Here is a 55130-nt window from a genome sequence, read left to right as displayed (position 1 = left end):
GGCGTTTTCCCGCTGTAATTCACGCACCAGATCCAGCATTTGGTGACGCAGCGCTGGCCCCAGTGAGGCGAATGCCTCATCAAGCAAAAGGACGGGGCGTTCACGCACCAGCGCACGCGCTATCGCCACGCGCTGACGTTCACCACCGGAAAGAGCTTCGGGCTTACGCTGTTCTTTCCCCTGAAGCCCGACGCGGCCAAGGGCGCTGGCTATGGCTCTCCGGTCTGCTTCACTGAGCTTCAGATTGGGCGAACGACCAAGCCCGACATTCTGCTCGACCGTCAGATGCGCAAAAAGATTGTTTTCCTGAAATACCATGGAGACAGGCCGGGATGCCGGTGGCAGGTGGGTGACATCGGTTGTGCCGATTAAAACTTGCCCAGCCTGTGGCGTCTCGAACCCTGCAATGAGGTTGAGAAATGTGGATTTTCCCGAACCACTTGGGCCGACAATCGCCGTGATAACGCCGCCCGGCACATTCACATCGAAATGCATGTTGGTTTCGCCATAGCTGAAACGAACATCTTCAAAGCGGATATTTGCCAGATTGGTCTTAGGCGGCGGGATATTCATGAACGGGGCGTTTCCTTTCGGGCTGCGGCGCGATCTGCAATCATCATCAGACCAAGACATAGAAGACCGAGAATAAGCGCAAGGCCTGCTGCGTCGAATGTGCGATAGCTGCCCATACGCTGAAACAAAAGATAGGGCAGGGTCAGCAAGGCATCGCTGCCGAAAAGGGCGATTGTGCCCAAATCGCCGAGAGACAGCGCCATTGCAAAGGCAAAGGCCATTCCGAATGGCCTGCGGACCGACGGCCAATCGATAAGTCGCAGTCGATTAAAACCTTTGATGCCAAGCTGAGCGCAAAGCCTGTTGTGGCGCACGGCTGATGTATCCCATGCGGGTCTTAGCAACCGTACGGCAAATGGCATGGCCATAGCGGCATTCACGGTCACCACCATCAAGGGAGCCATTGCGAATGGGTCAGTGAAATGGCGCAGCAGAATGAACCATCCCGCTCCAAGTACGATAGGTGGCATCACCAATATGAGACTGGCGCCCGTGTCAAAGAGGTTGGCGAGCCGTATGTTCCGGGTCGCCTCGCGCGCGATAACAAGTGAGAGCGAGAGGATGACGGAAAGCAGGGCAGCAGAAAAGCCGAGCGCGATGCTGGTGGAGATTGCGCGCCATACGGTTCGTTCGCTCAACAATCGCACCAGATCTGCGGCAAGGCCCGAAATGACGACACCTGAAACAGGCAGCGCCACATAAAGAAAGCCGATCACAATCGCTATAATATTGAAAACACGTTCTCGCGTAGATGGTTTGCCATAACGTCTGGCTGTCGTTGCAAGCGTGAAGCCCTCTTCTGACGGACGCCCGGTCAGACGCAGTGCCAGCAGGATCATCAATGTCAGCGCGAGCTGTGCGAGCGTGAGTGCTACAGCACGTGCCGGATCAAAATCGAAATGCAGGCTTTGGTAGATTGCGACTTCAAGCGTTGTTGCGCGAGGGCCGCCGCCCAGTGTCAGTACGGTGGTGAAGCTGGTGACGCAGAGCATGAATATGAGGCCGGTCATGCCCGGCAAGTTACGCCGGATGGCAGGCCATTCGATGAGACGAAAGCGTGGCGTGCTGTGCATACCGAGTTGCGCTGAAAGTTTCCAGTAATCGGCGGGGATCGTTTCATACGCGGCAAGAATGAGCCGGACCGCCAGTGGCATGTTGAAAAACACATGCGCAATAAGAATGCCGGTGATGCCGTAAATATCGGGCGAGACCGGGTAGCCAGCCGATTGCGAAAGCTGCGCAATGAAACCATTGCGACCATAAATGCTGGTGATGCCAAGCACAGTCACAAGGGCGGGCAGCGCCAGCGGCAGAGCAAAGAGACGCAGAATGAAGCTGCGTCCCGGAAAGCTCGCTTCCGAGTAAAGCGCGCGCGCCACAGGAATTGCGAACAGCACGGATAGAAGGCTTGATGCTGCCGCTTGCAGGATCGTGAAACGGGCTACCCGCAGTAGGTAGCTATCGAAATAGACGTCAGTGCTGAAGCCACTGGCTTCCATCGCCAGAGCCAGCAGCGAGCCGCCGACCAGAACCGCCAGAAAGCCAAGCGCCAGTATGCCTGCGAGTGGTTTGATCGCAGGCATTTGTCTTGGATGGCCGATGGTCAGCGGTTTGCTCATTTGCTGGAGGCTGCAAGCCATTCATCAACCCAAGCTTTGCGGTTTTTCGCAACTTCATCGGCTGGGATCAGAAGTGTTTTTTCAGGCTTTGGCAGCTTGTCGAAAGCCGGAGCAAGTGGCTGTGAAGTCTTGCCTGCCGGATACATCCAGTTGGTTTCAGGGATCACATCCTGAAAACCGGGACCAGTCATGAAGGTAAGAAACTTCTGAGCCAGTGGGTTTTTCGCACCGGTTGTGGTCTGTGCAGCAAGTTCAATCTGAAGGTAATTGCCTTCCGGATAGGCCAGTGCCTTGTAGCGCTCGGTGTTTTCCGCAATCATGTGATAGGCAGGCGACGTTGTGTAAGAGAGCACCATCGGCGCTTCGCCCTTGGTGAAGAGACCATAGGCTTCCGACCAGCCCGGTGTAACCGTCAGGATGCGCTTTTGCAGTTTTTCCCAGGCTTCACCCGCCTGATCGCCATAGACCGATTTGATCCACAGCAGAATGCCAAGGCCGGGTGTTGATGTCCGCGGGTCCTGAATGACGATTTTCTGTGACGGATCACCTTCGATCAGTTCTTTCAGGCTTTGCGGCGGGTTGGGCAGTTTTTCGGAATCATAGACGATAGCGAAGTAGCCATAATCATAAGGCACGAAAGCATCGTCCTTGAAGTCACCCGGCACTTTGACATTGGACAGATCAATGCCACTTGGCGCGAAATAGCCGGTGGCATGTGCTTCTGTTGTCAGGTTCGTGTCGAGACCGAGCACGATGTCGGCTTTTGTATTACCGCCTTCGAGCTTCAGACGGTTGAGAAGGGCGACACCGTCAGCTGATGCAATCCATTCCAGTTCGCAATCGCATTCCTTCTCAAAATTTTCCTTCACCTTGGGACCTGGACCCCATTCGGAAACGAAACTGTCATAGGTGTAAATGGTGAGCTTATCTTTTGCCTGAGCGTGAGGCGCAAAGGCGAAAGCCGCAGAGAGCGATAAGGTGAGCAGAGATAAAAGCCGCATAACGGCAAGTCCTTTCTTTTATTTAAAGGATTGAGCGCCGTTATCGATAAATCGGGCAGCATCTAATCCCTCCGCCGGTACAAGCCGGATCAGGTTCAGCGGGTTAGCCGGAGTGCGGCTTCTCAGCCATTCAATGGTTGAATGGCACCCCGTTAGAGCGAGGTCGACAATAGTGCCTTGCAAACAGAAGGGCAAGAGATGGCGATGATCAAGATGCAGGCTTTCGAGGACAAATGCCACGTGTTATGAGCGACTTATGAGCACATTTGTTATTCTTCTCGGCGGCGATCTCGTCGTCACTGAACGTTTGAAACGGCAGATAGCTGGTGCACGGGTTCTTGCCGCGGACGGCGGTATGCGCCATGCGGAAGCCCTTGGTGTTGAGCCTGAGCTTTGGTTGGGAGACTTCGATTCGACCTCGGGAGCATTGAAAGAAAAATATGCGCATGTGCCGCAAAGAGCCTTCCCCGCTGCCAAGGATATGACGGACGGTGAACTTGCACTTGAGGAAGCCTTTGAACGCGGAGCGAAGAAGGTCATTCTCTGTGGTGCATTTGGTGGCTCGCGCACGGATCACACGCTTCTGCATCTGACGATGGCGACGGCGCAGGTGGCAAAAGGCAGAGACATTCTTCTGTCGAGCGGGGTTGAGGAAGCATGGCCATTGGTTGCGGGAGACCATGTTTATGATTTCCCGGATGGCACGTCATTTAGTGTTGTGAATTTCTGCACCGTTGAAGGGTTTTCAATCACAAATGCCGAGTGGCCGTTAGACAATGTGACCTTGCCGTTCGGGTCGTCATGGACGGTATCCAATATTGTACGTGGAACTCTTTGTGTTTCCGCACGTTCAGGCCTTGCGATACTTGTAGCGAACTTGAGTGAGGAGGCTCATTTTCAGGGCAGCTGCTAACCTTAAAAATTGAAACTGCTTGACGCTGACAGTCGAAACGTATTGTAAATGGATCAAGCGGGTATGATCTGCTTTACGCCGAAATTGGGGACGCAAAGTCGGTGTTGGTGTAACTCTAGTAGGAGATTGTTTCATGAAATCACGTCTTTCCATGATTGCAATCGTCGGTGCGCTTGCGTTCTCAACGGCAGCATGCACGACGGCTGAACAGCGTACCGCTGGTTATGGTGTTGGTGGTGCTGCTCTTGGTGCGCTCGCTGGTGGCGCAATTGGTGGTAACGGTCGCGGTGCTCTGACCGGCGCTGCCATTGGTGCTGTCGGTGGTACGCTTCTCGGTGCTGCGACAACCCGTAACAATGTTCAGTATTGCCGTTACCGCGATAATTACGGCCGCGTTTACGAAGCGCCTTGTAACTAAGACGCTATCGACCGTTTAGCGGTATCAAAGTTTAAAGAACAGGCCGGGGAAACCCGGCCTGTTCGTTTTTTGACGGTTCCATTTGACAGAATGACTTTTGTCCCCGACAAGCAGGGCGGAATTTTCAACCGCTTTTTTCAAAGAGAACCATGGCACCTCCGCTTCTTCGCCTCGACCAGATCAAGCTTACCTTTGGCGGAACACCGCTTCTGGAGGAAGCTGCCCTTTCTGTGAGTGAGGGCGACCGCATTGCGCTGGTCGGCCGAAACGGTTCAGGCAAGTCTACTTTGCTGAAAATCGCGGCCAGCATGGTCGAGCCGACCTCGGGCGAAGTCTTCAAGCATCCAGGCGCGACGGTTCGTTATCTGCCGCAGGTGCCGGACCTTGATGGGTTTGCCAATGTGCGCGCTTATGTTGAAGCTGGTCTTGGACCGGCGGACGATCCGCATCGTGTAACCTACCTTCTTGAGCATCTGGGGCTGACCGGCGAAGAAAAGCCGGATCATCTGTCTGGTGGTGAAGCGCGCCGTGCGGCTCTTGCACGCGTGATCGCGCCACAGCCTGACGTGCTGTTGCTTGATGAACCGACGAACCATCTCGATCTTAACACCATCGAATGGCTGGAAGACGAGCTGCGTCAGATTCGTTCGGCCATCGTGCTGATCTCGCATGACCGCCGTTTTCTCGAAAATGTCAGCCGTTCGACGGTGTGGCTTGATCGCGGTATTACGCGTCGTATCGATCAGGGCTTTGGGCATTTTGAAGAATGGCGCGACAAGGTTCTTGAAGAAGAAGAGCGCGATCATCACAAGCTTGGCCGTCAGATTGCGCGCGAAGAGCATTGGCTGCGCTATGGCGTAACAGCACGTCGCAAGCGCAATATGCGCCGTCTTGGCGAGTTGCACTCGATGCGCTCGGAGTTTCGTAATCATCGCAAGGCGCAAGGCACTGCTGTTCTTGCAGCAAGCGATTCCAAGGAATCCGGCAAGCTTGTCATTGAAGCGAAAAAGCTCAACAAAGCTTATGATGAGCGCGTACTGGTCCGAGATTTTTCGACTCGTGTTCAACGCGGTGACCGGATCGGGCTTGTTGGTCCTAACGGGGCAGGCAAGACCACACTTTTGTCAATGCTTACTGGCAAGCTTCAGCCCGATTCAGGCACTTTGCGCCTTGGTGTCAATCTCGAAATGGCCGAGCTTGATCAGAAGCGTGAAAGCCTCAATCTGGATGATACGCTGGCGCATTATCTGACCGATGGTCGCGGCGAAAGCCTCATCGTCAATGGTGAGCAGCGCCATGTCGTTTCTTACATGAAGGACTTTCTTTTCCAGCCTGAACAGATACGCACGCCGATCCGAGAACTGTCAGGTGGTGAAAGAGCGCGTCTCATGCTGGCGCGTGTTCTGGCAAGACCGGCCAATCTGCTGATCCTTGATGAGCCGACCAACGATCTTGATATGGAAACGCTCGATCTTTTGCAGGAACTGGTTGCAGGCTTTCCGGGCACAGTCATTCTCGTCAGCCATGATCGTGATTTTCTTGATCGTACCGTGACCTCTGTGATTGCGCCAGAAGGTGATGGTAACTGGCTCGAATATGCCGGCGGCTATGCCGATATGATGGCTCAACGCAAAGAGCAGGCCTTGGCACGACGCAATGTGAAGGCAGCTGCCGCACGCGCCGACGACAAGGCTGACGACAAGGCTGGCGACAAGGGCAATGAGGCTGTGCAGCCCAAGCGCGAGGAAAAGCGCAAGCTTTCCTACAAGCAGAAATTTGCACTTGAAAGTCTGCCCGGCAAAATGGATGTGCTGGCTAAGGAAATCACTGTGCTGGAAGGGAAGCTGGCCGATCCGCAGCTTTACGCCAAAGACCCGACGCTTTTTGCCAAGACCGCCGATCTTCTCGAAAAAAAGCGTTCTGAACATTCAGCCATGGAAGAAGAATGGCTGGAACTTGAAATGTTGAGAGAAGAGATCGAGGGATAATTTCTTATCCCTCGACGACAGATCCTAGGCACTTGCCTTGTTGAGCAGCGCGATAGCTTCTGCATCCAGTTTGATCTGTGTTGCATCGATCAGTTCACCAAGCTGAGCAGAACGCGTTGCGCTGGCTATGGGGGCCGTGATCGCCGGATGAGCGATCAGCCAGGCAATCGCAATCTGTGCAGGGGTGGCATCATTTGCGCGGGCCACCTGGTCGAGCGCCGCAATGATACGCGACCCACGATCGGTGAGGTATTTTTCGACGGCCGCGCCGCGCGCACTCTGTCCAAGATCATCCTTTGAACGGTATTTACCCGTCAGGAAGCCGGATGCGAGCGAGTAATAGGGAATGACGCCCAGCTCATTATCGCGGCAGATGGCTTCAAGCCCGCTTTCAAAATCAGAACGATCATAGAGATTGTAAAGCGGCTGCAACGTTTCATAGCGTGGCAGATTGTGTTTGCTCGACGTATCAAGCGCCTCAGCAAGACGTTGCGGCGTGAGGTTGGATGCGCCGATAGCGCGCACCTTGCCCGCTGCGATGAGCTCTTTATAGGTTCCCAGTACATCCTCGAAGGGTGTTTCCGGATCATCCCAGTGGGACTGATAAAGATCGATATAGTCGGTTTGCAGCCGCTTGAGGGAGGCGTCGACGGCTTTGCGGATATAGCTGGGAGAAAGGCCTTTTTCGTCCGGCCCCATTTCTGAGCCGACCTTGGTAGCGATAACGACTTTATGGCGCAGGCCGCGGGATTTCAGCCAGTTTCCGATAATGGTTTCGGATTCTCCGCCAACATTGCCGGTCGCCCATGCGGAATAGACATCCGCTGTGTCGATGAAATTAAGTCCTGCGTCGACAAAACGGTCGAGAAGCGAAAATGACGTTGCTTCGTCGACCGTCCATCCAAATACGTTGCCGCCAAAACAAAGCGGCGAAACCTCGAGTTCAGTACGTCCGAGCTTTCTAAACTCCATGGACCCTATCCCCTTCCTGAGCATACGGTTCCTCACGGACCCGCAGGGTTACGATTTCAGGAAGAGAGTTGGGCCCTTAAAGTCAGCCCATGCCCAATGCATCCATATAAAGCTGGAGCATGGCTTCTTCTTCCTGACGTTCATGGTCTTCTTTTTTACGCAGACGAATAATGGTCCTTACGACCTTGCTGTCAAACCCCGAACCCTTCAATTCCGCGTAAACTTCCTTGATATCGTCGCCGATGGTCTTTTTTTCTTCTTCAAGACGCTCAATGCGCTCGATGAAAGCACGCAACTGGCCAACAGCAATTGTCTGGGCTTCGCTGGTAATGTCGTCGCTCACGGGTTTCTCCAATTCAAAGTCGATTATGAATGCAAGCAATAGCGGTTTGTTTCGACACGCGTATCGTCACCGGAAAGCCGGTTCCAACTTTTCTGCGACATGCTGTAGAGGAACAGCGCGGTTGTCGAAAGTCTGAAACGTTTTTCCTGCGAGTCGCGGGCAAAATTAAGAGGCTTTGCGGCCATTTATCGTCTTTTGGCTGTGGATAGCGGGTAAAGGCGATTAATCGATAGGCCCTGTTCGCGAACCAAAATGCCGGATTTCATGGATTTCCGGCAGTGCGTTGATGGCGCTGAGCATCGGTGCCAGTCGCTCGGCCCACTCGGTCGCGCCGGCTTTTTCTGCAATCAGATCCTGTCGTACTTCAATGAGCACATGTGCATAGCCGCGGCTGGTTGCATGACGATACATGGCATCGTTTTTCAACGCGCCATTATATGGCTCGTTGTCGCCGACGATGAGGCCGGGCTCGTCGCGTAGCATTGTAAGGAGCGGAGTAATCGCGCGCGGATCGGAATCCCATAGAAGACCGATGTGCCATGGCCGATCCTTGCCACGCCAGTTTGGCGTGAAGGAATGGATGGAAACAACAAAAGGCGCTTTGCCACTCGCAAGTGCGACCCGGGTGCTCACGGATGCGACTGCGTCATGATAGGGACGGTAGAAGTTATCGAGGCGCTTTTCGCGCTCGTCCGCTGTCATCGGATAATTGCCGGAAATGACCGCGCCGTCCGACAATTGCATGATGAGGGTCGGGTCATCTTCACCGCGATTGGGATCAATCAGCAGGCGCGAAAAGCCGCCCATGACCGCAGGCGCACCAATCTTTTCTGCCAGTTGCCGTGTTAACTCCTCAACGCCGATATCATAAGCGATATGTCGTTCAAACTCGCTTTGGTCCAGACCCAGACTGCCATATTCAGTCGGCAAATCGCGGCGTGCATGATCGGCGGTCAGAAGGAGGCCGAGGCTGAGATCGCCATTGATCTGGTGGACGGGGGAAAAGGACGGGTCAGACGACATCGAGCAGCTTCTTGAGTAGGATTTTTGTCATAAATCACAAGTAGTTTCAGCTCTGTCACGAGAAAGTCGAGATTGCAACGCTCATTCTCAAAAGAAAAAGGAAGCAGTTTCCGGCTCGATGCATGGGTGCGAATCTAATCGTTTAAATTGCGCTGAAATCGCTATGCAGTTTGATTGGAAATGCTGTAACTGATTTGTTCTCTCCGGGATTGCGTTGACATCAAAGGTGAAACTGCCGAAAAGAGAGCGACCGAAAGAGGATTTCCTTGCGTGAGACAAAAGCGATTGCGGGCTGAAGGAGTTCGGCGAATGCGACTTCCACTTTTCTTAGGTTTGTTCTCCAGCGTGCTTATCGGTACACTGGGTATAACATCTTTGGAAGCGCGTGCTGATTTTCGAGTATGTAACTCAACCCAGAACCTGGTTGGTGTCGCCATTGGCTATAGAGCCAAGACAGGCTGGGTAACTGAGGGCTGGTGGCATATTGACGGTTCGACCTGCAAGACGCTGCTCGAAGGACCGCTCTCGTCGCGCTTTTACTATCTTTACGCTGAAGATTCCCAGAGTGGCGGCCGCTGGGAAGGCAAAGTGAACATGTGTGTTGCGGAAAAGGAATTCCGTATCACGGGTGTTCAGGATTGTTTTGCGCGGGGGTTCCAGCGCAATGGCTTCCAGGAATACGATACCGGGGAACAATCGAGCTGGATGGTACAGCTTACCGACGAAACGCCGTTAGAAAACTCCACAGTTACAGGAACTAATAATCAATGAAGCGCAACCGCAAGGTCAAGATTCTCGCCACACTCGGCCCGGCGTCCGGCGAGGAATCTGTCATCCGTCAGCTTTTTGAAGCCGGAGCAGACGTCTTCCGTATCAACATGAGTCATGCCGATCATGACACGATGCGTACGCTTGTTAAGCGCATCCGTAATGTCGAAAAAGAACTTGGCCGTCCTATTGGAATTCTGGCGGATCTTCAGGGACCCAAGCTGCGCGTTGGCAAGTTCAAGAATACCAAGGTTACGCTCGTCGCAGGTCAGACCTTCACGCTCGACAACAATGAAGAGCTCGGGGACGAAACCCGCGTTTATCTTCCGCATCCGGAAATTCTGGAAGCTGTCGAGCCTGGCCATCGCCTTCTCATCGACGACGGTAAGCTGGAACTGATCGCCGAAGCCAGTGATGGCAAGTCGATTCGTTGTAAGGTTATCGCCGGAACCAGCATTTCTGATCGCAAGGGCGTTAGCCTTCCGGATACGACGCTGGGTGTCGGCGCGCTGACCGAGAAGGACTACAAGGATTTCGAGGCCGTTCTGAAGGAAGAAATCGACTGGGTTGCCCTGTCGTTCATTCAGCGTCCTGAAGATCTGATCGAAGCCCGCAAGTTCTCTGGCGGCAAGGTCAGTCTGATGTCGAAGATCGAAAAGCCGCAGGCCGTGACCCGTCTCGATGAGATCATCGAACTCTCCGACGCTATCATGGTTGCGCGTGGTGACCTTGGCGTTGAAATGCCGCTGGAAAGCGTTCCGGGCATTCAGAAGCAGATGATCCGCAGGGCACGCCGCGCTGGTAAGCCGGTTGTGGTTGCAACGCAGATGCTTGAATCGATGATCACCGCACCGGTTCCGACCCGCGCTGAAGTGTCGGACGTTGCAACTGCTGTATTTGAAGGCGCTGATGCTGTCATGCTTTCGGCAGAATCCGCTTCCGGTCAGTATCCGGTTGAAGCCGTCGCAACGATGAACCGCATCGCCGAGAAGGTTGAGCGCGAGCCGACCTATCCGGGCATTCTCGATGCGCAGCGAGCGATCCCTGAACCAACTGGCGCTGACGCGATTTCACTTGCGGCTCGTCAGATTGCAGAAACGCTGAACCTGTCGGCAATCGTCACTTATACAGCTTCTGGTACGACAGGTCTTCGTGCGGCGCGTGAGCGTCCGCGTACGCCAATCATCGCGCTTTCGCCGGTTGTTGACACCGCACGTCGTCTTTCGGTTGTCTGGGGCCTGCATTGCGTCGTTACTGAAGATGCACATGATCTGGAAGATATGGTCGATCACGCTTGTCAGGTTGCCTTCAAGGAAGAATTTGGCAAGGCTGGCGATCGTCTGATCATTACCGCAGGCGTACCATTCGGAACGCCAGGTGCGACCAATCTCCTGCGCATCGCCTATATCGGTGCTGACGGTCAGTCTACAGACTAAACTGGCGGTATTCGGCTTCTGGTGGCCTGCAAATGGCGTGATTTTTCGCTTCCGGTGCTCACGTACGTTAGAGCGCGTTTCGATCTGATTGGATCAGATCGGCGCTCTAATCATTTATTTTTACGCGCATCTTTTCCGAAAACCGTTTCACACTTTTCGGGATGCGCTCTAAGTACGCTGCGCGCCGGTTCTCAAATCCCACCATTTTCGGCTCACCATAGTCCCGAATCCCATCCAGTTGGGGTTCTTATGAAAGCAAGAAAAACGCGCTCTGAAAAGAGCGCGTTTTTGTTTGACCTAGAGCATGTCTCCCGAAAGCGGGAACCGGTTTCGGGAGACATGCTTAAAAACAAACAGATAGAGCATTTCCAACGATTCAATCAAAACAGGAAATGCTCTATTGAGGGAAAATCAGGTCCGGGTGTCGCTCAACTCTTCGGTGAGATCGAAGAAGCTCTTCTGAGCGTCGCGCATCATCGGATTGATCTGCAGTGCCTGTTCATAGGCCCGCATTGCCTGTTCTTTCAGTCCGCGTGCGCGCAGAATATCTGCCATGCCGGTGAGCGCCCCATAATGGCGTGGCTCAAGCTCCAGCGTACGATTGATGTCATACATGGCGTGGGCATAGTCGTTACGCAGGTAATAGACCGTCGCACGACGGTTCCATGCCTCAGCATAGTCCGGATCGATTGCTATGGCTTCATTCAGGAAATCGAGTGCTGAAGTGTAGCGCTTTTCAAGCATAGCGCTACTTGCCCATTGCACGAGCAGGTCTACCGTAGCGCTGCCTGACTGCGACCAGATTTGATTGATCTGAACGGTGATGCGGCGCGCCTTTGTCTCGTCGGATGTGCGCTTGAGATCAGCAAAAAGCTTGTCGAGGCGCTCTTCAGGCGTTTGCACTGCAGCCGGAGCAGGCGTTTCCCGCTGTGGCTTTTGTTCGCTGTCAGCGCCAACCTGAACAGACAGGATAGGGGCTGTGAGCGATGGCTTTGTTGTACCAGCAAGGGCAGGGCTTGTAACAAGCAAAGCTGCGCCAAAGGCTGACAAAAGCGAGAGGTAACCCAGATGTGCAAAAACGTTCCGCATGCGCATAATCTTTATCATGCGCAGCGAAACGTCAAATGCAAAATCAAAAATAAGATTAGCCCTGACGAGCCTTGAAGCGCGGAGCAGTCTTATTGATGATGTAAACGCGGCCCTTGCGGCGAACGAGCTGGCAGTCACGATGACGAGCCTTGAGCGCCTTGAGCGAATTCTTGATCTTCATGTCAATCACCGGTCTTGGTTGGCCCATCGACAGGACATGCCGCCGGGCTGCATATAAACAGGCGCCCAAGGCGCCAATTGGTTACAGGCAGTATTCCTGCCCGAAGGGTTGGCCGAAATACACAATATTCCAGCCAAATGTCAACTCCTGCGCGGCAGATTCACGAAGCTCTGTTCTGAAAATCTTGCCGCAGAGGCCTGATAGCAGGGGAATCGGATGGATTCCCCTATATTACTCAACTTGCGCGGGGCTTTATACGGGTCACATGGCCCATTTTACGACCCGGGCGAGCTTCCTTCTTGCCGTAGAGATGCAGCACTGCATTCGATTCTGCGAGAATCGCTGGCACCTGCTCAATATCGTCGCCGATCAGATTCTCCATTACACAGTCCGAATGGCGAACTGCATCGCCCAATGGAAGCCCTGCGACTGCACGAATATGCTGTTCGAATTGCGAAATGGCGCAAGCGGCCTCTGTCCAGTGACCGGAATTATGCACGCGTGGCGCAAACTCATTGGCAAGCAGGGTGCCGTCCGCAAGAACGAAGAACTCGAGGCCGAGCACACCGACATAATCGAGTGCGTGCAGAAGCTTTTCGGCGGCCGTGCTTGCAGCTTCGGCAGTTTTCTCAGAGATGGCAGCCGGAACGGTTGAAGTTGCCAGAATGCCGTCCTTGTGGACGTTCTCAGTGATATCGAAAATCGCAACATTGCCGCTGCGGTCGCGGGCTGCGATAACCGAAACCTCACGCTCAAACGAAATAAAGCCTTCAAGGATAGCAGGCGCGTGCTTGATAGCTTCCAGTGCCTTGCGGGCTTCGTCTTCGTTGAGTGAGGTCAGGCGAACCTGTCCCTTGCCATCATAACCCAGTCGACGGGTTTTCAGAATTCCGCGTTCACCAAGCGCACCAAGAGCTGCAATGAGCGTTTCTTCATCATCGACCAGACGCCAAGGCGCGGTTTCGATGTCGCTCTCATTGAGGAACTGCTTTTCGGTAAAGCGATCCTGCGAGATTTCAAGTGCCGCAGGTGGAGGGAAGACGAGGGCCGATTCTGCAAGTTTGTCGGCGGCTGAAACCGGCACATTCTCAAATTCATAGGTGATGACGTCGGAAGCCGCTGCGAGTGCTGCAAGTGCTGCCGGATCATCATAAGCTGCAACGATCTGGCGATTTGCCACCTGTGCCGCAGGACAATCGGCCTGCGGTTCCAGAATGATGGTCTCATATCCGAGGCGTGCAGCCGCCATTGCCAGCATACGGCCGAGCTGACCACCGCCAATGATACCGATTGTCGACCCTGCTTTCAGGCCTGCTTTCAGTGCTGAATGTGCCATATCAGACCTCATCGGATGGGCGTTCTGCAACACTTTCGGTCTGCGCTGTGCGCCATTCGTCCAAACGTACTGCGAGTGCATCGTCATAAAGTGCGAGAACGGCTGCGGAGAGAAGCGCTGCATTCACAGCACCTGCACGGCCGATAGCCAGAGTGCCGACGGGAATGCCCGCAGGCATCTGGACGATCGAAAGAAGCGAGTCATGGCCCGAAAGGGCTTTGGATTGCACGGGCACGCCAAATACCGGAAGAGACGTCATGGCTGCGGCCATGCCGGGAAGATGAGCTGCTCCGCCAGCACCGGCGATCACGACCTTGAAGCCCTCGGCCTTTGCACCTTTGGCGAAAGCGACAAGGCGGTCTGGTGTGCGATGCGCAGAGACGATGCGGGCGTCAAAGGAAATGCCAAGAGCCTCCAGTGTGTCTGCTGCATGGCGCATGGTTTCCCAATCGGACTGGCTGCCCATGATGATGGCGACGTCTGCACTCACGCTCATTGATCTTTCCTGCTCCGCTTCCGTAGTTCGGTCGTTGGTATACTAAAAACAAAGCCGGGCGGACCCCGGCTGTAAGCTCTTTGTTATCTAAAGCTCAGGCGATGATGTCAGGAATGACGTGATCTTCCATTTCCTGCAGCTTGTCTTTGATAGCGAGCTTTTTCTTTTTCATACGCTGAATGCGCAGCTGATCGCAGCCCACCTGCATCATCGCGTTGATGGCTGCATCGAAATCCGCGTGTTCCTGTTTCAGACGTGCGACGGCCAATCTGATTTCGGCCTGTTCCTGATCGGACATGCGGTTTGCCCCGTATTGTTCAGAATAATATTACGGGCCGTACCAGCGCGGCACAGACCCGTTTCGAGAGCAGCCCTTATCACATTTTTCGTGATTGGAAAATGCTACCACGACAAATTCGACTTTCGACCTCACTCATGCCAAAGTGTCATGGTTCTGTCATGAGCGGCTGTCAACGGGCTGCGGTTCATGACAGTCGGGACTGCGTAACTGGCCCGAAAAAACAGGAGTATTTTGGGTCTTTGCGCAGTGTGAGCGGGTGAAGCTTTGCGGTTGGCAGGTACTTCGCGCACGGTTTCATCCTTTGGGAAATCAATCAAAGGAGAAATGATGATGGCTATAGAGTCCCATCTTGCCACGCTCGAAAAAAAGCACGGCGCTCTGGAGCAGGAAATTTCCGATGCCATGGCGTCACCGGCAATGGACAATCTTCACGTTGCATCTCTCAAGCGTAAAAAGCTCGTGCTCAAGGAGCAGATTGAAAAACTGAGAACCCAAGTCACTCGACATTAAAGTAACCCGTCAATAGAGCGCCGTGCGCCCTGTTGGGCGCACAAAGGTCGCTCTCACAGTTTAACTATGCAGTAGAGCGTGTTTCGATCGAGTAGGGTCGCTACCCTAAGATTTTGAAATCCGGAAGCTCTGCAAGCAGTACGCAATCGCCATTGGTGACGGCCAATAGGACGGTACTGTTGAAGATGTTGGCGGCTGTGCATCAGCCGCCGAGCATCCTCCCGCATCCAATATTAGACGAATTTAACAGCACTATGAAAAGCAGCGATTATTCGCTGCTTTTTTGTTGGCTATTCCCAGAAGACCCTAACGCGTGTCGCGCTTTAAGTATTTGTTTTTACGCATGTCGTTAACGGAAAAACGGTCCCCACTTTTCCGCGACATGCTCTAGTTTTCCGTCTCGGCTCTTGGGTCGAGATTCATCGCTTCAGGTGTTGCGCTTTTGACTGATGGCATGCTTTTGAACTGTTCTTTTTCGGCCTTTGGTACTGAGGCGCGCCTGCGTGACCGGAATAGCGCATAGCCTGTGATCGAGATGTGGGCGAGGGCAGTTATGGCGAAAAGACCGGACGGCCAGAAGATGTCCATTGCAGCTGCAGCCAGCAACGGCCCAAGCATGGTGCCGAAACCGTAAAGCAGCAGCAGGCCACTTGATACTTTCACGAAGCTTTCAGACGAAGCGTGATCGTTCGCATGGGCGACGGCGACCGGATAGAGTGCATAGGCGAGCGCGCCGTAGCAGCCCGTCATGATGATAATGATTTTACCGTTTGATGGCCCGATTATGAAAGCCATGAGCCCGACGAGAGCTGCAAGTGATGCAACGCCCGCCAAGACATAGCGCCGGTCAACGAGGTCGGAAATGCGCCCAACCGGAATTTGCATCAAAGCGCCGGCGGCGATGGTAACACTGACCATCAAGGCGATTTCCGTAGTCGAAATGCCGGATTTCGCGCCAAACACAGCACCCAGCGTGCCCCATGCGCCATTGGCAATACCGATCAGGATACAACCCACGAAGGCTGCGGGTGAATTGCGGTAAAGCGCTTTGAGATCAAGTTGGACCTCGGTAAGCGGTTTTGGACTGACAGCCGTCGACATGGCCGTTGGGATCAGCGCCAGACAGAAGAGAATACCGGTGATCATAAACAGATGATCGCTGCGGATATCGCCGTTCGCTACCATCATCTGGCCGCTCATCGTGGCACCGTAGTTGACCATCATATAAAGGCCAAAAATCTTGCCGCGGGATTCATTGGTGGCGCGCTCATTGAGCCAACTTTCGATCACCATGAATGCACCAGCCATGGAGAAGCCGGTAAAGGTGCGCAAAATAATCCACGATATCGCATCAATATAAATGCCGGACAGGAGGGCGATGACAGCCGCAGACGATGCAAAACAACCGAAAGCGCGGACATGACCGACGCGTCGCACCAGACGGGGTGCAAACAGGCAGCCAGCGACGAAACCGCCCGCCCATGTTGTGCCGAGCAAACCAAGAGATGCAACGGAGAAGCCTTCAAGGCCGCCGCGCAATGGCAGCAGCAGACCATGGAGACCGGAGGCCATCAGAAGAAAGGCTGTGCCACAAAGTAGCGCCAGAACCTGAATGTAAATACGCAAGATCACGTTCCCGGGATTTTATGAAGTCGCATGAGACGCGACTTCGCTCTATCGTTGATGATCAGGCTGAGACGATATCTCAGCGGAAAAGCGCTTCGGCGGCAGCGCGGCTGTCGCCTTTTCTATGCCTTTCAGCCTTCAGGCGCTCAATTTCGGATTGTAGCAAAGTGATGCGTTGGTCGATCTCCAGGACCGAAAGCAGAGATAGCTCATCTTCACTCAGAACCACACTGTCGCGCGGCTTGCTTGCATCTTCATCGATACCGCTCATGGCCTTCCTCCGGAGTCTATGACGGAACTATAAGGGCAGAAAAGATTTAACACCTTGAATCTTCGCATATATATTTCAAGAAATCGATGATGATTTCCCTAATGAAATGCGTTGCACTCGACGTGAGGCATTTCTGCGACGCATAAAGGGTAATCCCGTTGCGGACCAATCGGCGCCATGGGCGATTTGAACAGGAGTTTAATCATGATGGCCGAACTGCCTTCCCAGATGACAGCAATCGAAATTGCGGGCCCGGGTGGCGCGCATATGTTGCGCCCGATCCAGCGTTCGGTGCCTGAACCAAAAGCAGGGGAAGTTCTGGTTCGGATACGTGCAGCGGGCGTCAATCGCCCCGATGTGCTTCAGCGTGAAGGACACTATGCGCCACCGGCGGGTGCATCGGATATTCCGGGGCTTGAGATTGCGGGGGATATTGTTGCGCTTGGCGAAGGCGTCGAACGCTACAAGATTGGCGATCAGATTGTGGCGCTGCTTGCTGGTGGCGGCTATGCCGAATATGCGGTTGTACACGAAACCAACGCGCTGCCTCTGCCTTCCGGCTACGGCTATATTGAAGCCGCCGCAATCCCCGAAACCTTTTTCACTGTCTGGCATAATGTGTTTGAGCGTGGGGGCCTGAAAGAAGGCGAGACATTGCTGATTCACGGTGGTTCATCGGGCATCGGAACAACAGCTATTCAGCTCGGCAAAGCATTCGGTGCCAATGTGATTGTTACAGCAGGATCGGTCGACAAGTACGAGGCCTGTTTAAAGCTTGGCGCGGACAGGGCCGTGAACTATCGCGACGAGGACTTCGTAACGGCCGTCAAAGATGCGACCAAAGGCAAAGGTGCCGATGTCATTCTCGATATGGTGGGCGGCGACTATGTGGATCGTAATTACAAGGCCGCAGCAGACGATGGACGCATTGTACAGATTGCGTTTCTGAATGGTGCCAAGGCAACCGCAAATTTCGCACTTCTGATGACGAAACGCCTAACCCATACCGGCTCGACATTGCGTCCGCGGTCTGTGGGCTTCAAAGCAGACATTGCGCGGGAACTGGAGGCAAAAGTCTGGCCGCTTCTGGCAGCCCGCAGCGTCTCGCCAGTCATGGATATGATTTTTCCGCTCAAAGACGCATGGCGGGCACATGACCGGATGGAAGGTGGTCAGCATATCGGCAAAATCGTCCTCGACGTAGCATGATGCCGGAGGCGCTTTTTTGTATCCGATAGAGAATAGGGGATGTGGTGGAAGCGCTTTCTTGCTCTACGGTCAAAAAAAATATATATAGGCCGTGATTTCCCGGAATTTGTGGTTTTTCCCACGTCCCGCACCACCGGAGCGGACGAACAGAAGGATTATATCTAATGGCCACCCAGCTTCTTATGCCGAAGGCAACGGCCGTCTGGCTCGTCGATAATACGGCTTTGTCTTTTGATCAGATTGCTGCTTTCTGCAAGCTGCATCCGCTTGAGGTGAAGGCAATTGCTGACGGTGAAGCTTCGCAGGGCATCAAGGGGCTTGATCCAGTTATCACCGGCCAGATTTCGCGCGAAGAAATTGCCAAGGGTGAAAAGGATCCTTATCACCGCCTGAAGCTTTCCGACCCGAAGGTGCGCGTACCGGAAGCCAAGCGCAAGGGACCACGTTACACGCCGCTTTCCAAGCGTCAGGACCGTCCAAATGCGATTCTCTGGCTGGTGCGTAACCATCCTGAACTGAAAGATGCGCAGGTTTCCCGTCTGATCGGCACGACTAAGTCGACCATCGAACAGATTCGCAACCGCAGCCACTGGAATTCAGCCAATCTGACGGCGATGGATCCTGTGACGCTCGGCCTTTGCACACAGATCGACCTCGATCTTGAGGTCGAACGTGCAGCACGCAATCGCCCGGCACAGGAATCTGACAGCACATTGCTGCCAGCATCTGCGACCGAAAACTTCGATTATCGTGATGAGGCGCCTGAAGAGGAAGAGCTGGATGCGGACAAGGTATTCGCAAAGCTCTCTTCGCTGAAGAGCTCAAACACCGACGAAGACGAAGAATAAGCTTTCTTCGACAAGACAAAAAACCCGCCGTTCCGGCGGGTTTTTTTAGAGCACAGTTCCTAAAACTTGGATCAGTTTAAGGTAAAATTATGCTCCAATTTTAAAGTGTTAGAGCCGCCTTTGCACGCCCAATAGGGCGCCCGGCGCTCTAATCCTTGAATGCGTTGTATTCGCTGAGTTCCATGAGACGGTAGAAATCGGCAAGTGTCTTGCCGCGTTCGGAACGGAATGTGCGACCTGCATTACCTGCCGTAAGAATACGGTCTGTGCGGAAAGTGCGGAAAGCGTTGCGCAGCTCGCACCAGCCAATCACTGTCCAGACCTTGCCCCAGAACCAAAGGCCCAGCGGACGAATATCGCGCTCGCTCTCTTTCGCTTCGAGGTCGCGATAGCGGATATTGAGAACTGTGCCTTCATCGACAGCACGTTCGACCGCATCAATGATGCGGCGTTCGCTTACGCTGATGCTGGCCGAGGGCGCGTGAATCTGAGTGCCGGTAATACGGGCGCGCTCTTCCTTGGGCAGAACGGCCTCGATTTTTACCAGCGCTTCTTCAGCACCTCGCGCCATGGAAACACCGCCCCAGGCGCGGATCAGGCGCGCACCTGCCACAAGCGCCACGATTTCATCGCGCGTGAACATGAGCGGCGGCAGTTCAAATCCTTGCCGCAAAATATAGCCGACACCCGCCTCGCCATCGATGGGTACCCCGGTCGATTGCAGATCGGCTATGTCGCGATAAATGGTACGTTCGGAGACTTCAAGCCGTTCGGCAAGTTGGCGCGCGGTGACAAGTCTGCCACCACGCAGGTGCTGAACAATCTGGAAAAGGCGGTCTGCGCGGCGCATGGTGATCTCAAATATATTCGCGAGCAAAGAGCGCACGCATTTCGCCAATACGCTCCTGTTCGCTAGGAAAAAGTGTTTCCAGAAAAGCAACAGCGAACGTGCCGGGTGCGGTACCCGGTGCCGAGACGATGCGCTTGTCCGCAACCGCATTTGGCACATCTTGGTAGCGGCCGGCGCCTGCATATTGCGGTGCACGTTCCGCAATCCATTCGCGGCCGTTGCTGGTGTGATTGATCCCATTGAAAATGCCTGCACGTGCCAGCGCGAGTGTTGCGCCGCAAATGCCTCCAACCACACCACATTTTTGTGCGATGTCGCGCAAGAGCGCAGTTAGATCAGGAGCTTGAGGTGTTGCCCAGAGATCGGAGCCGATGACGGCAATGGCGTCGAGATCAGTGTTCTCTTCCGGAGCCGTACTGCGATCTGGCGTTAGCCGAAAACCGCTGAGAGAACGGACCTCGGCACCGGCGGGGGCAAGTGAAACGGTGTTTGCGCCGAACCATTCGCGTGCCGATGCCGATAAAAATCCATACTCCCAATCAGCGAAGCCATCAACGAAGACGAAGCCGACCAATTTGGTATCTGCCATGGTGTCATTTCCTCCCATCGGCAGCGTTTCGACGCTGTTCGAGATAGCGATCCGGCCAGCCCATATCCTTGCGTAAGTCACGCGGCAGATTGTCGAGCGCTCGTTGTGTGAGGATGAAGCGTCGACGTTCGTCCTGCCTGCGCATGTATTCTTTCAAAACTGCGAGCAGTGGTGCGATTGCGAGTGCCATAGTGAATCCCTCTTCTCTGGAAACACACTATGACACAGGGCTCCTGACAGCTATCTGTCAGGAGGATTGCATTATTATCATCCTAATATTAGTACGCCGCAATGACCTGATCAGGCTTTAAATCGTGGTACGGCGGTATCGCTGAGCGGCAGGCGGCCACCATCCGCATAGATCGTCTGGCCGGTGACATAGCTCGAATCACGAGATGCCAGAAACGATGCAATCGCTGCGATTTCAGAGGCTTGACCGATTCGCCCAAGTGGTGTGCGCTCGATGATCTTTTTGCGCGCTTCGGCATCGGTGTTTACGGCCGACAGCATATCAGTTTCGATGGAGCCCGGACCAATTGCATTGACCCGAATCCCCCATTTGGCAAGTGCCACTGCCATCGTGCGTGTCAGCTGGTTCATGCCGCCTTTGGAGACGGAATAGGCAAGCTGTTCCGGTAAGCCGAATATCGCATTGATCGATGACATGTTGATGATGCTGCCAGCGTCTCCCCCTGCTTCAACGCGGGCGACCATGCGTTTGGCGACAGCTTGACCGCAGAGAAAAGCCCCCTTGAGATTGACGCGCATCACGCGGTCGAAGTCTTCTTCCTTGAGATCGAGAAACTCAGCCTGATGCACGATGCCTGCATTGTTGACGAGGATATCAATCTCACCAAGATTGGTGGCGGTATAGGTCATGAGATTATGGATATCGAGTTTGTCGCCAACATCACAAGCGATGGCGAGAACCTTGCCATACTGTTCCAGATCCCTGACGGCCTTCGATGCTCCTGCACCGTCGACGTCCGACACAACAACGCTCGCACCATCCATGAGGAAACGCTTGGCAATGGCATAGCCAATACCGCGGGCAGCACCCGTGACGATTGCCACCTTGCCTTCTAACTGCATCAATCAATCTCCGAATTTTGCGGGAGAGTGGACCGGCGATTTTCGCCGGTCAAGAGTATGAAGCGCGATTAAAAAGTTCAGGCAAAGGCCAGACCGATATGCCGCTCCCGCAGAACCGAGCTGATCTCATCCAGAATTGCCGGGTCATCAATGGTGGCAGGCATCTTCCAATCGTCACCGTCTGCGATTTTCTGTATCGTTGATCGCAATATCTTTCCCGAGCGGGTCTTGGGCAGGCGCTTTACGGTCAAAGCCAGTCGGAAAGCGGCAACGGGGCCGATGACATCGCGAATCATGCTGATGCATTCTTTTTCGACCTCGTGCGTATCGCGGTCGATATTGGATTTCAGCACGAGGAAGCCGCAGGGCACCTGTCCCTTGACGGAATCAGAAATGCCGAGCACCGCACATTCGGCAACATCGGGATGGCTGGAAAGCACTTCCTCCATGGCACCGGTCGAAAGACGGTGGCCCGCGACATTGATGATGTCGTCGGTGCGGCTCATGATATAGAGATAGCCATCTTCATCCATGTAGCCGGCGTCAGCCGTTTTATAATAGCCGGGGAACTCGTTGAGATAGGCTTTACGGAAACGTTCGTCCGCATTCCAAAGCGTTGGCAGACAGCCGGGCGGCAATGGCAACTTGATCAGGATATTGCCGAGTTGGCCGCGCTCCACTTCGTGGCCTGCATCATCGAGCACCCGAATATCATAACCGGGCAGGCAGACGGCAGGCGAGCCATATTTGGTTTCGAGCAGTCCAAGACCAAGCGGGTTGGCAACCATCGGCCAGCCGCTTTCCGTCTGCCACCAGTGATCAATTACCGGACAGCCGAGCAGATTTTCCGCCCAGTGGATCGTGTCAGGATCAGCGCGTTCGCCTGCAAGATACAGGGCGCGGAATTTGGAAAGATCGTAGCGGCGCACGAAATTGCCGTCCGCATCTTCCTTCTTGATAGCGCGCAAGGCGGTGGGCGCGGTGAACATCACTTCAACGCCATGTTCAGCGATAATGCGCCAATAGGTTCCGGCATCGGGTGTTCCGATGGGTTTGCCTTCGAAAAGGATACTGGTCGCGCCTGCAATGAGCGGTGCATAAACGATATAGGAGTGACCGACGACCCAGCCGACATCGGATGCCGCCCAGAACACCTGTCCCGGCTCAATACCGAAGACATGTTTAAGCGACCATGCAAGCGCCACCATATGCCCGCCATTGTCGCGCACGACACCTTTGGGTTCGCCGGTGGTGCCCGATGTGTAAAGCACATAGAGCGGATCAGTGGCTGCTACCGAAGTACATGGCACATGGCGGCCACGTGCAGCATCGACTGCCGTTCGATAATCGATATCGCGACCATCAATGAGATTGTGCAGATGCTGTTCGCGCTGGAGGATGATACAATGACCGACCTTGTGTCGGGCCGTTGCAATCGCCTTGTCGAGCATCGCCTGATAGGGCACGACGCGGGTGGGTTCGATGCCGCATGAACCGGCAATGATCATTACCGGTTTTGCATCATCGATACGGGTTGCGAGCTCATTGGCGGCAAAGCCACCGAAGACCACCGAATGCACGGCTCCGATTCGGGCACAGGCCAGCATGGCGATGGCTGCTTCCGGCACCATCGGCATATAAATGAGAATGCGGTCGCCTTTGCTTACACCATTGTCAAGCATGACTGCCGAGAGGGCTTCCACCTCTTCGAGCAATTCGGAATAGGTGAATTTGCGCGCTGAGTTTGTGACAGGGCTATCATAGATGAGTGCCACCTGATCGCCGTGCCCATTGGCGACATGGCGGTCGAGCGCGTTGTAACACGTGTTGCATTCAGCACCTTTGAACCAGCGGCCGTACACACCTTCATCGCTTGCGAGAACCTGATCCCATGGCTTGAACCAGTCGATGGCTCTGGCTGCTTCAGCCCAGAAGCCTTCAGGGTCATTCTGCCATGCGGCGTAGGTTTCGGCATATTTCGATGTCATGCTGTTCCTCCCAGAAGCACACGCTCTATCGGACCAGATGATCCTCCAAAGCGTCGCGATAACGTGCTGGATGAAAGCGCAAGACAGGCCAATTTGACCCTGTCTCCTCCACGCGCTTTTCATCTCCTCCGGTGGCTAGTGTATGCTGACGATTAAAGCCTCGTCCATGAAACTTAAGATGAATAAGTATATCACAACCACTGCATAAATTGACGAGGCTTGCAGGATGCTGATCGCTGGGCCACAAGGGGGCCACAAGGGGGAATGAGAGGTGTTTTGTGTTCAAAGTCTTGCCTGTGCTGCTTATGGCCCTCATGGGCTTGCACATCATCAAGCCACTTGGCTGGCCGGGTTTGAAGAAGCGTGGCGATTTCTGGAAGATCGCGGCGTTTGCGATTTTTGCCATGGCGATGGCGGTCGGGTTTCATTTCACTGAAAACTAAAAAGCCCGGTCGGCTCATGCTCTAAACCGGGCCTTTTATCATGCAGCATAGTTCAGGCTGCTTTTTCGAGATCTTTCTTCCAGCCGCCGGTTGCAGCAAGACCGTTCATCTTGGCGCGATGCGCAAAGGCGCGCTGGCCAGCGGCAACATTCTCATCCTTGCCGCTCCATGCTTCCAGTGAAGCTGCTTGCAGCGCGCGGCCATAGGAGAAGGTCATCTTCCACGGCATGTCGAAGCTTGCATTCATTGCCGACAAATGTGCGGTTGCTTCTTCGCCGGTCTGACCGCCGGAAAGAAAGGCAATGCCCGGCACGGCAGCAGGGACCGTGTTGCGGAAGCAGCGAACAGTCTTTTCCGCCACTTCTTCGACAGAGGCTTTGCGCGCCTTCTTGCCGTCTATAACCATGTTCGGTTTCAGGATCATGCCTTCGAGCCTGACGCGTGCGTCGTAGAGTTCGGTGAAGACGGTCTTGAGCACCCATTCGGTGACTTCGTAGCAGCGGTCGATGGAATGATCGCCCGGCTTGCCATCCATCAGCACTTCCGGCTCAACGATCGGCACGATGCCTGCTTCCTGACAGAGCGCTGCGTAACGGGCGAGGGCCTGCGCGTTTTGCTTGACCGCTCCCCATGTCGGAAGCCCATCAGAAATCGAGACTACGGCGCGCCATTTCGCAAAGCGGGCGCCAAAGCCATAATATTCGTTGAGGCGTTCACGCAACCCGTCGAGACCTTCGGTGATGGTTTCACCCTCAAAGCCTGCAAGTGGCTTGGCACCGGCATCCACCTTGATGCCCGGCACAGCACCTGCCTTGCGAATGAGATCGACAAGCGGCGTGCCATCCTTGGCTTTCTGACGGATGGTTTCATCGTAAAGAATGACGCCGGAAATGTAGTTTTTCATCGCCTCATCAGAACGAAACAGCATCTCGCGATAATCGCGGCGTGATTCCTCAGTTGAGGCGAGGCCAATGCTTTCAAACCGTTTTGCAATGGTGCCGGAGCTTTCGTCCGCAGCCAGAATTCCCTTGCCGTTTGCGACGAGTGCAATTGCAATATCTTCAAGACGTTCGGTCATATGTAAGCTCCTTTAAACCCTTACGGGGCCAATTATGGGAAGCTCAACAAAGAGCTTCAGCTGCTCTCAAGGCACATAATCATTGTCGATAGCAGAAGAGTTGGGTCAACAAAATGGCAGTACAAGTTGTTGAAACGATTGAAATTTTTTCAAACGATTTAGCCGAGGCAAGTTTTCTTGCCGACTGTCAGAACTCTGCTCCAATTCGCATGCAGAACGAATATTCCAGATTCGACAGACGAATATGCGATTTCATCGCGATTTGGTTTTGACATGACGCCTGAGAATCCCATCTAAAGGATATCAATTAAAAGGAGGAGAGATGCGAAGTGCCCTACTAAGCCTGCCATTCATTCTGGCTGCATCGATGATCGCCCTTCCGGCTCAGACCGCGTTTGCGGAGAGCATCAATGCAGGAAGCAGGGAAGCCACCACTGAATTGCCTTTCAATGTCGCAGCAGTGGCGGAATTTGACACACCATGGGCGATTGCATTTCTGCCGGGCGGCAAACTGATCCTCACCGAGAAGGGCGGCAAGATTTTTGTCGTAACCGGAAAGGGTGAGAAGACGGAAGTTTCAGGCGTGCCGGAGGTTTTGTTCAGCGGCCAGAACGGTTTGCTGGATGTTGTTCCTGCGCCTGATTTTGCCAAGAGTAAGGCGATCTATTTCACCTATGTCATGCCTGAAAATGGTGGAGGCGCGCTCATATTGGCGCGTGCTACGCTGTCCGAAAGTAAGGGCAAGGCAGAGCTTAAGGATCTCAAGGCAATCTGGCAGCAGGGCACGGCCGCCAAGGGCGGGCAGCCCGGCGGCAAGATCGCGTTTGCGCCTGATAAAAAGCATCTGTTCCTGTCGGTTGGCGATCGCATGTCGCCCGCAACCGCACAGGATGACAATGCGCCGATGGGCAAGATCCTGCGTATGAACCTCGATGGTTCTGTGCCAAAGGATAATCCGATGGCTTCCGAAGGCGGCGTCAAGGCCCTGACATGGTCAACGGGTCATCGCAATCCTTATGGGCTTGCTTTCGCGCCTGACGGCAAATTGTGGGAACATGAGATGGGGCCGCGTGGCGGTGACGAGTTCAATCTCATCAAGCCCGGTCTTAATTACGGATGGCCGGTGGTCTCCAACGGCGATAATTATAGCGGCCGACCGATCCCGCGCCACAGCACGCGGCCAGAGTTTGAAGCACCGATGCTGTTCTGGACACCGGTGATCTCGCCGGGCGGACTGGCATTCTACAAGGGCAAGATGTTTGCCGACTGGAATGGCTCTGCGCTGATCGCTGGCCTTTCGTCGATGGCGCTGATCCGTGTGACGATCAACAGCGATGGTCAGCCGAACGAAACCGAACGCTTTGCCATGGAAAATCGTATCCGTGACGTAGCCGTTGGACCAGATGGTGCGATCTGGGTGATCGAGGATGACAATCCGGGCAGGTTGTTAAAACTGACGCCTAAGCCATAAAGAAAAAGGCCGCTGGTTTCAGCGGCCTTTCTTTTTTACTTCTTCAGCACATCAACGCCGGGAAGTGGTTTGCCTTCCATCCATTCAAGGAAAGCGCCGCCAGCGGTCGAGATATAGGTGAAGTCGTCGGCAACGCCTGCATGATTGAGTGCTGCAACGGTGTCGCCGCCGCCGCCGACCGATACCAGCTTGCCAGCCTTGGTGCGGGCAGCAACATGCTTGGCGGTCTTGACCGTTGCTGTATCGAACGGACGCAGCTCAAACGCGCCGAGCGGACCGTTCCAGACGAGCGTTGCCGCATCATCGATGGCCGAGGCGATCAGATCAGTCGAAAGTGCGCCTGCGTCGAGAATCATGCCGTCGCTTGGCACGGCATCGACACCATAGGTCTGGTTTGGCGTGTCGGCAGCAAAGTGCCAGCCCACAACCGCATCAACCGGCAGGATGATAGCGCATTTGGTCTTTTCAGCCTTGGCCATGATTTCGCGTGCGGTATGGGCAAGGTCATGCTCGCAAAGCGATTTGCCGACATCGTGGCCCTGTGCTGCGAGGAAGGTGTTGGCCATGCCGCCGCCGATCACCAGTGCATCGACCTTTTCAATCAGGTTCGAGAGCAGGTCGAGCTTGGTGGAAACCTTGGCGCCGCCAACGATTGCTACAACGGGACGGACTGGCTGGCCGAGGCCCTTTTCAAGCGCTTCAAGTTCTGCCTGCATGGCGCGGCCTGCATAGGCTGGCAGCACATGTGCCAGACCTTCGGTCGAAGCGTGGGCGCGGTGCGCCGCCGAGAAGGCGTCGTTGACATAGATGTCGCCATTGGCCGCGAGTGCTGCGACAAACTCCGGATCGTTCTTTTCTTCGCCCTTGTGGAAGCGGGTGTTTTCTAGAAGCAGAACATCGCCGTCTTTCAGCGCATCGACTGCGGCCTTTGCCTTGTCACCAATGCTGTCTTCCGCAAAATGCACGCCATGACCGAGCACTTTCGCCAGCGGTTTGACGACATGCTTCAACGAGTTTTCATCGGAAGCAACGCCTTTTGGACGACCGAAATGGGCGAGCAGAATAACCTTGGCGCCCTTCTTCGACAGTTCCGAAATAGTTGGAACGATGCGTTCGATACGGGTGAGGTCGGTTACCTCGCCGCTAGCCATCGGCACGTTGAGGTCAACACGAACCAGAACGCGCTTTGATTTGACATCGGCATCATCGAGGGTACGGAAACTCATGATATTTCTCCCGGGGCTTTTTCCGGTCGCCTGCAGGTCTTCGTCTTTCAGACAGGCAGGCGCTGGAACAGGGTTGGGTAATCAGTGACAAGCCCGTCTTCATCGACAGGCAATTCAGCGGTGAACGTGCGATCAGCGGCAGCGTAACGGTAAAGCTTGCCTTCCTTAAGACAGGTATATCGTTGGCTGTCGCGCAACGGGCGGAAACTATTGAACGGTACGTAAAGCATGTCGAGCTGCACTGTTCCGCTTTCGGGCGTCAGGCCCAGACGGCGGATAGGCAAGCTATTGGTGAAGGGTGTCCCTGCCAGATCAATGTCTATGCAACCATCAAACTCGGGTAGTGCGTCTCCGGCCATTGTGGTCCAGTGCCCATTTCCATCGGATTTGAGTTCGAGACTTAAGCCGGATGTCGTTTCGATGAGGAAATGGAATACGCGCCAGTCGCTCGCGCAATCGATGCTATAACGTGCACCGTAGGGAACATCGCCACGCTCGCCGATAAGAACGCCAGTGGCGTTGAAAGTGTTACCGGCGGGCGTGATATTGAGATGTTCGAGCCCTTCTCCTTCCAGCGAACGCCAGCGCGCAACGGTGGGGAGAAGGGAGCGAAACATTGAAGCTCTGCTTAGATCAGCTTGCCGAAAGCGACTGCAGTGTCGCTCATGCGGCTCGAGAAGCCCCATTCATTGTCATACCACGACAGGATACGCACCATGGTGCCGTCCATGACCTTGGTCTGGTCGGTGTGGAAGATCGACGAATGCGAATCGTGGTTGAAGTCGTGCGAAACCAGTGGTTCATCGGTGTAACCGAGGATGCCCTTGAGGCGGCCATTGGCTGCTTCGCGGATCGCATTGTTGATTTCTTCAACAGTGGTCGTGCGCTTGGCAACGAAGGTCAGGTCAACAACCGAGACATTCGGGGTTGGAACGCGGATTGCAACACCGTCGAGCTTGCCTTTCAGTTCTGGCAGAACCAGACCAACAGCCTTTGCAGCACCCGTCGAGGTCGGGATCATGGAAAGAGCTGCTGCGCGAGCGCGGTAGAGATCCTTATGCATGGTGTCCAGCGTCGGCTGGTCGCCAGTGTAGGAGTGGATCGTGGTCATGAAGCCCTTTTCGATGCCAATGACATCGTTGAGAACCTGAGCCACTGGCGCAAGGCAGTTGGTGGTGCAGGAAGCATTGGAAATGACCAGGTGGTCCTTCGTCAGCTTGTCGTGGTTGACGCCGTAGACGACCGTGAGGTCAGCACCGTCGGCAGGAGCCGAAACGATGACGCGCTTGGCGCCTGCTTCAAGATGAAGAGCAGCCTTGTCGCGTGCTGTGAAAATGCCGGTGCATTCCAGAGCGATATCGACGCCTTCTTCCTTCCACGGCAATTCAGCCGGGTTGCGAACAGCGTGTACCTTGATTGGACCGTAACCAACGTCGATGGTGTCGCCAACGACTTTTACTTCCTTTGGAAAACGACCATGAACGCTGTCATAGCGCAGAAGATGCGCATTTGTTTCTACAGGGCCGAGATCGTTGATTGCAACGACCTGAATGTCGGTGCGGCCCGATTCGACGATAGCGCGAAGGACATTGCGGCCGATGCGGCCAAAACCGTTGATTGCGACGCGAACTGCCATTTTCTCTAAATCTCCCGAAAGGGTTCTGCATATGCAGTGGCTTGATAAAACAGTTGAACGCGTTTGGGAACGCCTCAACTGGAAACATAAACGCCGGCGTGTTTAACGCCGGCGTTTGATAATTATGCGGCGGCGTTGAGTTTCTTTTCCGCAGCTTCAGCAGCATGTTCAGCAGTAATGCCGAAATGCTTGTAGAGATCGTTGATCTCGCCAGAAGCGCCGAAGCCCTTCATGCCGATGAAGATGCCGTTTTCGCCGATGAAGCGTTCCCAGCCGAGGCCGAGCGCTGCTTCGATAGCGATCTTGACCGGTGCATCGCCGAGTGTTGCCTTCTTATATGCATCGCTCTGCTCTTCGAACAATTCAAAGCAAGGAACGGAAACAACGCGGGTTGCGATGCCCTTGCCTTCGAGAAGGTCGCGAGCCTTGAGTGCGATTTCCACTTCCGAACCGGTTGCGAAGATCGTGACCTTGGCGTCGTTGCTTGCAGCTGCAAGTTCGTATGCGCCGAATGCGGAGAGGTTTTCTTCGCGATGTTCGGTACGCACGACTGGCAGGTTCTGACGGGTCAGAGCCAGCGTCGAAGGGGTCTTTGTCGACTTGAGGGCAAGCTGCCAGCATTCTGCTGCTTCCACTGCGTCTGCCGGACGGAAGACGTTGTGGTTTGGAATTGCGCGCAGAACAGCCAGATGTTCGACCGGCTGGTGGGTAGGACCATCCTCGCCAAGACCAATGGAATCATGGGTCATGACATAGACGACGCGGATGCCCATCAGCGACGACAGACGCATTGCCGGACGGCAATAGTCCGAGAAGGTCAGGAAGGTGCCGGAGTAAGGAATGACGCCGCCATGCAGTGTCATGCCGTTCATCGCAGCAGCCATGCCGTGTTCGCGGATACCGTAGTGGATGTAACGGCCACCGTAGTTTTCTGGCGTAACAGCCTTGGTCTGGCTGGTCTTGGTGTTGTTGGAACCTGTGAGGTCGGCTGAGCCGCCGATGGTTTCAGGAACAACGCCATTGATGACTTCCAGAGCCATTTCCGACGATTTACGGGTCGCAACCTTCGGCTTTTCAGCGGAAAGCTTCTTCTTATATTCGTTGATTGCGTCATCGAAGTTTGCAGGCAGATCGCCGCGCATGCGGCGTTCGAATTCTGCACGGGTTTCAGCATCGACATTTGCGAGACGCTTTTCCCATTCCTGACGCTTCTTGGCAGCGTTCAGTCCAGCAACGCGCCATGCGTCGAGAACCTCAGCAGGAACCACAAATGGTTCTGCCGACCAGCCAAGTGCCTTACGGGTCGCAGCGATTTCTTCTGCGCCGAGTGGCGAACCGTGGACCTTGTTCGTGCCAGCCTTGTTTGGCGAACCGAAACCAATGGTGGTCTTGCACGCGATGAGCGTTGGCTTTTCCGAAACCTTGGCCAGTTCGATAGCCTTGGCAATCGCATCCTGATCATGGCCGTCAACAGCAAGCGTATTCCAGCCGGAAGCGGCGAAACGTGCGGGCTGGTCGGTGTTATCGGAAAGGGTAACAGCACCATCGATGGTGATGTTGTTGTCATCCCAGAAGACGATGAGCTTGTTAAGCTTCAGATGACCGGCAAGCGCGATGGCTTCCTGGCTGATGCCTTCCATGAGGCAGCCGTCACCAGCGATCACATAGGTGTAGTGGTCAACAAGGCTATCGCCGAACTGCGCGTTCAGGATGCGCTCGGACAGTGCCATGCCGACAGCATTGGCAATGCCCTGACCAAGTGGGCCGGTTGTGGTCTCGATGCCTGCGGCATGACCATATTCCGGGTGGCCTGCGGTGCGCGAGCCCAGCTGACGGAAATTCTTGATTTCGTCGATGGTGATGTCTTCGTAGCCCGAGAGGAAGAGCAGCGAATAAAGAAGCATTGAGCCGTGACCTGCTGACAGCACGAAACGGTCGCGATCTGGCCAATGTGGGTTCTGCGGGTCGTGCGACAGGAAGCGCGTATAGAGCGTTGTCGCGATGTCGGCTGCGCCCATCGGCAGGCCGGGATGGCCTGAATTAGCTTTCTCGACCGCATCGATCGAGAGAAAGCGGATGGCATTGGCCAGCTGGTTTTGCTTGTCGGAATTCGTCATGGTCTCAGCCGTCTTTCCAGAGTGGTTTTAACGGGGTTGCGGCGATGCCTCGGGACTGAAGCACGAGCTCCTTATACTAAACGATTTAATCAATTTAAACCGATTAAATTCTGTAGATGCTCGTGCGACAGAAGGCTTTGGGACACATAGCACCTGTTACCGAGGAGTCAACAAAACGATGACTTTTGAACGATAAACAGTCTGCGATTGCCTGGGGGAAGCGGGCAATTTATGGGCTATTCATCACTGAAAAGCCTTTTTTGAGCGGATAACGGTGCATGAACGGCCAGTCTGGCTCGTCATTTGTTGCTTATCGGGCGGTCGATTATTACAGTCTTTTCAAAGATGCCCGTCCGGCAGGCGCGATTCGATGTCTGTGATCTGGCATTGGAAAGGATATGGATGGCACCCGAAACGACCCTCAGGCAGGTCCTTGAACGGCTGGAAAAGGCACTCAATACGCTTGAACAAGCGGTGGACCTGCGGCTGGACAAGGAAGGCGATTTCGCCGAAGCCGAGGAAGAGGTGCAGCGCATGAACGCTGACCGCAGCCGTCTTGCTCAGGAACTCGATCAGTCTGAGGCGCGCGCGGAACGGCTGGAAGCCGCAAATCGCGAAGTCTCACGTCGTCTTGTGACGGCTATGGAGACCATACGCGCCGTTCTGGATCGATAGGGGAATAAGCATGGCGACTGTTACCGTTACAATCGACGGCAAAGCTTATCGCATGGCCTGTGACGAAGGGCAGGAGGAGCATCTCTCCGGTCTGGCTGATCGTTTCGACCAGTATGTTACCCATCTCAAGTCGTCTTTCGGAGAAATCGGCGATCTGCGTTTGACGGTGATGGCTGGCATCATGGTGATGGATGAGCTTGCTGAAACGCAAAAGCGCATCAAAGGCCTTGAAACCGAGATTGAAACCTTGCGTCGATCCCGCGATGAGGCGCTGACCAGTGCTGACAAGAACGATGCGGCGATTACCGGCATGCTTTCGGATGTGGCCGCTCGTCTGGAACAGGTTGCCTCGCGCATTGCGCCGCGCCCAAGCTCTTCGTAAAGAAAATATAATAGCTCATAACAAGGAAGCTACTGGCGCTCACCTCTGACAGGGCCTATATAGGTTGTCGGCGTACTGCGCTTCCCGACAGGTGTTACAGCATCCCCGGGGCCTTATTGATCTCTAAGGGAGCTGTCCCTGTGAAGGCCTGTGGGCTTTCGCATATGGCGCCCACCTACGTTGTAGGTTCCCGGGATCAATCACAACCATCGGTCGTCGTGGTCGCCACTTTTCTTTTACTTATGCATTTTTCCTAACTTATGCGTTGTTCGGCCCAAAGTTGCCTCGCGCTTTTGGCACGAATGCTCTAAAACGCGTTATCCTTCAAAGATATGTGCGTTTTTCGATGAATTCTTCTCCTCCCAATTCACCCGGTTTTTTTGAACGTTTGCGCGTTGCTGTTCCAGTGGCAGTGGCTTACGGGCTGATGCTCTATATCCTGATCTGGGTGAACACGGCGCGGGAATGGATGCCGTTCATCGGCGGGCTTATGCTTTTGCCGATGGCGATATCGAGCCTTGCTTCTAGCCTCAGTGATCCACGTGCAGAAAAAGGCCTGTGGCGCCATGTAAGAATGGGCTGGATGATTATCGGCGGCCTGGTTGTTGTCAGCATGGTTGGGTTCAGAGAAGGTGGCATCTGCGTGGTGATGGCCTCGCCATTCTTCTGCGTTTTCTCTGCACTGGGTTCCTGGGTGACGCTTTCGCTTATTCGTCGTTTCCGCACACCGCGCTCCACGATGCTTGTGGTCGCGCTGCCGTTGCTGTTTTACCCGCTTGAACCATTGCTGAAATATGAGCCGCATGATGGGGCTGTGACGACGATCATCGATATTGCAGCGCCGCCGGAAGTGGTGTGGCGGCAGACTGTCGAGATCCGCGATGTTCGTCAGGACGAGCTGTCATGGACATTCAGCCATGGCATTGTTGGCGTTCCGCAGCCTGTGGATGCGCGCCTTGAGGGCAAGGGAATCGGTGCCGTACGTCAGCTGGAATGGACGCGGGGCGTCAAGTTTCAGGAAATCGTGACGCGCTGGGAAGAGAACAGGCTTCTGGCGTGGGATTTTCGTTTTTTACCTGATTCGATCCCGGCGGCTGTCGAGGCCCATATTGATGTGAACAGCGACTATCTCAAGCTTGCCAATGGCGACTATCGCCTTGAGCCTCTGCCCAACGGTCACACGCGTCTCACACTCACCACCCGCTATCAGATTGCGACGCCGATCAATTTCTATTGTGACCTGTGGGGCAAGGTTTTCCTGAATGATTTTCATGGTGTTGTGCTGAAGGTCATACGGGATCGTTCAGAGCGGATTGCAGCTGCTTCTTGACGGATGCCGTCATTCCGGTTCCACTAGCAAAGTAACTGGAGGGCGCTGTAATGAACGATGACGGACAGCAGCAGGGTGACAACAAGCAAGTGCTGAGGCGTATGGTGCTGTCGCGCCGCGACTCACTTGACCCCCGGTTTCGCTACGAGGCTTCCTTGTCGGCTGCGAAAAAGGCCGAAACGGCCATCGTAGCTCTCAAAGGCATGATGATCGCAGGTTATTGGCCTATCCGTTCCGAGATCGATCCACGTCCGTTGTTGTCTTTCATGCGTGAAAAGGGTGTAAGGCTCTGCCTGCCTGTCGTGCTCGACAAAGAGACCATCGCTTTCCGTGAATTTCTACCCGATGCGGAACTGGTTCAAACCGGGTTTGGGACCATGGGGCCGGACAAAAATGCTCCGCTGGTCGATCCTGCGATCATGCTTATGCCGTTGGCCGGTTTTGACAGCCGCGGTCATCGGCTGGGCTATGGCGCCGGACATTATGACCGGGCGCTGGCGCGCTTTGCCGAGCGTGGTCTGGAGCCGCTGTTGGTCGGAATGGCTTTTGACTGTCAGGAGGTGCCGCGTGTGCCCAATGAGCCGCACGACATTGCTCTTCACCATATACTGACCGAGACCGGCTTGCGCTCATTCAATCAGGGCTGATAAAGACGCATTTATGAGATTACTTTTTCTTGGTGACATGGTGGGCCGGTCGGGGCGCACGGCGGTCTATGAAAAGCTGCCGGGGCTGATTTCTGATCTCAAGCTGGATTTTGTGATCGTCAACGGTGAAAACGCCGCTGGCGGCTTCGGCATTACCGAAGAGATTTTCCACGACACGATCCGCGCGGGCGCGGATGTGGTGACGACGGGAAATCATGTATGGGATCAGCGTGAGGCGCTGGACTTCTCCAAGCGTGAAGACCGTTTTCTGCGTCCGGCCAATTTTCCGAAAGGAACGGCTGGTAAGGGCGAGGGGCTTTACATCGCCAAGAACGGCGCGCGCGTGCTGGTTTCCAACGTGATGGGCCGTGTGTTCATGCATCCGGACCTCGATGATCCTTTCATCGCTGCCGAGAAGATTCTTGAAGCCTGCCCGCTCGGTGAACAGGCGGATGCGGTATTTTTCGATTTTCATGCGGAAGCAACCAGCGAAAAGCAATGCTTCGGCCATTTTGTCGATGGCCGTGCCAGCGCTGTTGTTGGAACGCACACCCACGTACCGACCGCGGATTGCCAGATTCTGCGCAACGGTACGGCCTATATGTCTGATGCAGGCATGTGCGGCGATTATGACTCATCGCTTGGTATGGATAAGGAAGAGCCGCTCAACCGCTTTCTGTCAAAGGTGCCCAAAGGTCGTTTTGAAGCGGCCAGCGGGCCGGCCACGATTTGCGGTGTCGGGATAGAGATATCGGATCGTACAGGACTTGCAGAAAAAGCGGCCCCTTTGCGTATCGGCGCAAGGCTTGAAGAGACCATTCCATCGTTCTGGAAATAAAGCATTTGAGCCAAAAGCGGGAACCGCTGTAACGCTTCATTTTTTGCTGATTTACGAAGTTATCGTCAATCGGGCGGCTGATTGCAGATAGGTGATCGCCGCCGGTTGAACGTTTTTGCGGAGTTCCTATTTCCTGGCGATGAGCTTTCGTAAGGGGACACGACTCAATGGAATTTTTTGCCGAGCATCTGGCATTTCTTTCAAGCCCAGGCGGATGGGCCGCACTGATCACGCTGGTGACGATGGAAGTCGTCCTTGGCATCGACAATCTTATTTTCATATCGATTCTGACCAATAAGCTTCCCGCCGAGTTGCAATCCAAAGCACGGCGCATTGGCATTGGTGCAGCGCTCATTTTGCGTCTGGCATTGCTGTTTACGATCTCGATCATCGTGCAGCTTAAAGAACCGGTCTTCCACGCCTTCGATCATGGTTTCTCCTGGCGTGATATTATTCTGATCGCCGGTGGTCTTTTCCTCGTGTGGAAAGCGACCAAGGAAATCCACCACACTGTCGATCCGGAAGACGGCAAGGAGAACATCGGCGGCAAAGTCGTTCAGCTGACGATGGGAGCTGCCATCGTGCAGATATTGATCCTCGATCTGGTGTTCTCAGTCGATTCGATCATTACCGCCGTCGGTATGACCGACGAGATTGCAATCATGGTGATTGCAGTGCTTGCCGCTGTTACCGTCATGCTGCTTGCTGCTGACCCGCTGTCGCGGTTCATTGCCAACAATCCGACCATTGTGATGCTGGCGCTCGGCTTCCTGTTGATGATCGGTATGACGCTGATCGCCGATGGCTTCGGCTTCCATGTGCCAAAGGGCTATATTTATGCGGCTATGGGCTTCTCGGCGCTGGTCGAAGCTCTCAATATGCTCGCCCGGCGTAAGCGAAAACAGGGATAGTTGTCTGAAATGAAAAGCCGCCCTTTGATGAAAAGGGCGGCTTTGCTTTATCTTATGGCAATTTTGACATTCGCATAGTTGTCGGTGACAGAAATGCGCGTGCAAAGATCAGACCATTCGCAGGAGCGGCAGGCTTTGCGGAGGCTGCCTTCGGTAAAAGCTGCGCGCATCTGAGCGAGCTTCTCTGTGTTGAGGTCAAACAATGTACCTGCAGAGAGCTTTGTGCCCAACAGATCGGACACTGCCTCAAGCGCCAGCTTGTCACGAAAGACGACGCTTCTGTTGAAGCAGTGACAATCACCTTCGCAAAGCAGAGGTTGGCAAATATCGTCAGGCCCAGTGATGAGTTCGATATCTTCTCCATGCATGATCCGCCCGGCAATCGTGTCATAATTTTCCACGAAAGCCGGACTGTAGCCTTTGCCTATATAGGTCAGCATGCAAAGAAGATGATGGCCGCGCAGGCGCACAGTCATCGTTTCGTATCAGGCCTTCGCCGATGCTTTGAGAATTGCAGCACCGAGCGCCGACTTAATGAGCGCGCCGATGAGGAATGGCGTTACGCCAAACGCAACGGCCTTTTCAATGCCGATAGCGCCTGCAAGCCACGCTGCACCCAGTGCGAGGCAGAGAAGGTTTGCAGCGAGAAACGATACGAAAGCAAGGCCAGCGCGTTTGCCGTTCCAGCCGCGTTCTGCCAGATAGCCTGTCATGGCTGCGATGATCGGAAACGAGACGAGATAGCCCGCCGTCGGGCCAGCAAAATGCTGAATACCGCCTGCTCCGCCAGCCAGGACAGGCAAGCCGATCATGGCTTCGCCGAGCCATGCCAGAACGGTAACGAGGCCAAGACGCCAGCCATATAGCGCACCAATCAGTGGGACGATCAGTGTCTGCAAGGTGATCGGAACTGGAATCATCGGTACTGCGACCTGTGATGAAATCGCCAGAACCAATGTGCCGAATGCAACAGCTGCGAGACGCATTGCCGGTGAACGGGATTCCAGATTGAGTGGGCTGAACGTTGCGCGGGATTGCGTGATGCTTATCATAGCGTCCTCAAATTATAGATAAAAACTAGATTCGATCTATTTAAACTCCTGCGAAATGGTGGGTTTGGCAAGTGCGAAATTCATAAAATATATAAATCGCCATTCCCGAGGCTTAAGCATCAGGAATACAAGGAACAATTGACGTGTTTTTGAATTGGTCAGCCGACGATAGCAAAGGAATCGCGTGTTTTGCCGGAAGCAGTCTTGACCGGACGATGGCCAATCCACTGCACATGACGGGCAAGAATCGTGGCTGCAACGTCGACATCGTTTTGCCGGAGTGCTGTTAGAATCGCGCGATGATCGTGATCTGTCCGGGTTTCCCATTCCGAGCGCCAGGTGGCAAACAGAAAACGCGCACTGGCCGCGTGAAGATCATCTATGGCGGCGAGCAGGCGGGGCATTTTGCAGGGTTCGAGAATCAATCGGTGAAATCGACGATTGGCATCTTCCCAGCTTTTCACATCGCGCGATTTATCGCCCTCAAGGGTTGCCTGTTCTGCAGCATCGAGTGTGGCGCGGGTGATATGAGGGGCCGCATGACGCAGTGCCAGGACTTCCAGTGCTGCCCGCATTTCGGCTACTTCATGGAGTTCGCTGATATCAAATGACGCAACACGCACACCCCGGCGCGGTTCCGAAACGGCAAGTCCTTGCGCCTCAAGCCGCCGAAAAGCCTCGCGCACAGGCACATGGCTGGTCTCAAATTCTTCGGCAATATGATCCTGCCGCAGTTTGCTGCCCGGCTCGATCTCGCCCGCAATGATACGGTCCGCGAGGATGCGGCTGATGCGGACGGCTATGGTTTCGCCGGGAGTATCACTGGAGCGCTGTTTCATGATTTTATAGATAATTTGTTTGCAGCATCACGTCGAGGTTTAAGTGCATTATCGACATAGGAAACAGCAAATTAGCGCTTTTGCTGGACGAATGAGGCTCAATTCCTTATAACGCGCGCATTCTGCACGGAAAGCACGGTGGCCCGAGCTGTGGCCTGCCCTATTCTCATGTGACGCTTTCTCCGTGCGCTTCATTAGAACAGAACAGGGGTGCCATGGCTGGCCATTCACAGTTTAAGAATATCATGCATCGCAAAGGGCGCCAGGATGCCGTGCGGTCGAAAATGTTTTCCAAGCTCGGACGCGAAATTACTGTCGCGGCCAAGCAGGGTCTGCCTGACCCATTGATGAACCCGCGCCTGCGTCTGGCAATTCAGAACGCCAAGGCGCAGTCGATGCCGAAGGACAATATCGAACGCGCCATTAAGAAGGCCGCCGGCAATGACGGTGAAAACTATGATGAAGTGCGCTACGAGGGCCGCGGCCCGGGCGGCGTTATGGTCATCGTTGAAGCGCTGACTGACAACCGTAATCGCACCGCATCCAATGTTCGTGCTGCTTTCACCAAGTCGGGTGGCGCGCTGGGCGAAACCGGCTCTGCAGCTTTCATGTTCGATCGCGTTGGCGAGATCGTTTACAAGATTGCTGTTGGCGATGCCGACAAGGTCATGGAAGCGGCTATTGAAGCGGGTGCCGATGACGTTCAGTCCGGCGAAGAAGAGCATGTGATCCTCTGCGCCTTTGAAGACATCGGTGAAGTGTCCAAGGCCCTCGAAGCCTCATTGGGTGAAGCCGAATCGATCAAGACGATCTGGAAGCCACAGACCAATACTGAACTCGATGAGGAAAAGGCACGTTCCGTCCTCAAGCTTCTCAATGTTCTCGAAGATGATGATGACGTTCAGAATGTCTACAGCAACTTTGAAGTCAGCGATGAAGTTATGGAAAAGCTGAGCGCCTGATTTTAAGCTACAGCACACGAGATGAAAACTCCCGGCTTGTCCGGGAGTTTTTTATTGGGCGCGTTTCTTGAAATTCGGACAACAAAAAACCTCGCTAGAGCGAGGTTTTTCGTAAGTTCATCAATGACGGTATTAGATACCGAGATTGCCGAAACGGTTCTTGAACTTGGTTACGCGGCCGCCGCGATCAAGCAGGGTCTGCGAACCACCGGTCCAGGCTGGGTGCGTGGTCGGGTCGATATCGAGGTTCATCGTATCGCCTTCTTTGCCCCAGGTCGAGCGGGTCGAGTATTCGGTGCCATCGGTCATCACGACCTTGATGGTGTGGTAGTCGGGATGGATATCAGCTTTCATCTTCTCAATCCTGAAAGTCTGGGAAGAAAAGCCCAGCTCTAATGTTTAAAACTGCGGCACTTTCGCCCAATGGCAGATATGAAGACCCGTTACTTGCAGGCAACGGCTTCCAAAAGGGTTGGCGAGCCTATACATCAGGCGCACAGCAATAACAAGGGCGCAATCTCAAGAATGGCCAGCAGAGACAGTCAAATTCGCATGAATCCCGATTTCGATGCACAGGAAGGCCGTAAACGCCGCTCGCTGAAGCCTCTGAAGCGTATGATCCCCTTCCTTTCACGCTATAAGATTCTGGTTGTGGGCGCTCTTTTCTCGCTGGTTCTTGCTGCTGTGACGACGCTTGCCGTTCCAGTCGCCGTACGCCGGATGATCGATCACGGTTTCACGGGCGCTAATGCGATCTTCGTCAATAATTATTTCGGCATGCTTGTGGCACTGGCGCTCATTTTGGCCGTTGCCTCGGGGCTTCGCTATTTCTTTGTTATCTCGCTCGGCGAACGCGTGGTGGCTGACTTGCGCAATGCGGTGTTCTCGCATGTCACCAGTCTTTCGCCGGAATTCTTTGACCGCTCGCAATCGGGCGAAATCGTTTCGCGTCTGTCAGTCGATACCACGCAGATCAAGTCAGTTGTTGGCGCGACCGCTTCTGTTGCACTGCGGAACCTTATTCTCGGCATCGGCGCGCTCATCATGATGGTGATCACAAGCCCGAAGCTCTCTGCGCTGGTGATCGGAGCCATTCCGCTGATCGTTATCCCGCTGATTGCTTTTGGTCGCTCTGTGCGCCGTCGCTCACGCATGACGCAGGATATGCTTGCCCATGCCAATGCCTATGCGAGCGAACAAATTGGTGCCATGCGCACTTTGCAGGCCTTCACCAATGAAAATATGGTGGTGGGCCGCTTTGCGGGCGCTGTCGAAAAGGCCTATCAGGCCGCACGCTCCTCGATCAAGGCACGCGCAATCCTGACCGGGTTTGCTATTTTCCTGATTTTTTCCAGTGTTGTCGCCGTCCTTTGGTTCGGTTCGCGTGATGTGCTGTCTGGCACTATGACGGCGGGTACATTGGGTCAGTTCGTTCTCTATGCTGTTTTTGCGGCCAGCGCATTCGGTGCACTTTCGGAAGTGGGCGGTGAACTCGCGCAGGCGGCTGGAGCCACAGAGCGTCTTGCAGAGATTCTCGATGAGAATCCCGATATTGCAGCGCCTTTGAAGCCAGTCGCATTGCCAGAACCGCCGCGCGGGGAATTAAGCTTCGATAAGGTGCATTTCTCTTATCCGACACGTCCTGATGCTCCTTCACTCAATGGCGTGAGCTTTACTGTAAAGCCCGGTGAGACGGTTGCGATCGTTGGGCCATCAGGTGCAGGTAAAAGCACGATCTTCTCGCTGGTGATGCGCTATTACGATCCACAGGCAGGTTCTGTGCTGATGGACGGTGTGGTGCTGCCTGAAGCGGATCCTGTCGCTGTGCGTGCGCGTATTGCTGTGGTGCCACAGGATGTAGCAATCTTTGCAACCAGCATTCGTGAGAATATTGGTTTTGGCAGGCCGGGTGCGAGCGACGCCGACATTGAAGCGGCCGCGAAAGCCGCTTTGGCGCATGATTTCATTCTGGCGCTGGACAAGGGCTATGACACAGAGGTTGGTGAGCGCGGTGTCACGCTTTCCGGTGGTCAGCGTCAGCGCATTGCCATAGCGCGCGCTATCTTGCGAGCTGCGCCAATCTTGCTGCTTGATGAAGCGACGTCTGCGCTGGATGCAGAAAGTGAAATGCTGGTGCAAAAGGCGCTTGATAGTCTGATGGATAATCGCACGACGCTTGTCGTGGCTCACCGTCTGGCGACCGTGCTTAAAGCCGACCGTATTCTGGTGCTCGATAAGGGCCAGATCGTGGAAGAAGGCACGCATCAGACTCTTGTTGCACAGGGCGGCATTTATGCGCGCCTCGCCAAGCTGCAGTTTGAGGCCGGCGCAGGCGTTTTCGGCAAATGAAAAGGGGGCCATTGAGCCCCCTTACTTATTTTGCGCTCATCTTATCCGAAAACCGCTTCACACTTTTCGGGATGCGCTCTTTTATCTCTCAGTGAGTTTCAGCTCGATACGGCGGTTTCTGGCGCGGGCATCGGGCGCGTCTGAACTATCGAGTGGCTGATATTCGCCGAAGCCGGCTGCGACAAGCCTGTTGGCTGGAACGCCGTTAGCGATCAGATATTTCACCACAGCCGTCGCACGAGCCGAAGAAAGTTCCCAGTTGTCACGGAAGCGACCCATGCCTGTGAGCGGTACGTTATCGGTATGCCCATCAACACGCAGAACCCAGTTGATGTCGTCCGGGATTTCCTGATTGAGCGTGATAACCGCATCAGCGAGCTTTTTCATTTCGTCCTGCCCCGCAGGGTTGAGGTCAGACGAACCAGTCGGGAAAAGCACCTCTGACTGGAACACGAAACGGTCGCCGACAATGCGGATGTTTTCCTTGTCCGACAGGATCGCACGCAGGCGGCCGAAGAAATCCGAGCGATAGCGGTTAAGTTCCTGCACGCGCTGTGCCAGTGCCACATTGAGGCGGCGGCCAAGATCGGCAATCTTGGCATTCGATTCGCGGTCACGCGATTCGGAAGCGTTGAGCGCATCTTCAAGTGCTGCAATCTGGCGCCGAAGAGCGGAAATCTGCTGATTGAGCAGTTCCACTTGCGAAAGCGCCTGCGCGCTGACCTGCTTCTCCGCATCAAGGCTCTGGCCAAGTTCGCCTGCGCGCTTTTCTGCAGCAGCACCTGCGCCGGTTCCTTCATTGAGCAAAGCTTGAAGACGTGAACGCTCGCTTTCAGCGCCTGAAAGCGAAGCTTGCAGGTTGGCAATCGTGTCCTGCATATCTTGCGAATTGCTTTTTTCGAGCGACAGTAGCTGCGTCAGTTCCTGTATCTGGCTGTTGAGACGTGCAAGCGCGCTGTCCTTGCTGTCGACATCGCGGCTTAACAGAAACTGCCCCAGCACGAAGACCGTCAGCAGGAACATAATGGCCAGAAGCAGGGTCGTCAGCGCATCAACAAAGCCGGGCCAGTAATCGACATGACGCTGTGGGCGGCGGTTACGAGCAAGAGCCATGATGCTTACTCCGGCCGCTTGTTGTCGGTCGGCCGCTCATTTGCGGCTTTTGAGCCGATGGCTTTGTTGAGACGGTCGAGCGTCTCGCGGATGGCTTTTTGTTCTTCCGCCTGTTTCTCGACCCAGTCGCGCATCATCTGCTGTTCGCTGCGCATGCTTTTGACGAGCCCCTGAATGCCTTCAGCCAGATTGGCGAGTGCTGCCGATGTGCGCTGGCTGGAGGCCTCGCCACCTTGCAGGTTCTGCACGTGTTCGGCGAGGTTGCGCATACCACCGATATTCTCTTCCGGCGACAGATCGGAGTTAAGATCCGTGACCGACGAAAGCCAGTTTTCAAGTTCGGTGTAGAAGCGGTTCTGCGCGCGTCCTGCTTGCAGATCAAGAAAGCCTAAGATTAGCGAGCCGGAAAGGCCAAAGAGCGAGGATGAGAACGCAGTGCCCATACCTGAAAGCGGCGCTTGCAAACCGGCTTTGAGCGAATCGAGTACATCGGTTGTGCTGCCGGAGCCTGGATCAAGCGACTGAATGGTCTTACCGATGGAACCGACTGTCTCAAGCAGCCCCCAGAAAGTGCCGAGCAGGCCGAGGAACACCAGAAGGCCGATCAGATAGCGCGATATATCGCGGCTTTCATCAAGGCGTGTGGCAATCGAATCAAGGATGGAGCGCATCGACGCGGTTGTGAGCGCCATGGATTGCCTGCGCCCGATCAAAGCACGCATGGGAGCCAGCAGCACAGGTGGACGCGTGGCTCCGTCGCGTTCACCATCGCGGAATGAATTGACCCAGCGGATTTCCGGGAGCAATCGCAGCACCTGACCGAATGCCAGCAGGATGCCTATGAGCAGAACACCGAAAATCAGGCCATTTAGACCGGGATTGGTGACGAAGAATGTGTGGATCTGCCGCATGAGCACCGCTGCCAGAAATGCAACGATGATGAGAAAGATCACCATGGAGAGAATGACAATTCTCGGGCTGCTCAGGCGGTAGGGGTCATAGTCCCGCGCATCGTCCAGTCGTTCCCGTGAAAGTCTCAAATCGCTCATGCGTTTCGCTCCATGGATATCCTTAGGGATAGCTTTGTGATCGCGAGCCTACTGCATAATTGGTTGGAGCGGAATCGCCTGGCGCGAAAAAATAATGCGCCCCGGTTGTATCATCGGGGCGCATTACAGATCTCGAAAGACTGGTCACATTAGATTGGTTTGTTGACCGTCTTGAGCAATGCCTTTTGTATAATTTCATTGCCAGCAACAATGGTCTTGGTGCCGAAGATATCCTGACCGCCGTTCTTATCGGAGATAAAGCCGCCAGCTTCGCGGATCATCAGCATGCCTGCGCCGAGATCCCACGGATGCATGCCATCTTCCCAGAAACCGTCAAGCCGGCCTGCAGCAACATAGGCCAGATCAAGAGCAACAGCGCCCATGCGGCGAATGCCAGCTGTTTCGGCCATGACATTGCGCAGTTCGACGAGGTAATGGCCGTGATGGCCGCGTCCCAGATGCGGAATGCCGGTGCCGATCACGCAATCGACCAGCTTGGAACGGGCTGCAACACGCAGACGACGATCATTGAGGAACACGCCGCCGCCGCGCTCAGCGGTGTAGAGTTCGTCCATCGCTGGATTGTAAATGACGCCAGCAACGATCTGGCCCTGACGCTCGAGAGCGATAGAGACTGCGAAAACTGGAATACCGTGCAGGAAGTTGGTGGTGCCGTCGAGTGGATCAACCAGCCAGCGATGCTGACCGTCCTTGGATTCGACCTCACCCGATTCTTCCATCAGGAAGCCGAAATCCGGGCGGGCGCGACTCAATTCCGTGTAGATGATCTTTTCCGCTTTGCGGTCGGCCTGGCTGACGTAGTCGCCGGGGCCTTTAAGGGAAACCTGAAGATTCTGGACTTCGCCGAAGTCGCGCGCGAGGCTGCGGCCGGCCTTCATAGCGGCCTGTACCATGACATTGAGAAGGGCTGAGCGGGCCATTTCTTTTATCCTTTTTGGCGTGATCCCGAAACGTGGCTTCCAGCTGGATCACACAGTTATAGTAGACATCTTGATGCTTCGGACGCGGAGGCGCCTGAAAACAATCGGGGAATTGAGTAATCTGAGAAAGAACAGTCACAGTTTAGAGCGCATCTTGTCCGAAAACCGCTTCGCACTTTTCGGGATGCGCTCTAGCTGTGACAAAACATGCGGCGCCTGAAACAAGCGCCGCATGTTGATAAGCGTGTTTATGCGCGGCTGATGTATGTCAGTTCGCTGGTGTCAACGATCACGCGTTCGCCAGAAGCGATGAATGGCGGAACGAGGATGCGGATACCGTTTTCAAGCACAGCTGGCTTGTATGAAGAAGCAGCAGTCTGACCTTTGACAACCGGATCGGCTTCGACGATTGCAAGTGTCACCTGTTCCGGAAGACGAATGCCGATTGGCTTTTCTTCGTAAAGTTCAACAGTGACCATCATGCCGTCCTGAAGGAAGGCTGCACGGTCGCCAACGAAATCTTTCAGAAGTTCGAGCTGTTCATAGGATTCGGTGTCCATGAAAATCAGCGCTTCGCCCTGTTCGTAAAGGAACGAAAAGTCCTTCTGTTCCAGACGGACGCGCTCAACAGTTTCAGCAGCGCGAAAACGTTCATTGAGCTTGGTGCCGGTGATGAGGTTCTTCAGTTCAACCTGATTATAGGCACCGCCTTTGCCAGGCTTGACGGCATTGGTCTTGACCGCAGCCCACAGGCCGCCATCATGCTCGATGACATTGCCGGGGCGGATTTCGTTACCATTGATCTTCATGAGCTTAATCCGGGAATAAATGTGAAAACTGTTGCGGCCCGGCGCATCACGACAGAAAGGCAATCTCCCGCTTTATTTCGGGGATTGCGTCCATCTTTAACTCGAACCACGATAATAGGGTCTCCAAGACCATAAAACGAGGCTTTGTGCAAGCCTGAGCAAGCATTCAGCTTATTCTGAATGCCAAAATCAGCGTCAAATTCGTCAAATAGGTGGTGACTTTTCGGGTCTTTTCGATCACGCAGCTCTGGATTTCATCGCAATTTCTTGGGGCTAGATACCAAAATCTGCCCTACGTCTGAACACAAGTTCTTTCTGTGAGACCGCAGGAGATTTGATTTGCTGCGGCCGTTTAGTCCTCTCAAGTGGGCGAGGTACAGTACCTACGTCTATCAGGCCGGCGAGAAGGCTTATGAAAGCCAGTAAGGTCAGCTCCTGGGGAATGGGTCAAAAGGCAAAGAATGGAAAAAACGCGTCCCTTATGGTGACGCGCTTTTTTGCATTTTTAAACGTGAACGATGCCCGATATCACCGGACGCGAAGATTGTTAGCGGTCTGGATCGCTTCCTTGAGTTGCTCGTCCGACAAACCATCCATCATGTCATTGAGATCGGGCGAATGGAAACCGGCGCGCTGTGCGATGACATACCAGGCGGCAGATTTTACCAGATCACCATCTGTGCCGATGCCATCACGATAAAGGCGGGCGAGCCATGCCTGTGCCAACACCATACCGCGTTGGGCGGCAATCTGCATCCAGCCAAAGCCTTGTTCGTAATTGCGGTCGCCACCGCGGCCTTCGATCAGCCAACGCCCCAGATCATATTGTGCGGTGTCATAGCCCTTGCGCGCTGCAAGAAGCAGATATTCACGCGCCTTCTTGTCATCCTTTGAAATTTTGTCAGTGCCGTTGGCGTAAACTTGGCTGATTGCATATTCTGCATCGGGCAGTTTTGCTGCGGCCGCCTTTTCAAACCAAGGGAAGGCCTGATCGATTCCTGCCTTGCCGGATGCCTTCATCATGACAAGCTGGCCGTAATTGAACTGTGCCATCGCATTGCCGCCTTCGGCAGCTTTTTGCATCAGTTGAGTAGCTTTGGCGGTGTCTTTCTGAATGTATTGGCCCTGAAGCAAGAGGGCAGCGTAGCGAAACTGAGCTTCGTTAACGCCATTTTCTGCAGCCTTGGCATACCATTCGGCAGCTTTCTTCTGATCGGCAGGCACACCCAGCCCCCGGGCGTAGATTTCAGCGATAAGAGTTTGCGATGCCGGGTCGCCTTTTTCGGCCTGTGGCTTGGCGAGATTAAAGGCCGTCAAATAAAGCCCGCGCTGATAAGCGCCAAAAGCTTCATCGGCAGGTTTGTCGCCGAACCTGCTGGGATCGATGTGAGGCAAGGTGTTTGTGGACGCGGGCTGCGGCAGCATCTTTGGCTTTTCCGCAGGCTTGTCGCTTTTACCGTCATGTTTTTTTTGCGCGCCCGCCGGTTCGTCTGCAGCCATTGCAGCAGGAACGGACGCAACAAAGATCAAAACCGTGGCGAGAAGAATTCTGCTCTTCATGGGGCGTACAAAACCTTGGCGGATTTAGTTTTCGAAGCGAGGGGCATTTTCATCAAGAAGCCGGTTGGCTTCCGCTACGGCCTTTGCAGGGTCTTCTGCTTCAAAGACTGCACGTCCAAGGGCCACAAAATCAGCACCGGTCTGGGATGCTTCAATAACGCTTTCTACAGTGTTGCCGGCCTGTGCAACACTTGGAATCTCAACCAGTTCGGCCCACCAGCCGGCCAGTGCCAGATTGCGCGGGTGAGCTTCTGGCTTGTTATCCGCGCCAATCTTGCCAAAGAAAACGTAATCGGGCTGTAATTCACCAATTTCCATAGCGCTGTGACGATCACGAAGATTGCCTGTTCCAACGATGAATTTTGGTGTGTGCTTTTCGATGGCTTCAGCAAGCTCGGCTGCCTTACCTTCGATGTGAATGCCATCGGCACCGACGCGGCCAGCGATACGTGTATCGTTGAGAATGATTGCAGCAGCGCCTTTTTCCTGAATAACGGCAACGGCCTTTTGGGCAGATGCCTGAAACGTCGCTTCATCCAGATCGCCGCCGTCGAGAATCACGCTCGCAACATCGCCACCCGAAAGCGCTGCAGATAGGAGTTTTGCCAGTGCATCACCATTCGAGATCGGTGGTGCAACCAGCAAAAGGCGGCAGCGTTCGTTATCTTTTGTAGCAGTTGGCGCGTTCATAAACCAAACCTAGCGAAAAATGTTGATGGAATTCGGGCATAAAGTAAGAGGAGTTCGTTGAACAGCCCCTTTGCATTTATGGGGTATTTGCGGGCCAGTGTTCGGGGGCGATGAAAGCCTCGTGTTGGCATTATGTTATCCACTGGAACGAAAGTTGATTGGAACCAACCGGGTTCTGCCGGAATTACCAGTTATATAGGCGGCAATGAGTGCTGCGCTATTGCAGACGAAAAACAAACGGCAGGCAGGCGAAATGACGAATGAAACGGCGAAAATAGTGCCAAAGATTCGCGATACACGCATCGACGTGTTTCGTGCTTTGGCCCTGCTTACGATTTTCATCAATCATGTACCCGGAACGATTTTCGAGCACTTCACGCATAAGAATCTCGGCTTTTCCGATTCTGCCGAAGCTTTTGTTCTGATTTCAGGCATGGCTGTAGCCTTGGCCTATGGCGGCAAGTTTGCGCCGGGCAATCGTCTCGTGCTGACATTGAAAATGTGGCGCCGTGCGTGTGTGCTTTATACGGCCCACATTATGACGACGCTTGCAACGATTGGTATTTTTGCTGCCGCTGCCATTTTCCTCAAGCATCGTGAGCTTCTGACCCAGATCAATATCGGGCCGCTGGTCAAGCAGCCGGTTGAAGCTCTGCTTGGCCTCGTCACGCTTGGACATCAGCTCGGCTACAACAACATTCTCTCGATGTATGCCGTCATGCTTCTTATGACGCCGCTACTGCTTCTGCTTGCACGCATCAGCCTTTCGCTGATGGTCGCTGTGTCTGGTACGGTATGGTTGCTGTCGGGTCTGTATGGTGTGGCCCCTATCAACTATCCGACCGGAGGTGTCTGGTTCCTTAATCCTTTGTCGTGGCAGTTTCTGTTTGCCATTGGTATTGCTGGTACGATCCATGTTCGTCGCGGCGGTAAGCTGCCGACACATCCTGCGCTGATTACAGTTGCTGTCGGTTACCTGGTACTCTCGCTTGCTTGGGTTCGTATTCCGCTTTGGGGTATCGACGCTTCGATGGGTATGCCGGCAGTTCTGACCGGTTTCGACAAGACTTTCCTTTCGGCTCCGCGTCTTCTGCATGTGCTGGCGATGGCTTATCTGATCGCGGTTGTTCCGACACTGAACAGCATTGCGCGGACGTCTCCGGATAATCCGCTCGCTATTCTAGGCAAGCATTCGCTGCCTGTCTTCATTGCCGGTACGCTGCTGGCGATGGTTGCACAGGTGATGAAGCTCGTTAATCCGGGTGGCCTGCCATATGACACATTGCTGATCGCAACCGGTGTCGTGATGCAATTCGCACTGGCTTATTATCTTGAGTGGCTGCCGACTATCGGTTGGGGCAAGAAGCCAGCGGCAAAGTCTGTAGCGGCCGAAGGAACCAAGGTTCCTGCTGCTTCAAACCCAAAGCCTGCTTTACAGCACGGTTAATAAGCCAGTTTCAAAAGCCGCTTTCGGGCGGCTTTTTCGTTTGGGATGCGCTATACGAACGGTGATTTTCCACAGCGCACCCGCGATATTAACTCTTCATTAATCTTAATAGCGTTAAATGGTTTACATCCAGTTCGGCTGGATTCTTACCGAGTGGTTTAGCCACTCTGTTTGACGCCTCCCTGTTAAACTCCTGAGAGCCGCCTTTGCGGCTCTTTTTTTATGCTTTTCCGGGGAATCACAGCGTATGTGCGCGACTTCTCTATTCGGCTCTTTGCAAGCTTCATTTAAAACCTCCCAAAAATATTAACCGAACGTTAAACATAAACTTGCGCGACCGTGCATGAAGGTGCAATTTGTCGTGGACTTGTCTAATGCAGCTGTTCCGTCCCAGCTCTCCTCATGGTCGAACGACTGTTCAGTAATTTTCATTCGCATTCAAGTGACGAGAATGCGAGCAACAGAATGTCCGCCCGTTGTGCGGTCATGTAAGGTGGCAGAGCAGTGATTAGCGAACAGGGACAGATGCCGGGTAACATGATCAGCCTTGCTGAACGCATGGTGTTCTCGGATTCCTTCAAGCCGATTTACAGTGAAGGCATGGATATGGTCGAGGAAGCTGCGAGCTATCTCGACGGTGAGGGCCGCGAAGAAGCGCGCAATCTCTCGCGCGTTGCCGCGACGCTTTATGCTGCCGAATCGATGCGCATGACCACCCGTCTGATGCAGGTTGCTTCCTGGCTCCTGTTGCAGCGCGCTGCCCGCAACGGTGAAATGTCCCGCCAGCAGGTAGCGGCTGAGAAGGCTAAGGTTCGTCTTGATACGCCTTCAGCCGGTGATGTCGCTCCGGGCTGGAATGAACTTCCATTCGCATTCATTGAGCTCATCGAACGCTCGATCCGCCTTCAGGCGCGTGTCCGCCGCATGGATCGCAATGTATATGGTGAAGTCGTTTCCCTGCAAAGCGCTCCGCGTGGCAATCCGGTGTCGGATCAGATCGTACTGCTCAAGACGGCTTTTGGCGCTTCCTAAGATTTCGCTTTTGATAGCCTGCAAATGGCGTTCTTTTGCGCTTCCGGTGCTCATGTACCTTTAAGTACACTGCGCTCCGGTTCTCAAAGAACACCATTTTCGACTCATCAAAGCCAAAATCTGCGCAGGCGACCTGCATCATCTGATGCGTATGTTTCTCTTTTGTTCACATTTATGCTGTCAAGTGAACCTGTCTGAGGATAGGGTTCACTTATGAAAGAAACGATTCGCATCATTGGCATTGATCCGGGGCTCCGCCGTACCGGTTGGGGCGTTGTCGAATCGCTTGGAAATTCCCTGCATTTCATTGGCTCTGGCACTGTGACGTCTAATGCCGAGATGGATCTGGCTTCGCGGCTTTGCCAGCTGCATGAGGGGCTGTCCAAAGTTCTGCATGAATTCATGCCGCATGAAGCAGCGGTTGAGCATACATTCGTCAACAAGGATGCGACGGCCACGCTGAAGCTCGGGCAAGCGCGCGGTATTGCACTTCTGGCACCGGCACAGGTGGGGCTTCCTGTTGCGGAATATGCGCCCAATGCCGTCAAGAAGGCGGTCATTGGTGTCGGCCATGGCGAAAAACAGCAGATTCATATGATGGTGAAGGTTCTGATGCCGCGTGCAACATTCGATACAAGCGATGCTGCCGATGCGCTCGCCATTGCCATTTGCCATGCACATCACCGTCAGAGCATTGTCAGCGCACGCAGAATGCAGGCGCTTCTAAGTTAACGCGTATCTTGTTCCGAAAACCGTTACACACTTTTCGGGATGCGCTGGCAGCGGGGTAAAATCAGAATGATCGGCAAGCTTAAGGGCGTGATCGATGAAATCGCTGAGGATCATGCCGTTATCGACGTGCATGGTGTCGGCTATGTTGCCTTTTGTTCCGCTCGAACGCTCGGTAATCTGGGTGGGGCAGGCGAGGCGGCTATTCTGTTTATCGAGACCTATGTGCGTGAGGACATGATCCGCCTTTATGGTTTCGGATCGCAGCTTGAGCGCGAATGGTTTCGTCTGTTGCAGAATGTGCAGGGTGTGGGTGCCAAGGTGGCGCTTGCCGTGCTTGGAACATTGACGCCGCCTGAGCTTGCCAATGCCATTGCGCTGCGTGATCTCGCAATGGTTTCACGTGCGCCGGGTGTTGGCAAAAAGGTGGCCGAACGCATTGTTACTGAATTGAAGAACAAGGCACCTGCTTTTGCGGGTGATGCAAGCGGGACTATCGGTCTCAAGCAGGAGCTCGGCGCAGGTGCAGCCCCTGCTCCCGTAACTGATGCTGTTTCAGCACTTTCCAATTTAGGATATTCACGCGATCAGGCGGCGAACGCTGTGGCTGCAGCCTTGAGGGAAGCTGGTGATGATGCCGATTCGGCCAAGCTCATTCGTCTTGGCCTTAAGGAGCTGTCGCGGTGAACTACTTGTCTCGACTTAGCGATCGTGCGAGGAGGGAGCCATGAGCGACCGTAATCCTCTTATCGATGCTGACCTGCGTGGCGAAGACGCCGACAGCACATTGCGCCCACAAACGCTTAACGATTTTGTCGGGCAGGCGGCGGCGCGCGCCAATCTCAAGGTGTTTATCGAAGCCGCCAAGGTTCGCGGCGAAGCGCTCGATCATGTGCTCTTCGTCGGGCCTCCGGGACTGGGCAAAACGACGCTCGCGCAAATCATGGCCAAGGAACTTGGCGTCAATTTCCGCTCGACCTCTGGTCCAGTGATTGCGAAGGCCGGTGATCTGGCAGCACTTCTCACCAATCTTGAAGACCGCGATGTGCTCTTCATTGATGAAATTCATCGTCTTAGCCCGGCTGTTGAGGAAATTCTCTATCCGGCGATGGAAGATTTCCAGCTCGATCTCATCATTGGTGAAGGTCCTGCGGCGCGTTCGGTCAAGATCGATCTGGCGAAATTCACGCTGGTTGCTGCAACGACACGTCTTGGGCTGCTGACCACGCCTTTGCGGGATCGTTTCGGTATTCCGGTCAGGCTCAATTTCTATACTGTTGAAGAGCTCGAATATATTGTGCGCCGTGGTGCACGCATCATGCAGATGGGCATTTCGCCTGATGGCGCGCTGGAAGTCGCGCGCCGTTCGCGTGGGACACCGCGTATTGCAGGCCGTCTGTTGCGCCGAGTGCGCGATTTTGCGCTGGTCGCGGGCGTCGATGTAATTGATCGCAAGATTGCCGATGAAGCTTTGTCGCGGCTTGAAGTGGATAATCGTGGCTTTGATCAGCTTGACCGGCGTTATCTCGATATGATCGCGCGGAATTTTGGCGGCGGTCCGGTCGGAATTGAAACCATTGCAGCCGGCTTGTCTGAACCGCGTGATGCCATCGAAGACATTATCGAACCCTATATGATCCAGCAGGGATTTTTGCAGCGCACGCCGCGCGGGCGTGTTCTGACTGCACTCGCCTGGCAACATATGGGACTGGCAGCACCTGCCGAAGTGGCCCAGCAATCGCAGTTCGGCCTTTTCATGGAAGACGAATAGTTATGGATCATGCGCAGGTTGCGGGCGAACTGAAAGACGGGACCCATCATCTCTATGCCCGTATCTATTATGCCGATACGGATTTCTCGGGCTTCGTTTATCACGGTCGCTATCTCGAATTTTACGAGCGCGGCCGCACCGATTTCCTGCGTCTCCAGGATGTTCACCATATCGAGCTTGCTGAAGGTTCGCTGGGCGAGGAAATGGTCTGGGTCGTTCGCCGCATGGAGATCGACTACAAATCACCTGCGAAAATGGATGATCTGATCTTGGTGGAAACCCGTGTCAGCGAAATTCGCGGGGCACGGGTCATCATGGCGCAGAAGATCACCTGTGACGGCCGATTGCTGTCAGAAGCCAAGGTTGAAGCGGTCATGATTACCAAACAGGGCCATCCCCGCCGTATTCCGGATGAATGGCGCGAAGCTTTTCAGAAAGCTGACTGAGTTTTTTGAGTGCCCTGCAATAATTAACGGGCAAGCTCGTCTTCTCAGCAAATGCTAACGCATCTTTAACCATAATATTCCATTAATGATGATGACGGAATCGGTTGAAGGGCCGGGTTGAAGCGTAGCGCCTTCCTTTCACCAAAATTAACCGTAACAAGCGCTGTGAGGATTTAAAGTTGAAATCCGAAATGGCGGTTGTGGCGTAGAGCGTCAGCATATCCGTCAGGGTGTGCAAAAAGCTCGTTAGATAAAGCTGCGCAGGTTGAGGCGTTCGGAAAGCGGACGTTTCTTGAATAATTTGCGATGCCGCCCGGTCAAGAGGCCGGGCGTTTGGATTCGAGGACGGTAGATCGATGGAAAATGTTGCGCTCGCGGCCCCTGCCGCCGATATTACCCTCTGGGGCCTGTTCATGCAGGCGGGCTGGGTCGTTAAGCTGGTTATGCTTGGTCTCGTGGTCGCCTCGGTCTGGACATGGGCTATCATCGTGGACAAAATTGTTGCTTATGGACGCGCGCGTCGCGCGATTGATCGCTTTGAACAGGCGTTCTGGTCCGGGCAGTCGCTGGAAGAATTATACCGCAATCTCAATGATCGCCGAACCACTGGCATGGCGTCGATTTTCATGGCTGCCATGCGCGAGTGGAAAAAGTCGTTTGAGAAGGGTGCGCGCTCTCCGATTGCACTTCAGATGCGTATCGACAAGGCTATGGATGTGGCTCTGGCGCGAGAAAGCGACAAGCTGGAATCGCGCTTAGGCTTTCTTGCGACAATCGGTTCTGCTGCTCCCTTTATCGGCCTGTTCGGTACGGTTGTCGGTATTATGACGTCGTTCCAGGCAATTGCTGCATCGAAGAACACCAATCTCGCGGTCGTGGCACCGGGTATCGCGGAAGCGCTGCTTGCAACAGCTATTGGTCTGCTTGCCGCTATCCCTGCTGTTATCGCCTACAACAAGCTTTCGAGCGATGCGGGTAAGGTCAATGGTCGGCTTGAAGGCTTTGCGGACGAGTTCTCTGCCATACTGTCGCGCCAAATTGATGAGAAGCTGACGCCGCGCAGCTAAAACATGTCGCGGAAAAGTGGGAACCGGTTTTCCGATAACGACATGCGTGAAAACAAAAAATAGAGCGTTCCAGCATCAAAGTTAAATCGAGCCTTCGGGAATATTGAAATGGGCATGTCGGTTGGAAATCAGGGAATGCAGTCAGGCGGACGCCGCAGGCGTGGTCGCAAGAAGGCATTGATGAGTGAAATCAACGTTACGCCATTCGTGGACGTGATGCTGGTGCTGCTTATCATCTTCATGGTCTCTGCTCCGCTTTTGACAGTCGGCGTGCCTATCGATCTGCCGGATACGCAGGCGAAAGCCATGAATGCTGACACACAGCCGATCACTGTATCGGTGAACAGTGAAGGCCAGATCTATCTGCAGGAAACTGAAATTCCGCTTGATGAAGTTGTTGCCAAACTTCAGGCTATTGCCAAGACCGGTTATGAAGAGCGCATTTTCGTGCGCGGTGACAAGTCTGCCGATTACGGCACTGTCATGAAGGTCATGGCTCGCATTTCCGCCGCCGGTTTCAAGAATATCGGCCTTGTGACACTCCAGGAGCAGGATAGCTGACGCCATCATGAAGGCTGGCCTGACATCTTCTGTAGCGCTCCATACCGTCGTTATCGCGCTGGGGCTCTTCTCCTTTTCCTCGCCGAAGGCATTCGACGTGCAGGATTCGGAGTCGTTTCCGGTCGACATCGTGCCGATCGAATCGATTACCCAGATCCAGCAGGGCGATAAGACCGCGCCGATGAAGGAAAAGTCGGCGCCTGTTCCGACGAAAAAACCACAGACCGTGCCTGATGCTCAGAATGTTGGCGATCAGGAAGTAGATACCCAAACACCGCCACGGCCTGAAAACAAGGCCAAGCCGATTGAAGCGGCTGAGGAACCCAAAGCGCAGCCGGAGCCGGTCAAGAAGCCGGAACCGAAGCCTGATCCAAAGCCTGAACCTAAGCCACAGGACAAGCCAACGCCGGTGCCTGCGACTGAAGTGCAAACAAAGCCTGAAGAAAAGCAGGACGTGAAACCTGATCCGGTGGCGGAAGCCATTGAGAAACAGGCCGAAGCACCGGATCAGACCGCGCC

At 54.4% G+C, this 55130-nt stretch carries 60 protein-coding genes, 1 other RNA gene and 1 riboswitch (2 of these 62 only partly in view); of the genes, 28 read left to right on the top strand and 33 right to left on the bottom strand.

Annotation, left to right across the window (positions count from 1 at the left end; all coding sequences use genetic code 11):
• The 3 genes in view from thiQ to thiB are tightly spaced (each overlapping or abutting the next) and all read right to left on the bottom strand, a layout consistent with a single transcriptional unit that may run on beyond the window.
• On the bottom strand, window positions 1–573 hold the 5' portion of the coding sequence (gene thiQ / locus ACSME1_RS05120) for a thiamine ABC transporter ATP-binding protein (RefSeq protein ID WP_024895767.1). The gene continues 177 nt to the left of window position 1, outside the view; 573 of the gene's 750 nt are visible here — the first part of the coding sequence; its start codon is at window positions 571–573; its stop codon lies beyond the left edge, outside the window.
• Complete coding sequence (thiP, locus tag ACSME1_RS05115; protein WP_051514704.1) at window positions 570–2213, bottom strand: thiamine/thiamine pyrophosphate ABC transporter permease ThiP; 1644 nt, start codon at window positions 2211–2213, stop codon at window positions 570–572. The genes thiQ and thiP overlap by 4 nt, the downstream gene beginning before the upstream one ends.
• Window positions 2189–3193: a thiamine ABC transporter substrate binding subunit gene (gene thiB, locus ACSME1_RS05110; RefSeq protein ID WP_024895765.1), complete on the bottom strand. Its 1005-nt coding sequence runs from the start codon at window positions 3191–3193 to the stop codon at window positions 2189–2191. The genes thiP and thiB overlap by 25 nt, the downstream gene beginning before the upstream one ends.
• 49 nt (window positions 3194–3242) lie before the next feature.
• Window positions 3243–3355: riboswitch (TPP riboswitch) on the bottom strand.
• Between the two features lie 94 nt (window positions 3356–3449).
• Between thiB and ACSME1_RS05105 the strand changes: the two genes are divergently transcribed.
• From ACSME1_RS05105 to ACSME1_RS05095, 3 genes are all read left to right on the top strand, one after another.
• Complete coding sequence (locus ACSME1_RS05105; protein WP_024895764.1) at window positions 3450–4106, top strand: thiamine diphosphokinase; 657 nt, start codon at window positions 3450–3452, stop codon at window positions 4104–4106.
• Between the two features lie 133 nt (window positions 4107–4239).
• Complete coding sequence (locus ACSME1_RS05100) at window positions 4240–4524, top strand: glycine zipper domain-containing protein (protein ID WP_024895763.1); 285 nt, start codon at window positions 4240–4242, stop codon at window positions 4522–4524.
• A 149-nt stretch (window positions 4525–4673) separates the two neighbouring features.
• Window positions 4674–6512, top strand: a complete 1839-nt coding sequence (locus ACSME1_RS05095) for an ABC-F family ATP-binding cassette domain-containing protein (protein WP_024895762.1) — start codon at window positions 4674–4676, stop codon at window positions 6510–6512.
• A gap of 24 nt (window positions 6513–6536) precedes the next feature.
• Here ACSME1_RS05095 and ACSME1_RS05090 read toward each other — a convergent pair whose 3' ends face one another.
• From ACSME1_RS05090 to ACSME1_RS05080, 3 genes are all read right to left on the bottom strand, one after another.
• A complete protein-coding gene (locus ACSME1_RS05090; RefSeq protein ID WP_024895761.1) occupies window positions 6537–7484 on the bottom strand; it encodes an aldo/keto reductase in 948 nt (315 codons plus the stop codon).
• An 82-nt stretch (window positions 7485–7566) separates the two neighbouring features.
• Window positions 7567–7827, bottom strand: coding sequence for a DUF2312 domain-containing protein (locus ACSME1_RS05085; protein WP_007876730.1), 261 nt, complete (start codon window positions 7825–7827; stop codon window positions 7567–7569).
• A gap of 222 nt (window positions 7828–8049) precedes the next feature.
• On the bottom strand, window positions 8050–8850 hold the full coding sequence (locus ACSME1_RS05080; protein WP_024895760.1) for an N-formylglutamate amidohydrolase: 801 nt from the start codon (window positions 8848–8850) through the stop codon (window positions 8050–8052).
• Between the two features lie 309 nt (window positions 8851–9159).
• Between ACSME1_RS05080 and ACSME1_RS05075 the strand changes: the two genes are divergently transcribed.
• A complete protein-coding gene (locus ACSME1_RS05075) occupies window positions 9160–9621 on the top strand; it encodes a DUF1036 domain-containing protein (RefSeq protein ID WP_024895759.1) in 462 nt (153 codons plus the stop codon).
• Entirely contained in the window at window positions 9618–11054 is a 1437-nt protein-coding gene (gene pyk, locus ACSME1_RS05070; RefSeq protein WP_024895758.1) for a pyruvate kinase, read from the top strand. The genes ACSME1_RS05075 and pyk overlap by 4 nt, the downstream gene beginning before the upstream one ends.
• Before the next feature lie 411 nt (window positions 11055–11465).
• On the opposite strand, the gene ACSME1_RS05065 is transcribed toward pyk, so the two are convergent.
• The 5 genes from ACSME1_RS05065 to ACSME1_RS05045 all read right to left on the bottom strand — a co-directional run bounded on the left by ACSME1_RS05065 (window position 11466) and on the right by ACSME1_RS05045 (window position 14454).
• The gene (locus tag ACSME1_RS05065) at window positions 11466–12149 is read right to left on the bottom strand and encodes a tetratricopeptide repeat protein (protein ID WP_432206005.1); all 684 of its coding nucleotides are present in this window, start codon (window positions 12147–12149) and stop codon (window positions 11466–11468) included.
• Window positions 12150–12198: 49 nt separating this feature from the next.
• Window positions 12199–12324 (bottom strand): type B 50S ribosomal protein L36, encoded by a 126-nt coding sequence (gene ykgO, locus ACSME1_RS05060; RefSeq protein WP_002967908.1) that lies wholly within the window; start codon window positions 12322–12324, stop codon window positions 12199–12201.
• 235 nt (window positions 12325–12559) lie between these two features.
• Window positions 12560–13660 carry a 5-(carboxyamino)imidazole ribonucleotide synthase gene (locus ACSME1_RS05055; protein WP_036566558.1) on the bottom strand — a complete coding sequence of 367 codons (1101 nt, stop codon included), beginning with the start codon at window positions 13658–13660 and terminating at the stop codon, window positions 12560–12562.
• Between the two features lies 1 nt (window position 13661).
• Complete coding sequence (gene purE / locus ACSME1_RS05050; protein ID WP_181153643.1) at window positions 13662–14150, bottom strand: 5-(carboxyamino)imidazole ribonucleotide mutase; 489 nt, start codon at window positions 14148–14150, stop codon at window positions 13662–13664.
• A gap of 100 nt (window positions 14151–14250) precedes the next feature.
• A complete protein-coding gene (locus ACSME1_RS05045; RefSeq protein WP_024895754.1) occupies window positions 14251–14454 on the bottom strand; it encodes a YdcH family protein in 204 nt (67 codons plus the stop codon).
• A 330-nt stretch (window positions 14455–14784) separates the two neighbouring features.
• Here ACSME1_RS05045 and ACSME1_RS05040 point away from each other — a divergent pair, with 330 nt between their 5' ends.
• Window positions 14785–14967, top strand: coding sequence for a YdcH family protein (locus tag ACSME1_RS05040; protein WP_024895753.1), 183 nt, complete (start codon window positions 14785–14787; stop codon window positions 14965–14967).
• 387 nt (window positions 14968–15354) lie between these two features.
• Here the strand turns inward: ACSME1_RS05040 and ACSME1_RS05035 are convergent, their stop codons facing one another.
• Together ACSME1_RS05035 and ACSME1_RS05030 are read right to left on the bottom strand one after the other, a co-directional pair.
• Entirely contained in the window at window positions 15355–16593 is a 1239-nt protein-coding gene (locus tag ACSME1_RS05035) for an MFS transporter (protein WP_105706861.1), read from the bottom strand.
• A gap of 79 nt (window positions 16594–16672) precedes the next feature.
• Window positions 16673–16864: a DUF1192 domain-containing protein gene (locus tag ACSME1_RS05030; protein WP_024895751.1), complete on the bottom strand. Its 192-nt coding sequence runs from the start codon at window positions 16862–16864 to the stop codon at window positions 16673–16675.
• 204 nt (window positions 16865–17068) lie between these two features.
• On the opposite strand from ACSME1_RS05030, the gene ACSME1_RS05025 reads away from it, so the two are divergent.
• Window positions 17069–18073, top strand: coding sequence for an NAD(P)H-quinone oxidoreductase (locus ACSME1_RS05025; RefSeq protein WP_105706859.1), 1005 nt, complete (start codon window positions 17069–17071; stop codon window positions 18071–18073).
• 164 nt (window positions 18074–18237) lie between these two features.
• Window positions 18238–18921, top strand: coding sequence for a DUF1013 domain-containing protein (locus tag ACSME1_RS05020; protein ID WP_024895749.1), 684 nt, complete (start codon window positions 18238–18240; stop codon window positions 18919–18921).
• Between the two features lie 148 nt (window positions 18922–19069).
• Here the strand turns inward: ACSME1_RS05020 and ACSME1_RS05015 are convergent, their stop codons facing one another.
• From ACSME1_RS05015 to ACSME1_RS04995, 5 genes are all read right to left on the bottom strand, one after another.
• A complete protein-coding gene (locus tag ACSME1_RS05015; RefSeq protein WP_024895748.1) occupies window positions 19070–19771 on the bottom strand; it encodes a helix-turn-helix transcriptional regulator in 702 nt (233 codons plus the stop codon).
• 7 nt (window positions 19772–19778) lie between these two features.
• Window positions 19779–20360, bottom strand: coding sequence for a DJ-1/PfpI family protein (locus tag ACSME1_RS05010; RefSeq protein ID WP_024895747.1), 582 nt, complete (start codon window positions 20358–20360; stop codon window positions 19779–19781).
• Window positions 20361–20364: 4 nt separating this feature from the next.
• Window positions 20365–20550 carry a hypothetical protein gene (locus tag ACSME1_RS05005; protein ID WP_024895746.1) on the bottom strand — a complete coding sequence of 62 codons (186 nt, stop codon included), beginning with the start codon at window positions 20548–20550 and terminating at the stop codon, window positions 20365–20367.
• 110 nt (window positions 20551–20660) lie between these two features.
• Window positions 20661–21452: an SDR family NAD(P)-dependent oxidoreductase gene (locus tag ACSME1_RS05000; RefSeq protein WP_024895745.1), complete on the bottom strand. Its 792-nt coding sequence runs from the start codon at window positions 21450–21452 to the stop codon at window positions 20661–20663.
• A gap of 77 nt (window positions 21453–21529) precedes the next feature.
• A complete protein-coding gene (locus tag ACSME1_RS04995) occupies window positions 21530–23440 on the bottom strand; it encodes a propionyl-CoA synthetase (RefSeq protein WP_105706857.1) in 1911 nt (636 codons plus the stop codon).
• A 236-nt stretch (window positions 23441–23676) separates the two neighbouring features.
• On the opposite strand from ACSME1_RS04995, the gene ACSME1_RS04990 reads away from it, so the two are divergent.
• Entirely contained in the window at window positions 23677–23883 is a 207-nt protein-coding gene (locus ACSME1_RS04990) for a hypothetical protein (protein WP_105706855.1), read from the top strand.
• 52 nt (window positions 23884–23935) lie between these two features.
• Here the strand turns inward: ACSME1_RS04990 and ACSME1_RS04985 are convergent, their stop codons facing one another.
• Window positions 23936–24961 carry a class I fructose-bisphosphate aldolase gene (locus ACSME1_RS04985; protein WP_111787203.1) on the bottom strand — a complete coding sequence of 342 codons (1026 nt, stop codon included), beginning with the start codon at window positions 24959–24961 and terminating at the stop codon, window positions 23936–23938.
• Between the two features lie 322 nt (window positions 24962–25283).
• Here ACSME1_RS04985 and ACSME1_RS04980 point away from each other — a divergent pair, with 322 nt between their 5' ends.
• A complete protein-coding gene (locus ACSME1_RS04980; RefSeq protein ID WP_024895742.1) occupies window positions 25284–26432 on the top strand; it encodes a PQQ-dependent sugar dehydrogenase in 1149 nt (382 codons plus the stop codon).
• Between the two features lie 35 nt (window positions 26433–26467).
• Here ACSME1_RS04980 and ACSME1_RS04975 read toward each other — a convergent pair whose 3' ends face one another.
• The 4 genes from ACSME1_RS04975 to tkt all read right to left on the bottom strand — a co-directional run bounded on the left by ACSME1_RS04975 (window position 26468) and on the right by tkt (window position 31411).
• Window positions 26468–27658 (bottom strand): phosphoglycerate kinase, encoded by a 1191-nt coding sequence (locus ACSME1_RS04975; RefSeq protein ID WP_024895741.1) that lies wholly within the window; start codon window positions 27656–27658, stop codon window positions 26468–26470.
• Window positions 27659–27705: 47 nt separating this feature from the next.
• On the bottom strand, window positions 27706–28275 hold the full coding sequence (locus tag ACSME1_RS04970; protein WP_024895740.1) for a putative glycolipid-binding domain-containing protein: 570 nt from the start codon (window positions 28273–28275) through the stop codon (window positions 27706–27708).
• Window positions 28276–28286: 11 nt separating this feature from the next.
• On the bottom strand, window positions 28287–29294 hold the full coding sequence (gene gap / locus ACSME1_RS04965; protein ID WP_024895739.1) for a type I glyceraldehyde-3-phosphate dehydrogenase: 1008 nt from the start codon (window positions 29292–29294) through the stop codon (window positions 28287–28289).
• 122 nt (window positions 29295–29416) lie between these two features.
• Complete coding sequence (tkt, locus tag ACSME1_RS04960) at window positions 29417–31411, bottom strand: transketolase (RefSeq protein WP_024895738.1); 1995 nt, start codon at window positions 31409–31411, stop codon at window positions 29417–29419.
• Between the two features lie 402 nt (window positions 31412–31813).
• Between tkt and ACSME1_RS04955 the strand changes: the two genes are divergently transcribed.
• The 7 genes from ACSME1_RS04955 to ACSME1_RS04925 all read left to right on the top strand — a co-directional run bounded on the left by ACSME1_RS04955 (window position 31814) and on the right by ACSME1_RS04925 (window position 36194).
• A complete protein-coding gene (locus ACSME1_RS04955) occupies window positions 31814–32086 on the top strand; it encodes a DUF4164 domain-containing protein (protein ID WP_010661399.1) in 273 nt (90 codons plus the stop codon).
• A 10-nt stretch (window positions 32087–32096) separates the two neighbouring features.
• Complete coding sequence (locus ACSME1_RS04950; RefSeq protein WP_024895737.1) at window positions 32097–32468, top strand: cell division protein ZapA; 372 nt, start codon at window positions 32097–32099, stop codon at window positions 32466–32468.
• A gap of 69 nt (window positions 32469–32537) precedes the next feature.
• Window positions 32538–32696, top strand: a non-coding RNA gene (gene ssrS / locus ACSME1_RS04945) — 6S RNA.
• A gap of 118 nt (window positions 32697–32814) precedes the next feature.
• Window positions 32815–33798 carry a hypothetical protein gene (locus tag ACSME1_RS04940; RefSeq protein WP_024895736.1) on the top strand — a complete coding sequence of 328 codons (984 nt, stop codon included), beginning with the start codon at window positions 32815–32817 and terminating at the stop codon, window positions 33796–33798.
• A gap of 50 nt (window positions 33799–33848) precedes the next feature.
• The gene (locus ACSME1_RS04935) at window positions 33849–34445 is read left to right on the top strand and encodes a 5-formyltetrahydrofolate cyclo-ligase (protein ID WP_105706852.1); all 597 of its coding nucleotides are present in this window, start codon (window positions 33849–33851) and stop codon (window positions 34443–34445) included.
• A gap of 13 nt (window positions 34446–34458) precedes the next feature.
• Entirely contained in the window at window positions 34459–35283 is an 825-nt protein-coding gene (locus tag ACSME1_RS04930) for a TIGR00282 family metallophosphoesterase (protein WP_024895734.1), read from the top strand.
• Between the two features lie 167 nt (window positions 35284–35450).
• Window positions 35451–36194, top strand: a complete 744-nt coding sequence (locus ACSME1_RS04925; RefSeq protein WP_024895733.1) for a TerC family protein — start codon at window positions 35451–35453, stop codon at window positions 36192–36194.
• A 47-nt stretch (window positions 36195–36241) separates the two neighbouring features.
• Here ACSME1_RS04925 and ACSME1_RS04920 read toward each other — a convergent pair whose 3' ends face one another.
• The 3 genes from ACSME1_RS04920 to ACSME1_RS04910 all read right to left on the bottom strand — a co-directional run bounded on the left by ACSME1_RS04920 (window position 36242) and on the right by ACSME1_RS04910 (window position 38085).
• A complete protein-coding gene (locus ACSME1_RS04920; RefSeq protein WP_105706851.1) occupies window positions 36242–36670 on the bottom strand; it encodes a DUF1284 domain-containing protein in 429 nt (142 codons plus the stop codon).
• Between the two features lie 9 nt (window positions 36671–36679).
• On the bottom strand, window positions 36680–37246 hold the full coding sequence (locus ACSME1_RS04915; protein ID WP_105706850.1) for a biotin transporter BioY: 567 nt from the start codon (window positions 37244–37246) through the stop codon (window positions 36680–36682).
• Window positions 37247–37404: 158 nt separating this feature from the next.
• Complete coding sequence (locus ACSME1_RS04910; RefSeq protein WP_105706848.1) at window positions 37405–38085, bottom strand: GntR family transcriptional regulator; 681 nt, start codon at window positions 38083–38085, stop codon at window positions 37405–37407.
• A 215-nt stretch (window positions 38086–38300) separates the two neighbouring features.
• Here ACSME1_RS04910 and ACSME1_RS04905 point away from each other — a divergent pair, with 215 nt between their 5' ends.
• On the top strand, window positions 38301–39047 hold the full coding sequence (locus tag ACSME1_RS04905) for a YebC/PmpR family DNA-binding transcriptional regulator (protein ID WP_024895729.1): 747 nt from the start codon (window positions 38301–38303) through the stop codon (window positions 39045–39047).
• A 132-nt stretch (window positions 39048–39179) separates the two neighbouring features.
• On the opposite strand, the gene rpmE is transcribed toward ACSME1_RS04905, so the two are convergent.
• A complete protein-coding gene (gene rpmE, locus ACSME1_RS04900) occupies window positions 39180–39401 on the bottom strand; it encodes a 50S ribosomal protein L31 (RefSeq protein WP_024895728.1) in 222 nt (73 codons plus the stop codon).
• A 69-nt stretch (window positions 39402–39470) separates the two neighbouring features.
• On the opposite strand from rpmE, the gene ACSME1_RS04895 reads away from it, so the two are divergent.
• The gene (locus tag ACSME1_RS04895; protein ID WP_105706846.1) at window positions 39471–41396 is read left to right on the top strand and encodes an ABC transporter transmembrane domain-containing protein; all 1926 of its coding nucleotides are present in this window, start codon (window positions 39471–39473) and stop codon (window positions 41394–41396) included.
• Window positions 41397–41477: 81 nt separating this feature from the next.
• Here ACSME1_RS04895 and ACSME1_RS04890 read toward each other — a convergent pair whose 3' ends face one another.
• The 6 genes from ACSME1_RS04890 to ACSME1_RS04865 all read right to left on the bottom strand — a co-directional run bounded on the left by ACSME1_RS04890 (window position 41478) and on the right by ACSME1_RS04865 (window position 47558).
• A complete protein-coding gene (locus tag ACSME1_RS04890; protein WP_024895726.1) occupies window positions 41478–42509 on the bottom strand; it encodes a peptidoglycan -binding protein in 1032 nt (343 codons plus the stop codon).
• A gap of 5 nt (window positions 42510–42514) precedes the next feature.
• A complete protein-coding gene (locus tag ACSME1_RS04885; RefSeq protein ID WP_024895725.1) occupies window positions 42515–43558 on the bottom strand; it encodes a MotA/TolQ/ExbB proton channel family protein in 1044 nt (347 codons plus the stop codon).
• Window positions 43559–43707: 149 nt separating this feature from the next.
• On the bottom strand, window positions 43708–44499 hold the full coding sequence (locus ACSME1_RS04880; RefSeq protein WP_024895724.1) for an inositol monophosphatase family protein: 792 nt from the start codon (window positions 44497–44499) through the stop codon (window positions 43708–43710).
• Window positions 44500–44747: 248 nt separating this feature from the next.
• Window positions 44748–45308 carry an elongation factor P gene (gene efp, locus ACSME1_RS04875; RefSeq protein WP_024895723.1) on the bottom strand — a complete coding sequence of 187 codons (561 nt, stop codon included), beginning with the start codon at window positions 45306–45308 and terminating at the stop codon, window positions 44748–44750.
• A gap of 528 nt (window positions 45309–45836) precedes the next feature.
• Window positions 45837–46808 (bottom strand): tetratricopeptide repeat protein, encoded by a 972-nt coding sequence (locus ACSME1_RS04870; RefSeq protein WP_374844480.1) that lies wholly within the window; start codon window positions 46806–46808, stop codon window positions 45837–45839.
• An 84-nt stretch (window positions 46809–46892) separates the two neighbouring features.
• Window positions 46893–47558: a thiamine phosphate synthase gene (locus tag ACSME1_RS04865; protein ID WP_024895721.1), complete on the bottom strand. Its 666-nt coding sequence runs from the start codon at window positions 47556–47558 to the stop codon at window positions 46893–46895.
• 253 nt (window positions 47559–47811) lie between these two features.
• Here ACSME1_RS04865 and ACSME1_RS04860 point away from each other — a divergent pair, with 253 nt between their 5' ends.
• The 9 genes from ACSME1_RS04860 to ACSME1_RS04820 all read left to right on the top strand — a co-directional run.
• Entirely contained in the window at window positions 47812–49005 is a 1194-nt protein-coding gene (locus ACSME1_RS04860; RefSeq protein WP_100560075.1) for an OpgC family protein, read from the top strand.
• 525 nt (window positions 49006–49530) lie between these two features.
• Window positions 49531–50037 (top strand): protease adaptor protein RcdA, encoded by a 507-nt coding sequence (gene rcdA, locus ACSME1_RS04855; protein ID WP_024895719.1) that lies wholly within the window; start codon window positions 49531–49533, stop codon window positions 50035–50037.
• Between the two features lie 213 nt (window positions 50038–50250).
• Complete coding sequence (gene ruvC, locus ACSME1_RS04850; protein ID WP_024895718.1) at window positions 50251–50769, top strand: crossover junction endodeoxyribonuclease RuvC; 519 nt, start codon at window positions 50251–50253, stop codon at window positions 50767–50769.
• Window positions 50770–50835: 66 nt separating this feature from the next.
• A complete protein-coding gene (ruvA, locus tag ACSME1_RS04845; RefSeq protein WP_024895717.1) occupies window positions 50836–51453 on the top strand; it encodes a Holliday junction branch migration protein RuvA in 618 nt (205 codons plus the stop codon).
• Window positions 51454–51493: 40 nt separating this feature from the next.
• Window positions 51494–52537, top strand: coding sequence for a Holliday junction branch migration DNA helicase RuvB (gene ruvB / locus ACSME1_RS04840; protein ID WP_024895716.1), 1044 nt, complete (start codon window positions 51494–51496; stop codon window positions 52535–52537).
• A 2-nt stretch (window positions 52538–52539) separates the two neighbouring features.
• Window positions 52540–52983, top strand: coding sequence for a YbgC/FadM family acyl-CoA thioesterase (locus ACSME1_RS04835; RefSeq protein ID WP_024895715.1), 444 nt, complete (start codon window positions 52540–52542; stop codon window positions 52981–52983).
• A 356-nt stretch (window positions 52984–53339) separates the two neighbouring features.
• Window positions 53340–54050: a protein TolQ gene (gene tolQ, locus ACSME1_RS04830; RefSeq protein ID WP_024895714.1), complete on the top strand. Its 711-nt coding sequence runs from the start codon at window positions 53340–53342 to the stop codon at window positions 54048–54050.
• A gap of 108 nt (window positions 54051–54158) precedes the next feature.
• Entirely contained in the window at window positions 54159–54611 is a 453-nt protein-coding gene (tolR, locus tag ACSME1_RS04825) for a protein TolR (protein WP_024895713.1), read from the top strand.
• A 7-nt stretch (window positions 54612–54618) separates the two neighbouring features.
• Window positions 54619–55130: the start of a cell envelope integrity protein TolA gene (locus ACSME1_RS04820; RefSeq protein ID WP_024895712.1), read on the top strand. It continues 559 nt past the right edge of the window; the window shows 512 of its 1071 coding nt (coding positions 1–512); it begins with the start codon at window positions 54619–54621; its stop codon lies beyond the right edge, outside the window.

This window comes from Brucella pituitosa (genome assembly GCF_965577835.1).
GTDB classification, from domain to species: domain Bacteria; phylum Pseudomonadota; class Alphaproteobacteria; order Rhizobiales; family Rhizobiaceae; genus Brucella; species Brucella pituitosa.
This window is presented reverse-complemented; position numbering and strand designations above follow the sequence as displayed.

Coding starts and splice junctions, on each gene's coding strand:
- pyk (WP_024895758.1), top strand. CDS start 9,618: ATGAAGCGCAACCGCAAGGTCAAGATTCTCGCCACACTCGGCCCGGCG.
- ACSME1_RS05055 (WP_036566558.1), bottom strand. CDS start 13,660: ATGGCACATTCAGCACTGAAAGCAGGCCTGAAAGCAGGGTCGACAATC.
- ACSME1_RS04865 (WP_024895721.1), bottom strand. CDS start 47,558: ATGAACGCGCCAACTGCTACAAAAGATAACGAACGCTGCCGCCTTTTG.
- thiP (WP_051514704.1), bottom strand. CDS start 2,213: ATGGCTTGCAGCCTCCAGCAAATGAGCAAACCGCTGACCATCGGCCAT.
- ACSME1_RS04835 (WP_024895715.1), top strand. CDS start 52,540: ATGGATCATGCGCAGGTTGCGGGCGAACTGAAAGACGGGACCCATCAT.
- gap (WP_024895739.1), bottom strand. CDS start 29,294: ATGGCAGTTCGCGTCGCAATCAACGGTTTTGGCCGCATCGGCCGCAAT.
- ACSME1_RS04905 (WP_024895729.1), top strand. CDS start 38,301: ATGGCTGGCCATTCACAGTTTAAGAATATCATGCATCGCAAAGGGCGC.
- ACSME1_RS05100 (WP_024895763.1), top strand. CDS start 4,240: ATGAAATCACGTCTTTCCATGATTGCAATCGTCGGTGCGCTTGCGTTC.
- ruvA (WP_024895717.1), top strand. CDS start 50,836: ATGATCGGCAAGCTTAAGGGCGTGATCGATGAAATCGCTGAGGATCAT.
- ruvC (WP_024895718.1), top strand. CDS start 50,251: ATGAAAGAAACGATTCGCATCATTGGCATTGATCCGGGGCTCCGCCGT.
- tolQ (WP_024895714.1), top strand. CDS start 53,340: ATGGAAAATGTTGCGCTCGCGGCCCCTGCCGCCGATATTACCCTCTGG.
- ACSME1_RS05080 (WP_024895760.1), bottom strand. CDS start 8,850: ATGTCGTCTGACCCGTCCTTTTCCCCCGTCCACCAGATCAATGGCGAT.
- ACSME1_RS04880 (WP_024895724.1), bottom strand. CDS start 44,499: ATGGCCCGCTCAGCCCTTCTCAATGTCATGGTACAGGCCGCTATGAAG.
- ACSME1_RS04860 (WP_100560075.1), top strand. CDS start 47,812: ATGACGAATGAAACGGCGAAAATAGTGCCAAAGATTCGCGATACACGC.
- ACSME1_RS04995 (WP_105706857.1), bottom strand. CDS start 23,440: ATGACATCGAAATATGCCGAAACCTACGCCGCATGGCAGAATGACCCT.
- ACSME1_RS04975 (WP_024895741.1), bottom strand. CDS start 27,658: ATGAGTTTCCGTACCCTCGATGATGCCGATGTCAAATCAAAGCGCGTT.
- ACSME1_RS05045 (WP_024895754.1), bottom strand. CDS start 14,454: ATGTCCGATCAGGAACAGGCCGAAATCAGATTGGCCGTCGCACGTCTG.
- ACSME1_RS05105 (WP_024895764.1), top strand. CDS start 3,450: ATGAGCACATTTGTTATTCTTCTCGGCGGCGATCTCGTCGTCACTGAA.
- ACSME1_RS04925 (WP_024895733.1), top strand. CDS start 35,451: ATGGAATTTTTTGCCGAGCATCTGGCATTTCTTTCAAGCCCAGGCGGA.
- ACSME1_RS05000 (WP_024895745.1), bottom strand. CDS start 21,452: ATGCAGTTAGAAGGCAAGGTGGCAATCGTCACGGGTGCTGCCCGCGGT.
- ACSME1_RS04885 (WP_024895725.1), bottom strand. CDS start 43,558: ATGAGCGATTTGAGACTTTCACGGGAACGACTGGACGATGCGCGGGAC.
- rpmE (WP_024895728.1), bottom strand. CDS start 39,401: ATGAAAGCTGATATCCATCCCGACTACCACACCATCAAGGTCGTGATG.
- ACSME1_RS05065 (WP_432206005.1), bottom strand. CDS start 12,149: ATGCGCATGCGGAACGTTTTTGCACATCTGGGTTACCTCTCGCTTTTG.
- ACSME1_RS05040 (WP_024895753.1), top strand. CDS start 14,785: ATGATGGCTATAGAGTCCCATCTTGCCACGCTCGAAAAAAAGCACGGC.
- ACSME1_RS04910 (WP_105706848.1), bottom strand. CDS start 38,085: ATGAAACAGCGCTCCAGTGATACTCCCGGCGAAACCATAGCCGTCCGC.
- ACSME1_RS05090 (WP_024895761.1), bottom strand. CDS start 7,484: ATGGAGTTTAGAAAGCTCGGACGTACTGAACTCGAGGTTTCGCCGCTT.
- efp (WP_024895723.1), bottom strand. CDS start 45,308: ATGAAGATCAATGGTAACGAAATCCGCCCCGGCAATGTCATCGAGCAT.
- ACSME1_RS04915 (WP_105706850.1), bottom strand. CDS start 37,246: ATGATAAGCATCACGCAATCCCGCGCAACGTTCAGCCCACTCAATCTG.
- ACSME1_RS05015 (WP_024895748.1), bottom strand. CDS start 19,771: ATGCGCCGCGCAGACCGCCTTTTCCAGATTGTTCAGCACCTGCGTGGT.
- ACSME1_RS05020 (WP_024895749.1), top strand. CDS start 18,238: ATGGCCACCCAGCTTCTTATGCCGAAGGCAACGGCCGTCTGGCTCGTC.
- ACSME1_RS04955 (WP_010661399.1), top strand. CDS start 31,814: ATGGCACCCGAAACGACCCTCAGGCAGGTCCTTGAACGGCTGGAAAAG.
- ACSME1_RS05010 (WP_024895747.1), bottom strand. CDS start 20,360: ATGGCAGATACCAAATTGGTCGGCTTCGTCTTCGTTGATGGCTTCGCT.
- ACSME1_RS04920 (WP_105706851.1), bottom strand. CDS start 36,670: ATGACTGTGCGCCTGCGCGGCCATCATCTTCTTTGCATGCTGACCTAT.
- ACSME1_RS04895 (WP_105706846.1), top strand. CDS start 39,471: ATGGCAGATATGAAGACCCGTTACTTGCAGGCAACGGCTTCCAAAAGG.
- ACSME1_RS05030 (WP_024895751.1), bottom strand. CDS start 16,864: ATGAGCGGTATCGATGAAGATGCAAGCAAGCCGCGCGACAGTGTGGTT.
- ACSME1_RS04935 (WP_105706852.1), top strand. CDS start 33,849: ATGAACGATGACGGACAGCAGCAGGGTGACAACAAGCAAGTGCTGAGG.
- ACSME1_RS04940 (WP_024895736.1), top strand. CDS start 32,815: ATGAATTCTTCTCCTCCCAATTCACCCGGTTTTTTTGAACGTTTGCGC.
- ACSME1_RS04890 (WP_024895726.1), bottom strand. CDS start 42,509: ATGGCTCTTGCTCGTAACCGCCGCCCACAGCGTCATGTCGATTACTGG.
- ACSME1_RS04970 (WP_024895740.1), bottom strand. CDS start 28,275: ATGTTTCGCTCCCTTCTCCCCACCGTTGCGCGCTGGCGTTCGCTGGAA.
- thiB (WP_024895765.1), bottom strand. CDS start 3,193: ATGCGGCTTTTATCTCTGCTCACCTTATCGCTCTCTGCGGCTTTCGCC.
- ACSME1_RS05005 (WP_024895746.1), bottom strand. CDS start 20,550: ATGGCACTCGCAATCGCACCACTGCTCGCAGTTTTGAAAGAATACATG.
- ACSME1_RS04980 (WP_024895742.1), top strand. CDS start 25,284: ATGCGAAGTGCCCTACTAAGCCTGCCATTCATTCTGGCTGCATCGATG.
- ykgO (WP_002967908.1), bottom strand. CDS start 12,324: ATGAAGATCAAGAATTCGCTCAAGGCGCTCAAGGCTCGTCATCGTGAC.
- ACSME1_RS05095 (WP_024895762.1), top strand. CDS start 4,674: ATGGCACCTCCGCTTCTTCGCCTCGACCAGATCAAGCTTACCTTTGGC.
- tolR (WP_024895713.1), top strand. CDS start 54,159: ATGGGCATGTCGGTTGGAAATCAGGGAATGCAGTCAGGCGGACGCCGC.
- rcdA (WP_024895719.1), top strand. CDS start 49,531: ATGCCGGGTAACATGATCAGCCTTGCTGAACGCATGGTGTTCTCGGAT.
- ruvB (WP_024895716.1), top strand. CDS start 51,494: ATGAGCGACCGTAATCCTCTTATCGATGCTGACCTGCGTGGCGAAGAC.
- ACSME1_RS05025 (WP_105706859.1), top strand. CDS start 17,069: ATGATGGCCGAACTGCCTTCCCAGATGACAGCAATCGAAATTGCGGGC.
- ACSME1_RS04870 (WP_374844480.1), bottom strand. CDS start 46,808: ATGGCTGCAGACGAACCGGCGGGCGCGCAAAAAAAACATGACGGTAAA.
- ACSME1_RS04950 (WP_024895737.1), top strand. CDS start 32,097: ATGGCGACTGTTACCGTTACAATCGACGGCAAAGCTTATCGCATGGCC.
- ACSME1_RS04930 (WP_024895734.1), top strand. CDS start 34,459: ATGAGATTACTTTTTCTTGGTGACATGGTGGGCCGGTCGGGGCGCACG.
- tkt (WP_024895738.1), bottom strand. CDS start 31,411: ATGACGAATTCCGACAAGCAAAACCAGCTGGCCAATGCCATCCGCTTT.
- ACSME1_RS05075 (WP_024895759.1), top strand. CDS start 9,160: ATGCGACTTCCACTTTTCTTAGGTTTGTTCTCCAGCGTGCTTATCGGT.
- ACSME1_RS04985 (WP_111787203.1), bottom strand. CDS start 24,961: ATGACCGAACGTCTTGAAGATATTGCAATTGCACTCGTCGCAAACGGC.